Source organism: Morganella sp. EGD-HP17, assembly GCF_000512315.2.
In the GTDB taxonomy this organism is placed as follows: Bacteria; Pseudomonadota; Gammaproteobacteria; order Enterobacterales; family Enterobacteriaceae; genus Morganella; species Morganella morganii.
Genome location: NZ_AZRH01000014.1, coordinates 1 through 56,640 on the forward strand (window position 1 = coordinate 1; position 56,640 = coordinate 56,640).

The window sequence follows — 56,640 nt, forward strand, 5'->3', positions numbered from 1 at the left end:
ACCCGAAGCCCCGCTGAAACAGCGGGGCTTTCTGATATCAGGGCCGGATAACCGTCAGCGGGACAGACTGTGCAACCAGCCGGTGTCCTTTATTATTAAGATGAAGGTGATCCCCTGAATCATAGTCCGTACTGAGCTGCTGAGGACTGACCGGGTCGCGTACCAGCCGGTCGCTGTCAATAACAGCATCAAACTCGCCGCTTGTGCGCATCCAGTGGTTTATATCCTGCCGTACAGCCTCTTTTTCCGGTGAATAAAAACCGGTCATACCATACTCACCGGTTCCGCGTAGTGGTACCAGGGTGACGACGGTCATACGGATATTTTTTCCCCGCGCCATGGTCAGCAATTGCCGGAATCCCGTAATCACATCCGCTGCCGAAGGCACAGAACCCGCCGGGTCCAAATCGGTTCCCGCCAGGCCGATATCATTTAATCCGACCTGCACGATACAGGCGGTAACACCGGGTTGCATCAGCACATCACGCTCAAACCGCGATAATGTACTGATGCCGATGCCGTCTTTCAGCAGGCGCGAACCTGATTGTCCGGCATTCACCACGGCAATGTTTTCGTCAATAAAACGTTCTGCCAGATAATCAGTCCAGCGGCCATAGGTGTCCATGTCCACGCCGTTGCCGTCAACCATTGAATCGCCGATCACCACGAGTGTGCGGGCTTCTGATTCCGGCTGAATCAGCACGCTTTCAAGTAAAAGACGGGAACTGACAGCCTCGCCGTTTCCGGCCTCTTCCTGTCGCGTCCGGTTACCCGGTTCCAGTAAAGAGAAACGACGGGCATCCCAGTGGAAGGTATTAAGTGGTACCGGCTCCGGCAGGAAGGTCCTCAGCGTGAGCTCCGATAATGACGGAACATGCAGTGCAATTTCATCACTGCACAGGGTATCACCGGCAGGGATCACCGCCCCCTGCTGTCCGCCAAAGGTGACCGGTATTGCACGGTACTGGCCGGGAACGGAGAGATAACTTTCACCTGTCACCAGTGGCTGTGTGCCGTAGCGGTTGGAAAACACCAGCTGCAGTTTCTGCCCGCCTGTGCTGATACGCAATGACTGCCGGAGTGTCTGATTGCCGGTGATGGCCGGCATATCCGGCGGAAACGGAAATGCTTCACCGGATGCGGGCTGGGAGGCGGAAAGCCATGTGCAGATCGGGCGGACGGAAGAGGACATCAGAGATTCTCCTGCAGACAGAAACAGATTCAGTGTGTGGCCGGTGAGGCGGTCATGAGATCAAACATGTGCATGGCAATCTCTGTCATGGCCAGCAGGCGGTCACGGCTGACACCATCCCGAGCCTGGACAGAAATTCCGTGCAGCAGTGTTGCCACATAGTCCCCGAGTGCCTGTGTATCCGTATGTTCCGGTAAATCACCGGACTCAGCCCCCCGGCGCAGACGCTGTATGATCCCGCTTGTCCGTTCCCGGCGGTGGTCTGCCAGCCAGTGCATAATGGCTTCATTATCAGCAGAATAATTGGTCAGTGACAGCACCACCATACAGCCGTGCGGCCGGTCATCCCGGGTGTAGGTATCAACGGCACCGGTAAGCAGCTTTTTGATAGCACTGCGGGTATCCGGCTCTTTCAGCGCCGCATCCGCAAATGCACCTTCTTCCGCCAGATAAAGGGCTATCGCCTCCCGGAACAGATTTTCTTTCGACCCGAAGGCCGCATAGATCCGGGCGGATGCAATACCCAGCGCCGCAACCAGATCAGACATGGATGTACCTTCATAACCGCGCTGCCAGAACACCTGTTCAGCCTTGCGTAATGCAACTTCGCGATCAAATTCCCGTGGTCTGCCGGCCATCATATTTTCTCCGTATAGTTTATCTGAGGCAAATGCTACCAGTTCTTTATCGTTTAACAAAGAATTATTTTTTAGTGATTGACAAAGATTTGGATATCTCGTTAACCTATTAATTGTCGATCGACAAATAATTGAATTTCGTTGCAGGCAACATCCGTTTTGACGGGCTGCTGCGGAGACTTTTTAACTTATGACTTATACGGAACAGGTATGAATACATTATTCGGTAAGGTATTACTGGCAGCGGTAATGACTTTCGCAATCCACAATAATGTGCTTGCGGAGAATACACCGAAACCGCCGGTAACAGCACAGGTGAATGAGGCGGATTTTCAGCATCACTATACGGATGTGGCGGGGCAGCGGATACATTATGTGACGGCGGGAAAAGGCGAACCGGTGTTGCTGATCCCCGGCTGGCCGCAGACCTGGTACACATGGCGTTATGTGATGACAGGGCTGGCAGCACAGGGATATATGGCGATAGCGGTGGATCCGCCGGGAACCGGTTTTTCTGCCCGGCCGGACAGTGGCTATGATACCGGTGCGGTGGCCACAACGTTACATACCATGATGAATCAGCTGGGTTATAAAACCTATTCGGTAGTTGGTCATGATATCGGGATGTGGGTCGGTTATGCGCTGGCCAGTGACTATCCGGCAGATATTAAAAAAATCGTCCTGACCGAGGCTGTTATTCCGGGTCTGGCACCGGCTCCGGGTATTTTTGTTGATCCGGAGGAGAATATTTTCCTCTGGCACTTTATGTTTAATCAGGTTCAGGATTTACCGGAAACGCTGACCGCCGGTAAAGAGCGGGAGTATCTGAATTTTATTTTTGACCACTGGGCATACCGCCGTGACCGCGTTGCCGCACAGACGTATATCGATGCCTATTCTTCTCCGGGCGGACTGCGTGCCGGGTTTGCCTATTACCGGGCTATTCCGCAGACCATCGCGCAGAATAAGCGGCGGGCAGAGAAAAAACTGACTATGCCGGTTCTGGCCATCGGTGCTGATCACGCGACCCGTGATGCCCCGCAGCTGACAATGCAGGGAAGAGCGGTGAATTTGCAGGGCGCGATACTCAGTGAATGCGGTCATTTTGTGACGGAAGAGTGTCCTGAACAACTGATAGATGTAGTACTGCCGTTTTTACGCCAATAAAAACACCGGGATCTGATACGGGCCTCCTTTACGGAGGCTTTATTTTTTGCTGGTACTTTTATTCAGGATTGATATTGTTTGTTGCCGGAAAACAGCCGGATTAAATGATAAGTCAAATATGGCGGGATAACGTCATCATTAAATCAGCGGATATACTGAACAATGAAAAAAATAACGATAATTTCTGCATTGGTTGCAGCGTCACTATTACTGGGTGCCTGTGATAAAACAAAAGCAGCGGATAACGGACAAGGTGAGCGTTATGCAGCTCCTTTCGGTCTGACCTGGGGAATGACGGAAGAGGCGTTGGTACCACGGCTCGGTAGTCAGTCTGAAACGGATAACAGTGAATATGTCTGCCCGCTGACTAAAGTGACGTCTAAAACATTTTCCGGCGGATTAAATGAAGCGGGGGAGTACGAATTCCGCTTCTTACCACAGTACGGACAGCCGGATTTCAGCGGGCTGGTCGGTATTGGTTATTTTTATTCCACAGATGATGAAGCGGCATATCAGACACTGCTGAAAGAATTACAGCACAATCTTGAAGCGGAATATGGGAAACCCTCAATACTGGAAAGCAAAAAAGCAGACGAAGAACATTTTATTTATAAATCCGAAGAAAACGAAATCAGTTTATTTGTCATGATGCGTAACGCCCGTTTTTATATTTCACTGGATTACAGTTATTTTCCCAAAGAACATCAGGTCTCCCTGAAAAATAATATACAAAAAATAAAAGAGACCTGCATTAAGCAGCGGGGGGAGTAAGATATCAATAAGTACAGAAAACCACCGCTCATCCGGTGGTTTTCTGTTTGCGGAATAAAACAGATTAGTGACAGTTTTCTCAGAATAGCGTGTTCCGGTGGCATATACTGGTCATCAGGGAAAATAGTTACCGGGATGGAATGCCGGATGAATAAACGAATTTTCAGAGAATTGTTTCAACCGGACAGATCTTCTGTTCTCACGGGCTGATCCTATTTTATTGCCAATATCTGACTAAAAAAGAATTGGCTGCCTGAATGGTCCCCCTGTACCGGAGAGATGAATGTCCGTTTATTTTGTGATTTCTGTACTGATTATTTTTCTGATTATCCTGCTGATTATATTAATGATTACCAACAAAATTGTGATCAGCCGGAAGAAAATAGTTTATCTGTCACTGATTGCGCTGTTTTTTGCATTTTTTATTAAAAGTGCGGTGGTGGAAAAAAATGAACAGATAAAAACTCAGGTTCTTGAGATGGTACCGACACTAAAAGCCATCAATCAGGTTGATCCCGTTATGTCCGGGGCCTTTTTTGCCGATTTCAGAAATGCGGGTAAGGGTTCGAAAAAACGGGAAGAGTATTATATGCGCCTGCAGCAGTGGGCCACCGAAAATATTAAAAAACTGCTTTATCTCGCGGGGGATGACGCGGTGATTAATTACGGGAAAATGCGGCTGGAATTTTTGCAGAAAGCACTGGCGCAGGATACCTCCGGTGACTTCTGCTTTCGTGTACTGCATCCGGAAGTATCAGGCCCGCCGGATATGAAAAAGGCTTCCGCCGGGTACCGTGACTTTATTATCGGTAACAGAGCGTTGCTGGATCTGGTGAATTCAGCCGGTGAAGGGGCGCCTGTTGCGCATTATTCTGCGGATGAAATACAGTCATTATTTTCGGTGCAAATACAGGGGTCGGTGGATAAATACGGCGAGAGTTTCCTGACGGATGATCCGTATGTGCTGGCGGAAGACAAGCTGCAAACCTGTCAGATGGAAATTGATTTAATGGCGGATGTGCTGAGAGCACCGCCCCGTGAATCCGCAGAACTGATCCGCTATGTGTTTGCGGATGACTGGCCGGAATAAATAAAGCCGGGCTTAATACAGATTAAGCCCGTATCGGGTATTATTACTGAATACCAGACAGCTTACGGAGGACGGAATGTTACCCATTGAGACAACCAGACTGCCTTCTGATTATTAATATTTTTCACTATTAATCAGAAGGAATAACCATGAATTTTACCCGGATTGACCTGAATACCTGGAATCGCAGGGAACATTTTGCCCTTTATCGTCAGCAGATTAAATGCGGATTCAGCCTGACCACCAAACTCGATATTACCGCTTCGCGTACCGCACTGACGGAAACCGGTTATAAGTTTTATCCGCTGATGATTTACCTGATCTCCCGGGCTGTTAATCAGTTTCCGGAGTTCCGGATGGCAATGAAAGACAATGAACTGATTTACTGGGATCAGTCAGACCCGGTTTTTACTGTCTTTCATAAAGAAACCGAAACATTCTCCGTACTGTCCTGCCGTTATTTTCCGGATCTCAGCGAGTTTATGGCAGGTTATAATGCGGTAACAGCAGAACATCAGCATGATACCGGATTGTTTCCGCAGGGAAATTTACCGGAGAATCACCTGAATATATCATCATTACCCTGGGTAAGTTTTGACGGATTTAATCTGAATATCACCGGAAATGATGATTACTTTGCCCCGGTTTTTACGATGGCAAAGTTTCAGCAGGAAGGTGACCGCGTACTATTACCTGTTTCTGTACAGGTTCATCATGCAGTCTGTGATGGTTTTCATGCAGCAAGGTTTATTAATACACTTCAGATGATGTGTGACAACATACTGAAATAAGTTAATTAATTCTGTATTTAAGCCACCGTATCCGGCAGGAATGGTGGTTTTTTTTATATTTTAACCGTAATCTGTAATTTCATTTCAGAATGGTTCAGGATCACTGTACGATAATGCCCCCGCAGTTTGGTAATACCCTTAATAAAAAAGAAACAGCAAATACTAACAGCAATAATAATAAAATAAGCAGTAACAATAATATTAATAACACCAGATATAATAATAATAGTATTTAAGACACAAGAAAGACTGCTGCGACAGTCATTTGGAACAACACCAAAATGCCGTAAAGGTAGTAGTAACAACACCAGTGAAAACATCACGACAGCATAGCGATATGCCTGAGTGTGTTTAATTAAACAATAAATAAACCGCCATATATAACAGAAGATAGTATTCTGAATGGCATGCTTTTCTGTTCAGTATAAACATATCATCCCGGTTGGTATAAGGATGATATATAATAAGTTAAGCTGAACACGTATTTATTTTGGTTTTATTTTACAAATAAAGTAAGACGATCCGTTAAGTCAAAGCGGGGTATATTTATTATACCCCGCTTTTTTATTTGTCCGCCGGACGCGGGTAATGGATCAGATTATGCAGTGTCACAATGGTCTTACCGGGATTGGCGTAAGCGTGCGGGATATCCGCATAAAAGCGCAGGGATTCCCCGGCAGAAACGGTATGCCACTCATCCCCCAGCCGCAGTTGTAATGCACCTTCCAGCATAATGACATGTTCGATAACCCCGGGTTCATGAGGGCCGGATTCACTGAGCGCCCCCGGCAGCAGGTCAATCTTCAGTAAATCCGTTTTCAGTTCATCATCAAACGGGATCAGCGGTGTGACACGCATCCCGGAGCGGGTCTGTTCAAAGACCGGCAGTGTTGCAAACGAATGAAGCCCCGCCTGCACCTGCGGCTGTGCGCCTTCCAGAAAAACAGAGAAAGCGACATTGAAGCCGGTGGCGATTTTCCACAGCGTGGATACCGTCGGGCTGGATTGGCCGCGTTCAATCTGGCCGAGCATGGCTTTGCTGACGCCGGTCAGTTGTGCTGCCTGGCTGAGGCTCAGCCCGCGTTCGGCACGCAGTTGTTTAAAGGTCTCTGCAACAGCGGGTGTGATATCGTGCATAAATTGTCATTATTCCGGGTAAATGTCATTGTCCGTTATAGCATCCGGTGATAGAGTCCGATCGTCTGCTATAACATCCGATGGTGTGTTCCTATGAGTAAGTTAACATTTTTTCGTGCCTTTTCTCCAGCAATGATGATGACAGGCCTGGTTGCGGTGCTGGTCGGCTATGCCAGTTCAGTGGCGATTATTCTGCAGGCGCTGGATGTGGCGGGGCTTGATACCGCACAAACCGGCGGCTGGCTGATGATGCTGGGGATCGGGATGGGGGTGACAACGATCGGGTTGTCGCTCTGGTATAAAATGCCGGTGCTGACCGCCTGGTCTACGCCGGGGATCGCGCTGCTGGTAACCAGTTTGTCCGGCGTGACCATCAATGAAGCCGTCGGCGTGTTTATTTTTGCCTCCGGACTGATGTTTCTGTGTGGCGTGACCGGTATTTTTGCCCGGCTGATGAATTATATCCCGCGCGCACTGGCCTCGGCGATGCTGGCCGGTATTCTGCTGCGTTTCGGGCTGACGGCGTTCGGTGCGCTGAATACCAGCTTTGTGCTGTGTGCCGCGATGATAGCCGCGTATGTGGTGATGCGGCGGATTTTCCCGCTGTACGCTATTATTGCTGCCCTGATCACCGGTATCACCGTGACCGGACTGAGCGGCGATCTGCATTTTGTCCGGGCCGGCAATGTGTTTGCGCTGCCGGAATTTGTGATGCCGTCATTTACCCTGACGTCCCTGATCAGTGTCGGCATTCCGTTTTTTATTGTGTCGCTGGCCTCGCAGAATGCGCCGGGGATTGCGATTTTACAGGCTAACGGTTATCCGCCGCACACCTCTGTGCTGCTGAGCTGCTCGTCGCTGGCGGCTATCCTGCTGGCACCGTGGGGCGGGTTCAGTATCTGCATTGCGGCGATCACCGCCGCGATTTGCATGGCACCGGATGTGCACCCGGATCCGGCGCGGCGTTATACCGCTGCTGTCTGGGCGGGGATATTTTATCTGCTGGCGGGGATTTTCGGCGGCGCGGTTTTTATGCTGTTCAATGCCTTTCCGGCGGTTCTGATACAGATCCTGGCCGGGCTTGCTCTGCTGACCACGCTGATGAACAGCCTGCACCAGTCACTGGCAGATGAAAAAGGGCGGGATGCGGCGATTATCTGTTTTCTGCTGACGGCATCGGGTATTACGCTGCTGGGTATCAGCTCAGCCTTCTGGGGATTGCTGGCGGGCATTGTGGTGCATCAGATTATGGCAATACGCAGGGGCTGAGTGTCAGGCTCCGGAATGTCTTAACATTCCGATAAGGTATATAACGGCTTATATTATAGAGTGGGGATAATAAATCCCGCCGATGCTTATACCATTCCGGAGACACCATGAGTTTACAGAATTACCGCACGACAGAGCGCCATTTCTGGCGCAGTATCGCGCAGGATGTCATCACCGTAAGTGATCGTGCAGAATGCTATCTGACACCGCTGCCGGTGCCTGTCTTTAACTATATCTATCTGCAGGCCGGTGCGGATAGTAATGAGTTCTCACTGGCACAGCAGCATTTTACGGCACATCATAAACCTCATTGCCTGGTGGCGGAGAAATCCGCGGCAGAAACACTGCACCCGCAGATTATGGCGGCGGGTTATGAGGCGGACGGTGAAACCAGTGCTATGCATCTGTCTGTTGATGCGTGGCAGCCGTCCTCTGTTCTTCCGGCCGGATATGAAATCCGTGAGGTAAATGACCAGCTTTCGTTGTGGGCGGAGCCGCTGGAAGCCGCTTTTCCGGCGGGAGAGGATGACGAAGAAGCGCCGGATTTCAGTATTGTCAGTGACTATATCAGTTATCATCAGCGGGCAATGGCAAACGGTACTGAGCTGCACCATGCTGTTCTGTTGTGTCAGGGGAAACCGGTCAGCTGCATCACGCTGTCGTTGTCAGAATACGGCGCGCGGATTGATGATCTCGGAACTGTTCCTGCATATCAGGGCAACGGCTGCGCCACACTGTTGCTGGATTATGCGCTGACACTGTGCAGAACGCGGGGTATCCGGGATTGTTATCTGGAAGCGTCGTCCGAAGGGTTGAGTCTGTATCAGAAGCTCGGTTTCCGCACATTGTTTAATTATCTGTTTTATGTGAAGGGATGAAGAATGCGTAAGGCTGCCGTCTGTGCACTGCTGGGTTGTCTGCTGATGGCGCCTGCAATGGCATCAGAAACACAAAATACCGGGGAAGAGACTGTCCGGACAGAAAACCTTGCCCGTCAGGATGGCAGTGCTGTTCATTACTACCTGCTGCACCGGCAGGCGGAACCCACCCGCAAATTGCTGGTGCTGATTCAGGGCTCTGATTGTAACAGTGCTAAAAACAACCGTTTTATGGTGGATACTTTCGGTGGCGCGTTCCCGGACCATGACATTCTGCTGGTGGAGAAATACGGTATTACCGATGCGCTGCCTTTTAATGACCGCGATGGTGAGCGGGCAGACTGCCCGGCGGAAACCATGTTCAATGATTCTCTGTCGGTGCGGGTCAGCGACTATGCTGCGGTGCTCGACCGTCTGAAAGGGGAGTATGACACCGTGCTGCTGCTGGGCGGCAGTGAAGGGGCGACTGTTGCTGAACACACTGCGCTGGCATCACCGGCGGTTGACGCAGTGGTGGCTGTTAATGGCGGAGGGCGCTTTTTCCTGGATGATGTCACGGACAGCTTCCGCAATAGTCCTCAGCCACTTGAGGAGTCTCAGTTAGCCGGTTTTCTGGCATTTACTGATGCGGTAAAACGCAATGAGGTGGAGAACGATATGCTGGTCAGCCAGCACGGGATGCGCTGGTGGCGCGAATTTCTGGCGGCGGATGCGCAGCAGGTACTGAACGGGCAGACAAAACCGGTGCTGGTTATTCAGACGTTGAATGATACCAATGTCAGTGTCACATCGTTTAAGCAGATGCAGAAAGCGGTGGAGAACCCGGTGGTGACATTCAGAACCTTTGATAATCTGGATCACTATTTTAAAGATACAGACGGAAACCGGCATACCGCGCAGATCCTCGCGGTTATCCGTGACTGGTACACCCGGCAGTGATTCTTTGCTGATTGCAGGAAAATAAAGAAACAAACGCCCGTTAAAACGGGCGTTCAGTCAGGCGCTGCCGCGTATCAGCGGACAACCAGAACCGAGGTATGGGCGTAGCGTACAACCGCTGCGGCGTTGGAGCCGAGCAGATAGGTGGACATATCCGGGCGGCGTGAGCTGATGACAATCAGGTCGCTTTCCAGAGTATCCGCCAGTTTCAGAATCTGATCTTTCGGTGAGCCGGAAACCACATGCAGTTCAAACTGCTCTGCAGGCAGATTAAAATCACTGACCATCTTCGCCAGTTGTTCTTTGGCGCTGTCCAGAATTTCATCTTTTTCCGGCAGAGTTGCGGCATAGGCAATACCGAAAGAGGCAAAGTGAGAGAATGACGGGATCACCGCTATAAAGTGAATTTTGGCATTTTCAAATTTGGCTAATGTCTGAATCGTCGGGATCACCTCGCGGGTCAGCCCGGTTTCGGAAATATCGATTGGAACTATAATCGTTTTATACATACATACCTCGCAATCTGAAAGCCGGCAAATAAGTTAGTAGTAATAGTAACCTGCGTAATGAGCACTATACGTGAAAACGATCAAAATTCACAAATAAACCCCTTAACGGAGCTTAATTGTGTGATGTGGTGACTAACTGAAAATAAAACGGTCGGATTTATCATCCAGAACCTGTTTCAGCAGTGCACTCAGTGTACCGGCAGGGCAGTCCGGATAAGGCTGCCATTTGTTGTTATCCACATAAAAAAGCTGCCAGTTATCATCAGCTTCTGACCAGGTCAGTCTGGCAATTTGTTTTTCAATGGTTTGCGGGGTGCCGCACGGGCAGACGAGTTGTTTCTGATAAATCAGTATGTTGTTATTGTCCGTACGGTACTGAACATCGAACTCATCGGGGATATGACCATTCGGATACAGGCGCTCAGTGAACAGGCGCATGTTCTGCTTTATTTGCTGTGTCTGAACTGAATTAAATTCCATAGCATTACCATTTTGTGACGAACGAAAATGAAAACTTCCCGTTTATCCCGCCCGTGGTTCCGGCGGATCCGGCCGTATCAGGCAGTGCGTAATCTGCGTAAATTGCGGACCGTCACGGGAGATCATGTTAGCGCATTTCACTGAGGTGAGAAATACTTTTCCGGTAATTTCCGGACAACAGGCAGGGGATAATACAACAGAATTAATCAATCAAAGGAAAACGGACGAAAAAAAACGGCTTCCGCAGAAACCGTTTTTCAGTGTACAGACTGTGATGCAGAAGCCGTTATTTTTTGATTTTGATGACAACGGTTTCGCCGACAGTGACCGGACCGGTCATTTTGGTCATCTCTTTGATTTCATCCATATTGGAGATAACCACCGGAGTCAGGGTGGATTTGGCTTTCTCTTCGAGAAGCGCCAGATCGAATTCAAGTACCAGGTCGCCTTTTTGTACGCGCTGGCCTTCTTCCGCAATACGTTTGAAGCCTTCACCTTTCAGTTCAACAGTGTCGATCCCGAAGTGAACAAACAGTTCAATCCCGCTGTCCGATTCAATGGAGAACGCGTGATTAGTTTCAAAAATTTTACCGATTGTACCGTCAACAGGGGCAACGATTTTATTCCCTGCCGGTTTGATAGCAATGCCATCGCCGACAATTTTTTCAGCGAAAACAACGTCAGGCACATCTTCGATATTCACAATCTCACCGGACAGCGGCGCCACGATGTCAATCGTGCCGCTGTCTTTTTTATCATCCGAAACCAGCGACTTCAGTTTGTCAAACAGACCCATGAATACTCTCCTAAATGTTGATACGGGACCGGGCGTGAATTTGGCTTTCTCAGCACAGGGTTTTTTCTTTGGTGAAGGTTTCCACCAGTGCCATCAGTTCTGTTGCCGTCGGCTGAGCGAGTGCCTGTTCAGCCAGTGCTTTCGCATCTTCATAATGCGTATTGCGGATCAGTTTCTTGATACGCGGGATAGCAATAGAACTCATACTAAATTCATCTAAACCCATGCCCAGCAACAATAAAGTTGCACGTTCATCACCCGCCAGCTCACCACACATTCCGGTCCATTTCCCTTCCGCGTGGGAAGCGTCAATGACTTGTTTGATAAGGTTCAGCACCGCAGGAGACATCGGGTTGTAGAGATGGGAAATCAGCTCATTTCCGCGATCCACAGCCAGAGTATACTGCGTCAGGTCGTTGGTTCCAATACTGAAAAAATCGACTTCTTTTGCAATGTGACGTGCATTAACTGCTGCCGCCGGGGTTTCCACCATGATACCAACTTCAATAGTTTCATCAAAAGGTTTCTGTTCATCCCGCAACTGCTGTTTCATTTCGTCCACTATCTTATTGAGTTCGCGGACTTCTTCGACGGAAATCACCATCGGGAACATGATACGCAGCTTTCCGAAAACTGAGGCACGTAAAATCGCGCGCAGCTGGGTGTCGAGAATTTCACGGCGATCCAGACAGATACGGATGGCACGCCAGCCGAGGAACGGGTTTTCCTCTTTCGGCAGATTCATATAAGGCAGGTCTTTGTCACCGCCGATGTCCATGGTGCGGACAATAATGGCTTCATCCGGCATTGCCTGAGCGACTTCTTTATAAGCGCGGAACTGTTCTTCTTCCGTCGGCAGCGAGTCGCGATCCATAAACAGGAATTCGGTGCGGTATAAACCGACACCTTCCGCGCCGTTGCGTTCGGCACCCGGCATATCGCGCACGGTACCGATGTTGGCACAGACTTCCACCTGGTGACCATCGAGGGTGACAGCAGGCAGATCTTTGAGTTTTGCCAGTTCGGCTTTTTCCGCCAGATAGTCATCGCGCACTTCTTTCATGCGCTCAATGTCTTCTTCTGACGGATTGAGATAAATGGTGTTGTTGACCGCATCCAGGATCAGGTAATCATCACTTTTGATATTTTCAGTGGCATTCCCGGTACCGACCACGGCAGGGATTTCCAGAGAGCGGGCCATGATGGAAGTGTGGGAGGTCCGGCCGCCGATATCGGTGATAAAACCCAGCACTTTTTTCAGGTTCAGCTGTGCGGTTTCGGACGGTGTCAGGTCTTTGGAAACCAGAATCACTTCCTCAGCGATGGCGCTGAGGTCGATAATCGGCATGCCGAGAATATTTTTCAGCAGACGGTTACCGATGTCGCGGACATCGGCCGCGCGTTCTTTCAGATACTCATCATCCAGACCTTCCAGGGCGGTGGCCTGTTCTTCAATCACCTGGTGTACCGCGTAATCGGCGGTTTTTTTGCTTTTGATGATGTCAGTGATTTCATTTTCAAGCTCCTCGTCTTCGAGCAGCATGATATGACCTTCAAAAATTTCGGCTTTTTCCGCACCGAGATTTTTTTCAGCGGTTTCTTTGATGGCATTCAGCTGTGCGGACGCTTTGGCGCGGCCTTCAGTGAAACGCCGGATTTCAGCATCAATCTGCTCAGCAGAAATCGACTTCTGGCTGATAATGATAGGTTCTTCTTTGAGTAACAACGCTTTACCAAAAGCGATACCCGGTGAAACAGAGATTCCTGAAACCATAATAATACCTTTGAGTTTACTGGGGGACGTACAGCAGCGGGCTGCGTGAGCGTACCCGGAAACGGACTATCCCCGGCATGAGACGGTGGCCGGGGATCCTGACAGGTGAGGGCGGAAGGAGATTACTCCAGTTCACCCATCAGTTTGACGAGGTGCTCTACTGCTTTCTGCTCATCTTCACCTTCTGCGGCGATAGTCACCACGGTGCCCTGTGTCAGACCCAGAGTCTGTAACTTGAACAGACTTTTGGCGCTGGCGCTTTTGCCGCCGGAAGTCAGGGTGATGTCAGAAGCGAAAGTTTTGGCTTCTTTGACAAACTGAGCCGCAGGACGGGTGTGCAGACCGTTAGGTGCAGTAATGGTGACTTCTTGCTGATACATAGCGTTACCTCATGTTTGGAATTTTTTATCGGCGGTTAATATTAAGACATATAACAGTAATCATAGCCGGAGCAAGTAAAATAGCACAACCCGAAGATTCGACATACGTATTTGGTGTCATTATTTTGAGCTGTGAAATAATTACTTTTTTAATACTAAACAACCGCACAAAAATCATCCCGCAGAGTGTCAAACTTTGATCCGTTGCACAAAAAAAGCACCCTTTGCGGGTGCTTTCGAGGTCAGGCAGGGCGGGGACTGAATCCGTTCAGTTGATCAGTTTTCACTGATATCGGCGAACAGCGCAGTACTCAGATAACGTTCACCGGAAGACGGCAGGATCACCACGATATTTTTGCCCTTGAATTTATCTTCTTTCGCGAGACGTTCCGCAGCAATTACCGCCGCACCGGATGAAATACCGGCGAGAATACCTTCGCGCTCCATCAGTTTACGGGCGGTGGCGAAAGCATCTTCGTTGCTGACCAGCTCGACGCGGTCAATCAGGCTCAGATCCAGGTTACCCGGGATAAAACCGGCACCGATACCCTGAATTTTGTGCGGGCCCGGTTTGATCTCTTCCCCGGCCAGTGCCTGGGTGATGACAGGGGAGCCTTCCGGCTCGACGGCCACGATAGTGACGTCTTTTTTCCCTTTGATGTTTTTCAGGTAACGGGCGATACCGGTGATGGTGCCGCCGGTACCGACACCGGCAACCACAACATCCACATTGCCGTCAGTGTCTTCCCAGATTTCCGGACCGGTGGTTTTTTCATGGATCGCCGGGTTGGCCGGGTTGCTGAACTGCTGTAACACAATATAGCGGGACGGATCAGACGCGCTGATTTCATCGGCTTTTTCAATCGCGCCTTTCATGCCTTTCGCGCCTTCGGTCAGTACCAGGTTGGCACCCAGGGCTTTCAGCAGTTTGCGGCGTTCGATACTCATGGTATCCGGCATGGTCAGGGTGAGTTTGTAACCACGGGCGGCAGCAACATACGCCAGTGCAATCCCGGTGTTACCGCTGGTCGGCTCGACCAGTTCCACACCCGGTTTCAGGATACCGCGCTTTTCCGCGTCCCAGATCATATTGGCGCCGATACGGCACTTGACGCTGAAACTCGGGTTACGGGATTCGACTTTCGCCAGGATATTGCCGTGACCGAAATGTTTGAGGCGCACCAGCGGTGTGTGACCAATGGTTAGCGAATTATCTTCATATATCTTACTCATCGGTTTTCCTTATAGGGTTATTCATAATCAGACTAAATATAAAACCACATTACCCGCTGACCGGCGGAAAGGAAATACATAATCGGCATATCCTTATAACCGGACAGACGATCAATAGCGAAAAAGTATAAGGAGCAGGAAAACGGCAGGGCAGTGTGATAACCGCCCTGCACGGAAGGGGGTTGCGGATCAGTCGCGGACAAACTGTGCGCGGTAGCGATCCACCCACAGCGCGGTGGCACCGCAGACCGCCGCAGGCATAATAAACAGGTTCACAAACGGGATCATGGTCAGCACACTGACCAGCGAACCGAACTGGAGATTGGTCATATTATCGCGGCGCAGTGTGCTTTTCATTTCCGGAAAACTGACCTTGTGGTTATCAAACGGGAAATCCCCGTACTGCACGGACATCATCCAGGCACCGAAAATAAACCAGAGTACCGGCGCGAGTGTCTGCCCGATCCCCGGAATGAAAAACAGGATCAGCAGAATAACGGCACGCGGGATGTAATAAAGCAGTTTGACCATCTCACGTTTCAGAATACGCGGGATATCATTTATCAGATCTGCCCAGCCCTGATCCGGTGCGGGACGCCCGGTGAGCTCCGCTTCCAGTTTCTCCGACAGCCAGCCGTTAAACGGCGAGGCGATGATATTGGCGATCGTGCTGAAAAAATAGCTGAAAATCAGCAGCACAGAAATCACCGCCACCGGCCAGATAAGATAATCCAGCCACTGCAGCCAGCCCGGTACTTTATCCATCAGCCAGGCTATCCACCCGCCGAACTGACTGAACAACCACCAGAGTGCACCGCCCATAACCACGATATTGGCCAGCAACGGCAGAATCACGAAGGCCCGGAGACCCGGACGCATCATCAGCCGCCATCCCTGTGCAACATATGCAAAGCCGCTGAGCGGCCTGACAGGATTTGTCATACTTCCTATTCACTCCTATGATTGGAAAACGTTATACTATCAGACTGAACTATTGATTTGTCCGGCCACAAATGAAATGTCAGGATGAAAAATCAGTCAAAAAGAGCAATTAAATGATCTTTATTGCAAGAAATTCGTGCAGGGACTTGAACTTAACATCATTGACAAATACTCTTGTAATCAAACGATAGTATTTTGCCATGGTGGCCTTTAATTTAAACAACAGAGATAGCACTGATGCAAGATTTGCGTCTGATATTAATCGTTGTGGGTGCGGTAGCAATCATCGCATTGTTACTTCACGGACTGTGGACGAGCCGTAAAGAGCGTTCTTCCCTGTTTCGCGCGCGCCCCATGAAGCGTCGTAAATACGAGTCGCAGGATGAAGCCGCTGATGATATGTCAGAGGCACACGGCTCCCGTCACTCTGCTGTATTACCGGAGGATCCGGCTCCGCAGGTCTCTCCGTATTCAGAAGCGCAGAATGAGCAGGATCCGTTATTATCTGCCGGCAGAATGTATCCGTCATCAGAGCCGGAAGAACCGCCTGTGATGCCGAAAGCCCAGAGCCCGCGCCGTCAGCCGGTAAAAGCACCGGAAACAGAGCCGCAAATCGGATTATTTGATGCCCTTGAGCAGGAAGCACAGGCACCGGCAGCTCCGGCTCCGGAGGTCATGACAACAGCCGCGGTGATCACTGCCGCTGAAACTGACATGCCTCACACAGAAGAGCCGGTAACTGAACCGGAACCGGTTCAGGAAGCGCCGCGCAGCAGTGCAGAGAACAATGAGATTGTGCTGGCACTGTTTGTGTCCGCCCATCCGGGACAGATGGTCGCAGGTGATATTCTGCGCACCGCTATCGAGCAGGCCGGGTTCCGTTTCGGGGCGATGAACATCTATCACCGCCATGTCGATCCGGCAGGCAGTGGTCCGGTGTTATTCAGTCTGGCCAATATGGTGAATCCGGGCACGTTTGTACCGGAGCAGATGGAAGAGATCGAAACCCCGGGCGTGGCCATGTTTATGATGGTGCCGTCTTACGGTGACGCAAACCAGAACTTCAAGCTGATGTTACAGGCTGCTCAGCGTATCGCCTCTGATGTCGGCGGCGTGGTTCTGGATGAGGAGCGCAAAATGCTGACACCGCAGAAAATCGAGGTGTACAAGGCGCGCATCCGCAAAGTTCTCGTCGCCAAACAGAACTGAGACACACAAATCGCACAAAAACCCCCGCAATGACGGGGGTTTTTTTCAGGTATAAACAGATTGCAGATCACTATGATGCCAAAAAATAACGAAAACGACATTGAACAGCTGCGCGCCACACTGCGCCATCATGAATACTGTTATCACGTGCTGGATAACCCGGAAGTGCCGGATGCGGAATATGATCGCCTGATGCAGCGTCTGAAAGCGCTGGAAGCGGAGCATCCGGAACTTATCACACCGGATTCCCCGACACAGCGGGTCGGGGCATCACCGCTGAGTGCATTTGAACAGGTGCGCCATGAGATTCCGATGCTGTCACTCGATAACGTGTTTGATGAGGAGAGCTATCTTGCCTTTGACAAACGTGTACGTGACCGTCTGAAAGACACGCAGGATCTGACATTCTGCTGTGAGTTAAAACTCGACGGCCTGGCGGTCAGTCTGCTGTATGAAAACGGCAGTCTGGTGCAGGCAGCCACCCGGGGGGACGGTACCACCGGGGAAAACATTACCGCCAATGTGCGGACCATCCGCGCTATTCCGCTGAAACTGCGCGGGGAAAATATCCCGCAGCGTATTGAGATCCGCGGCGAAGTCTTTATGCCGCAGAAAGGCTTTGAAGCCATGAATGAGGAAGCGCGCCGCACCGGGGGCAAGGTGTTTGCCAACCCGCGTAACGCCGCAGCCGGTTCATTGCGCCAGCTGGATCCGGCGGTGACAGCCAAACGCCCGCTGACTTTCTTCTGTTACGGCGTGGGCGTGCTGGAAGGCGGCACACTGCCGGGCAGTCACTATGATCGCCTGCAGCAATTTAAAGCCTGGGGCTTACCGGTCAGTGATCGTGTGATGCGCTGCACCGGCAGTCAGGCGGTGCTGGATTTCTATCACAAGGTGGAAGAGAGCCGTCCGGTGCTGGGTTTTGATATTGACGGCGTGGTGATTAAAGTGGATTCCATTGCACTCCAGGAGGCGCTGGGCTTTGTGTCCCGCGCCCCGCGCTGGGCGACTGCCTTTAAATTCCCGGCCCAGGAACAGATGACCGTTGTCCGTGATGTGGAATTCCAGGTCGGCCGTACCGGTGCGATTACCCCGGTTGCCCGTCTGGAGCCGGTGCTGGTGGCCGGTGTGACGGTCAGTAATGCCACACTGCATAATGCGGATGAAATCAGCCGTCTCGGTCTGAAAATCGGCGATACCGTGGTTATCCGCCGTGCCGGGGATGTGATCCCGCAGGTGGTGGGTGTGGTGGAATCAGAGCGTCCGGCGGATGCGCGGGATATTGAATTTCCGCTCAGTTGCCCGGTGTGCGGGTCAGATATTGAGCGGGTGGAAGGCGAGGCGGTTGCCCGCTGTACCGGCGGTCTGATTTGCGGGGCACAGCGCAAAGAAGCACTCAAACATTTTGTGTCCCGCCGTGCCATGGATGTGGACGGGCTGGGGGATAAAATTATCGACCAACTGGTGGATGCGGAGTATGTGAAGACCCCGGCGGATCTGTGGCGTCTGACCCCCGGTAAGCTGACCGGGCTGGATCGCATGGGACCGAAATCCGCACAGAAACTGACTGACGCGCTGGCGGCATCAAAACAGACTACATTTGCCCGTTTCCTTTACGCGCTGGGGATCCGCGAAGTCGGCGAAGCCACGGCGGCCAATCTGGCAGAACATTTCGGAACCCTGGATGCCTTACAGCAGGCGGATACAGAAGCACTGAAAGCCGTTCCTGATGTCGGGGAGGTTGTCGCGAAGCATGTGGTCAATTTCTTCCGCGAGCAGCACAACCGCGAGGTTATCACTGATCTGACCGGAGATGTCGGTATCAGCTGGCCGGATGTGGTGGCGGTAGATGCATCGGCACTGGATAACCCGTTTGCCGGTAAAGTGGTTGTGCTGACCGGCTCACTGCAGATCCTGACCCGTGATGAGGCGAAAGATCGTCTGACGGCTCTGGGGGCGAAAGTCACCGGCAGTGTCTCGAAGAAAACCGATCTGGTGGTTGCCGGGGAAGCTGCAGGCTCCAAGCTGGCCAAAGCGGAAGAGCTGGGTATTAAAGTGATCAATGAAGATGAGTTTATTGCACTGCTGAACTGACAGACAGGCTGAAAAACGGTCTTCCGCAGAAGACCGTTTCAGTCACATCAGGAGAGATGATGGAGAAAGAAGATTTAGTGGCAGTCGCTAACACGGCTATGCCATTTGGTAAATACAAAGGTTGCCGTTTAATTGACCTTCCCGAGGAATACCTGCTCTGGTTTGCCCGTAAAGACAGTTTCCCGGAAGGGCGCCTGGGGCAGCTGATGCAACTCACCCTTGCGATTAAAACCGAAGGTTTAAGTGGCCTGATAAAACCGCTTAAACGTCCCGCTCACTGATCCCGGGTCAGTGCATCGATGACTTTCCGGCTCAGTATACGAAACTGGCGCTGTTCATCGTCATCCAGACTTGCAAATACTTTTTCTGCATTGCGGGTGCGTCCTGTCGCCGCGCGGGACAGAAACTCTTCACCTTCCGGTGTCAGCTGGGTCACCAGTTCCCGTTTATCGGTCTCCGACTGATACTGGGAAACAAACTGGTGTTTTTTCAGCGCCCGTAATGATTTCGAGACATTCTGGCGCGAAATCCCGAGTTTCTGGCTTAAATCCGACGGGGTTAAATCCCCCTGAAGGCGCAACATTTCCATTACGTCATACTGTGCCCACGTCACCTTTTCAGGTGAGCAGATGGTCCGTTGCGCTACTAATGTGCACTGTAACAATGACAGTGTATTTTCCAGTTCCTTGAATGACATAACACCTCCCTTTTATCCTCCCCCTTAGTTTAGCCGAAAGGCAAAATCAGGAAAAGAAAGTTGATTAACAAAAGTTAATCAATTAAGCTTTTAGTTAACCAAAGTTAATTAAAAGGTGATGCTATGACAGACTTTCAACAGAAGATTATCCTGGTTACTGGTGCATCAACCGGGGTGGGTGAAGGAATTGCCCGTGAATTACTGAAAAGGGGGGCTAAAGTTGCGATTACCGGGCGGAATCCGGAACATCTGCAAAAGGCCATAAATGAGTGGGATCCTACGGGAGATAGCGTGCTGGCAATTGAAGCAGATGTACGTAAACTGAGCGATTGTAAGCGGATGGTGAGCACAGTGTCAGATAAATTCGGTGCTTTACACGGGTTGGTAAACAATGCCGGGATCACCGGACCGCATGGTGTGAAGATTGAGGATTACGATTTTGAGGCCTGGCAGGATGTGATGGCTACGGATGTGACCGGCACATTTCTCGGGATGAAATTCGCTATTCCTGCCATTATCAAAAGCGGCGGCGGGGCGGTGGTGAATTTATCAGCCTGTAACGGCGTCACCGGTATTGCGGGAATTGCACCTTATACCGCCGCCAAGCACGCGGTACTCGGGCTGACCCGCGCGGCGGCACTGGAATATGCAGAGCAGGGCGTGCGGATTAATGCGGTCGGTCCCGGCTATGTGGCGACACCGAATATTCTGGCGTTACCGCAGGATGTGCAGGCAATGATGGCGGAGAGTCACCCGATGAAGCGGATGGCAACACGGGAAGAGGTGGCAAAAATGGTAGCGTTTCTGTTATCAGATGACAGTCGTTTTTGTACCGGCGGTTTTTATCCGGTGGATGGCGGGTATACCGCACAATGACAGGAAGGCAGAAACGAAAAACCCCGGTCAGAGACCGGGGTTTGAATTTGGTGGAGCTAAGGGGGATCGAACCCCTGACCTCTTGCATGCCATGCAAGCGCTCTCCCAGCTGAGCTATAGCCCCGGAAAACCGGATGTCACGGTATTTATCATTCACCAAAGATTTGGTGGAGCTAAGGGGGATCGAACCCCTGACCTCTTGCATGCCATGCAAGCGCTCTCCCAGCTGAGCTATAGCCCCGATAAAATCGACCGGACGCGCAGCATAATAGGCAAGGTTCCCTGAGCTGTCAACGGCTTAATATGAAATTCGTGTGCGACCGATGAAAAAGCCGTCAATTCAGTAAAATGACAAAAAAATACCCGGCACAGGACCGGGTATCAGGCAGCAGATAGTGATTACTGTGCTTCGCGCTCAGCAATAAAGGCCAGCGCCATATCGATACGCGCCAGAGAGCGGGACTGACCAATCGCATGTACGGTCACATCCAGGCCCGGAGACTGACCGGCACCGGTCACAGCAACACGTAACGGCATACCGACTTTACCCATCCCGATTTCCAGTTCATCAGCGGTTGCCTGAATGGCTTCGTGTACAGCTTCCGGTGTCCAGGTGGTCAGTGCAGCCAGTTTGGCTTTAACCACTTCCAGCGGCTGACGGGCAACCGGGCGCAGATGTTTTTTCGCGGCATCGGCATCGAAGCTGTCAAAGTCTTCATAGAAGTAACGGCAGGTTTCCGCCATTTCTTTCAGTGTTTTGCAGCGTTCGCCCAGCAGGCGGACCAGGTCTGCCAGTTCAGGGCCGTTGCGGGTATCAATCCCGGCGTTCTCAATATGCCATTGCAGGTACACAGCCACTTCTTCCGCAGGCATGCTGTTAATGTAGTGGTGGTTGAGCCACTGTAATTTCTCAGTATTGAATGCACTGGCGGATTTGCTGACGGCTTCCAGGGTGAACAGCTCCGTCATTTCCTCAATGCTGAAGATTTCCTGATCGCCGTGAGACCAGCCCAGACGCACCAGGTAGTTCAGCAGTGCCTGCGGCAGATAGCCGTCATCGCGGTACTGCATCACACCCACTGCACCATGGCGTTTGGATAATTTCTTGCCGTCATCACCGTTGATCATGGAGACGTGGGCATATTCCGGTACCGGCGCACCGAGAGCTTTCAGGATGTTGATCTGGCGCGGTGTGTTGTTGATATGGTCTTCACCACGGATAACATGGGTGATTTCCATATCCCAGTCATCGACAACCACACAGAAGTTATAGGTCGGGGAACCATCAGTACGGCGGATGATTAAGTCATCCAGTTCCTGGTTGCTGAATTCGATCGGCCCGCGGATTTTGTCATCAAAAATAACAGATCCTTCCTGCGGGTTACGGAAACGCACCACATGCGGCTCATCCGCGGTATGGTTATGAGCGTGATCACGGCAGCAACCGTCATAACGCGGTTTCTCATTATTTGCCATCTGTTTTTCACGCAGGGCTTCCAGGCGCTCTTTGGAGCAATAGCAGCGGTAAGCCGTACCGTTTTCAATCATGGTGTCGATCACCTGATTGTAGCGGTCAAAGCGTTTGGTCTGGTAGTACGGACCTTCATCCCAGCCGAGATTCAGCCAGTTCATCCCGTCCATAATGGCGTCGATAGCTTCCTGAGTTGAGCGTTCAAGATCGGTATCTTCTATACGCAGGACAAATTCACCGTGGTTGTGACGGCTGTACAGCCAGGAGTACAGAGCGGTACGTGCGCCGCCCACATGCAGGTAGCCGGTAGGGCTGGGTGCGAAACGGGTTTTTACTTTACTCATTGGAATGCCTTTCATAACGTCTGCGCCAGACGTAGTGGATGAAGAAATACGATTCGGGATATTTTAGCACTGAGACATAATTCCTCAATGAAAAGGGGGAAAGAAGGCCGAAAAAGTCATTTTTCTCGTGTCAGAAGGAAAAATACATGACAAAACAGGGCGTTTTTGCAGCAATGAATCTGACGGCGATCACGATTTATCCGATTTCTGCTTACATACTGCGCGCGGGTGGTGATAATCAGAACAGGGTGACTAAAATTACAACGAACGATCATTTTCTTTCGAAAAAGCGTTGACTCAAACGCGCAGATCCCTATAATGCACCTCCATCACGACGGGCGATTAGCTCAGTTGGTAGAGCATCTCCCTTACAAGGAGGGGGTCACTGGTTCGAGCCCGGTATCGCCCACCATTCTTATTAAGAATGAACGTTGTGATAGTGAAGTAAAGCAGTAAATGTTATGAATGGGCGATTAGCTCAGTTGGTAGAGCATCTCCCTTACAAGGAGGGGGTCACTGGTTCGAGCCCGGTATCGCCCACCATTCATAATAATGATGTAAGTTGCAGTCATCCTGAAGTGGGCGATTAGCTCAGTTGGTAGAGCATCTCCCTTACAAGGAGGGGGTCACTGGTTCGAGCCCGGTATCGCCCACCACTTCACATGATTCTCCCGCATCACTCAGGTATGGGTCGTTAGCTCAGTTGGTAGAGCAGTTGACTTTTAATCAATTGGTCACAGGTTCGAATCCTGTACGACCCACCATTCCTGAAAATCAATCCCAAAGATGGGTCGTTAGCTCAGTTGGTAGAGCAGTTGACTTTTAATCAATTGGTCACAGGTTCGAATCCTGTACGACCCACCATCTTTCTTCTCCCTGCAGTTCTCTTTTTTCTCAGTTATCCTCTTTCTTAATTTCTGTTTATTTCTCTCTGTTCTCTGTCGGATTTTGTGATCTGTCTCATGCTGTCCCATTAAAGTTTTTAACCGGTCTGCCGTTATTTCCCTGTATCAGTCACGATTTTTTGTGATCTCTCTTTTTATAACAAACACTGACGTCGTTCCGGCAGCCCGGAGCGGCATATCTGTATTTCTTTCAGCATGGAGCTATATTCCGATGTCGTGGCCTGTTCCTGAATTTCCGGTTAAACGTGATGCACCGGGCGCCAAAATTACGCTGTGGCTGGGGTTGCTGTTCGTCGTTCTGGCCCTTATCTTTTTTCTCGATTTTTATATTTTCAAACTCCCGCTGACGGAAGTACTGATTTTTATCTATCTGCCATACATTCTGATCTGGATGTGTCTGTTCACTTACGCCATGCACCGTCATGAGCAGGCGCGGATTGCCTGTCAGAGCTGGAATGCTTCCATTAATTTCAAACGTAATGAGTGGGTCAACTGGTGCCAGCGCAGACTGATGGTGACCGGGGTTTCATTGCTGATGCCGAAAAGTGTTAAACAGGTTTATACCTCAGAGCGGAAACAACGGACAGATGAAGAAGATAAACAACTGCTTGCCGGTTATGACCATTCGGTTGAGGCTATTTTTACCGCGCTGGCGAAAGATCTGAATCAGCAGCATGAAGGTTATCAGTCAAAACTGAAAACCGTGTATGTGATCACCCCGAATCAGCTGCAAAATACAGAAATTGAGCGCAATGTAACGAAAATCTGGGGTTGTGCGACTGAATTCATTCAGACACCGGATGATATCGGCCATCTGTTTGATGAGGAAGATAACAGCGCCATGTGGCTGCTGGTCGGACTGAATATCTGGCAGGCGGGTCAGATACCGGCTTATCACGAAATGGCAGGCGCTATTCTGCTGACATCCTGCTACTATTTTGAGCGCAATACATTTCCGTTTAACGGTAGTTTGTCCCGCTTTATGCCGATCAATGAAATGCAGTTAACCGCCGATCTGCCGATGATGGAAAAAATGAATCTGCTGGATAAAGAGGAAGAGAAATCATTCTGGCTGATGCGGGAAAATGAACTGGCGCAGGATGTGATTTATCAGTACTGCAATAAAGCACAGCGCCGTACTTTCCTGAAAAATAATATTTATATTGCGGATAATCAGGTCAGCGCTGACAGGGAAGCGGTTTTTGTGATGGCAATGATGCTGATAAAAGCGATGGAAACCCTCAGCCCGCAGTGTCTGCTGATGATGGACAGTGATGGTCTCGGGTATGCCACTGTGGTCGGGTGCGAAGTCCGCTGACACAACATTCCGGTGGTGAAGGCACCACCGGAATCACTCACTTTTCCTGACCTGCGCGGATAGCCGCCGCCAGTTCAGCCAGCTTCTTATCATCTGCCCGCTCACAGTCGTGGGATGACAAAAATCTCGGATACTGTGTGTAAAATGCGGGCTGTTTATGCTCGATCGGCCGCCATTCTGTCATATCTGCGGTGCCGTGCATCGGGCTGAGTTTACTGTGGATATGATCCACCCCGTAGCCCTCGAAAAACATGCCGCAGCGTGCGACATCCGGAAATGCCTTTTCCAGAACTTTTGCCACTTTTTTAGTTGCCAGCACCAGGCCGGTCAGAACATCGTCTTCCAGGTCAAACGCATAGCTCGGGTAATGCGCCTTCGGGATCACCACCGTAAAACCGTCGGTATTGGGAAATATCGACAAAAATGCCAGATAATGCTCATCTTCCCAGATCTTATGACAGGGGGCTTTCCCCGCCGCGATATCACAAAAAATACACGCCATTTATCAGACTCTCCCGGTCAGTGAACAGGTCGTATCCAACATACAGGATAGGGCACGGAAATACCATTATGCAGGCGGTAAATCAGCCACTTAGGGAAAACTTTATTATTTTCAGTAAGTTGCTATAATAGGTGAACGTTCACAACAATGAGGAGTTTATTATGCGAACTAACAGAGCGGCGAGACGTTTGTTAGGAATGCCCTATACATACAGTAAAGGGAAATCAAAAATTAACATCTTTATTGCAGCTGCCGCAGATGAAAACGCGGAAAAAATCCCGCAGGCGCTGAAGTCAAAAAGCAGAATCTGTGTCATTCAGGACGACAATAAGAAGACCCGAACTTATCACAAAATCGAGACACATTATCCGGGCTATATGGCATGCTGATACCACTGCACATGTGATAACGGCATGATGCAATAAGAAAAGGGGCTGAGGCCTCTTTTTTAATGTCTGAAACGTGCAATCGCTCGCAACCTGAACAAATTATGTTTATGCTGGCAGCACAATAATTAAAACCATTCAGCATGTGATTACGGCAGGGGAAGATGGACTATCTGTATTACGCAGGGCAGGGGCTCGGTATTGTTGCGTTTATTATCGGCACGACGGTTTTTGTCCAGCGCAATGAGCGGAAACTCAAAATCCGGTTATCAATTTACACTGCCATTATGGCATCCCACTTTTTTCTGCTCGGTGCATATCCCGCCGGGATCAGTGCCACGCTCAACAGTATCCGGACTTATGTGTCTATCAGCCATCGTCAGCGTTGGGTGCTCTGGTTATTTGTTTCACTGACACTGGTTCTGGCGGTGCCTAATATCCGTACCTGGCAGGAAGTGCTGCCGGTAACGGGCACCCTGATGAGCACCTTTGCGTTTTTCCTGCTGACGGGATTGCGTATGCGGTATGTGATCTGGTGTTCAACGGCCTGCTGGGTGGTGTATAACGCCTGGCTGGGAACGGTCGGTGGCACACTGATTGAATCGACGTTTCTGGTGATCAACGGCTGGGCGATTTTCCGTTTCCGGCGTCTGATAAAACAGGGAATTAATCCGTTCAGTTAAGCGGTTACGGCTGCTCATCCGGTGGGAGTGTGTCTTCCGGATCATCCGGAATTCCGGGGCTGTCGTCATCACCGGAGCCGTTTTCCCGCATCACCTCGTTACACATGAAGTAGAGGTTGGGACGGCGTTTGGCGATATATTTCAGGCGGAGTTCGCACTCATGTCTGGTATAGATATCTTCCGTGACCGGCAGTGCCTCGCAGGCATCGTCGCCGCAGGTACTCACCAGTAGCACAAATCCGATAGTTTCTAACATAAACATCCGCCGGTTTTATTTCAGAGGCGCTATTATGTCGTAAATGGTTGCCTGTCGTCCAGTTTTTATACGGCAAAGGGGTCATCGCCGGCATCATTATGCCACCGGTATTCAATGTGTTGTGCGATCTCTTCCGCTGCGGCCTCACCGTGGCGATCAGCAATAAATGCCAGCGCCATATCCGTGCCCGCCGATACACCGGAAGAGGTATAAAAACGGCCGTCCGCACACCAGCGTGCCTTTTTCACCCAGTTTACCTGCGCGGACAGGGAGGTTACCCATTGCCAGGCACGTTTATTGGATGTCGCCCGTCTGCCGTCAAGCACACCGGCCGCTGCCAGAAGAGCCGAACCGGTACAGACGGAAAGGCACCATTGTGCATGCTGTGCTGCCGTACGCAACGCCGTGAGCATGCCCTCATCACTGACCAGCTGCCGTGTGCCCTGGCCACCCGGCACCAGCATTAACGCGGTTTTCTCCGGCTCAAATACCGTTGTTATTATCTGTGCTCCCTGTGAACTGGTGATCACACCACCGCTGAGGGAGCAGTAATTCAGTGTGTAATGCGGGGAACGGCCGAAAATCTCAGCAGGGCCGAACACATCCAGTGTTTCAAAATCGTCGAACAGCACAATATCGGCTTGCATCAGTGTGATCTCATTTGCTGAAGGCTGCTTAAGATGTAACGCATCCGTGCAAATTATACAACAGCGGATATTTCCTGCCGGACATTGCCTTTGCGGATGTATTTCGTAGCTCAATCCCGGTGGAAATGTAACCGTTTCATTGAAAAATGTGGCGGTAAGCGATAACTTTTACTTGAGCAGTGCAAATGGTAATGATTATTATTGTCAGTACTATTTGTATAATGACAATGAGGAATCAGCATGCGTATCGGGATGAGTGTGGCAGCAGCATTACTGGGCGTGGTATCAACCTCTGCCCTGGCACTGGAATATCCGCTCGGACAACCTGTTATCAAAAATGGTATGGAGATTCAGGGTGTATATCTGCAGCCGATTACCATGGCAGTGGAAGGCAAACATGAAATGCATCACCTCGCGGCGGATAAGTCAGACATCCACCTGGAAGCAGATATCCACGCCGTTGAGGAAAACCCGAATGGCTTCGCGGAAGGGGATTGGATCCCGTATCTGAAAGTGGATTACAAAGTCACTAAACTGGATGATCCGAAAAAAGCACAGTCCGGCACCTTTATGGCGATGGTTGCCAGCGACGGCCCGCACTACGGTGAAAACCTGAAACTGGATGGTTACGGTAAATACCGCGTCGAATACCGCATCTCTCCGCCGAGCATGAACGACAACGTGGCTTTCGGTCGTCATATCGATAAAGAAACCGGTGTTGCTCCGTGGTTTGAGCCGTTTGATGTCTCCTGGGACTTCGAGTATGCCGGTACCGGCCGCAAAGGCAGTTACTGAGTTTATTATTTAAGGAAAACAGCAGGCCGGTAACCGCGGTCTGCTGTCCGGACACCGGATGTCACTATCCCGCTGAGGTCACTCATGAAACTCGTTGTTATGGCACTGTGTTTATCGGTGCTCTCCCTTATATCACTGCCCGCCGCAGCGGCAGAGAAATTCACTGTCGAACTGGAAATGAATAACGGCGAACTGACACCGCCGGTACTGAAGGTACCCGCGAAAACGCCGATCCGCATTAAAATCTCCAATACCGGCACCGAACCGGTCGAATTTGAAAGTACCCAACTGCGCAAAGAGAAAGTGCTGGCTCCGGGGGCATCTTCCGTGGTGGTGATTGCACCGCTCAAACCCGGAAAATATACCTTTTTTGATGATTTTCATCTGTCGCATCCGGCCGGTGAGATCATCGCGGAATAAGTGTCAGTTCACAGGAATTAATTATGGGACAGGTTCTTTTTGTCGTCTGGCGTGAAAGCTTTGAAGCTCTGCTGGTGGTCGGCATCATCTATGCGTGGATTAAACAGCACCCGGATGCCGCCGCAGGGCGTCGCTATCTCTGGGGCGGAGTGGCACTCGGTGTTGCGCTGTCACTCTTTCTCGCACTGCTTATCTATGGTGTGTTTAATGTGCTGGATGACAGCGGCCAGACATACTTTATGATCGGTATGTCGCTGTTTGCTGCGGTATTGATCGTGCAGATGGTGTACTGGATGCAGCAGCACAGCGCATCACTGAAATCCGGTATTGAGCAGGAGATGAATGACAGTGCCCGGCAGCACTCCTGGTGGGGCGCGTTGTTTATTGTGGCGATCGCGATAGCCCGTGAAGGCAGTGAAATCGTGGTGTTCCTCTCCGGTATTGTGATGGGGCTGAATGCAGACAACATGTGGTCATTTACCGGGGAAGCCGTGGCCGGTATCGCGGTAGCGGCACTGACGTTGTGGCTGTTCCTGTTCACTTACCGGAAAATTGCCTGGAAATGGTTTTTCCGTATCACCGGTATTGTGCTGTTGTTCCTTGCCTGTTCGCTGCTGCTTAAGGGAACGGAAGAAATCGTCAACCTGCTGACCGAACATGATATCGAACTGAATGATTTCCTCATCTATCCGCTGTGGGATACCACCAACTGGCTGGATGACACCGGTACCACCGGCAGCTTCCTGGCCAGCCTGTTCGGTTACCGTGCGCAGCCTATCGGCCTGAGTGTCATTACTTTTGTGGTGTACTGGCTGGTGATTATTGCGCTGTTCTGCCGCAGAGGAAAAAAACATGCGGATTAACCGGACTGCCGTACTGGTTCTGGCATCACTGCTGCTCAGCGCTCCCGGCTATGCGGAAAAATACCGTGCAGGTAATCCGGATACCGGCAGTGATGTGGTGATCGCCAAAGGGGATATTCCGTCACCGGAAAAATTCCGTCCGGTTGTGGCGGATTACATGACGATGATGGGGAAACAGACAGCTGCGGCTGAACATCAGCTGCAATTGCTGCAAAAAGCGCTGGCCGCGGGGGATATGGCAGCCGCACGGCAGGCTTATATTCAGGCACATTATGATTATGAGGTTATCCGCGCGGCAGTGGTGGTTTTCGGCCACGCTGACAGGGTCATTAACCCTCATGCCGGCTATTTTCTCAGCCGCGAGCAGGATCCGAAATTCACCGGGTTTCACCGCATCGAATATGCACTCTTTGCCCAAAATGATCCCGCTGCCGCTCAGACCGCTACCGCCGATCTGCTGCGCAATATTAACGATCTGAAACAGCGGATCGACGTGGAAACCCTCCCGGCGGCAAAATTGGTGCAATCTGCGGATGACAGTATTGAGCTGATTCTCAGCACTAAACTGAGTGGTGATGAAAACCGCTACAGTCGTTCAGATCTGTCAGATATCGCCGCCAATATTGAAGGGGCCCGGCGCATTGTCAGCGGGCTGGCGCCGTTATTATCCGCAAAAACCAATGAGACACTCAGAAAGCAGTTTGCGGGGCCGGATGCGGTAATAGCCCGTTACCGGGATACCCGGGGGCAGTATGCGGAATATGAGAAACTGACACCGGAAGATAAACAGCAACTCTATGCAGACCTGACGCTGCTGGCAGAATCTCTGGCACAACTGCGCGCTGAACTGAAAATAGACGTGTATTACAAATACCGGAATGAACCATGAAACACGGCAAAGTGAATCTGACTGAGACAGAAGAGTCTGTCAGTCTCAGCAAACGAAATACCCTGAAATGGCTGGGGGCAGGGAGTGTTCTGTTGTCCGGCGGGTTACCGGCTTTTTCTGCTGCAGCAGCACCGGCGGCGTGTGATAACAGCGCGCGGCTGCGGGAAATTCCGTACCTTGGCAAACATCAGGCCGGGGTTATCACACCGGAGCAGAAAGAGGCCATTTTTCTGTCACTGAACCTGACCGTTAAAACGCTGGATGAGGTTGAAGATGTTTTCCGGCGGCTGACCGGTTGTATTGCGGAATTGACCCGCAACCGTCAGGCGGCGGCACCGGGTGATGACAGAATGCCGCCGGCGGAATCCGGAATTCTCGGTACGGCACTGACGGCGGATGCACTGACAGTGACGGTCTCTCTCGGCCACTCCCTGTTTGATGAGCGTTTCGGTTTATCGCCACTGAAACCACAAAAATTTACAGCCATGACGGCGTTCCCGAACGACAGGCTTGATCCGGACTGGTGCGGCGGGGATATCCTGCTGCAGTTTTGTGCCAACAGCCGTGAAACGGTGATTTATGCACTGCGTGAAGTGTTGCGCCGCCTCTCAGGCCGGGTAGCTCCGTTGTGGAAAATTGACGGTTTTCTGCCCGCACGGGATATTGAATGCCGCACAACACCGGTTAACCTGTTTGGCTTTAAAGACGGTACCGGTAATGCCGATGCCGGTGATGATGCCCTGATGAACGACCTGGTCTGGATCACCGGCCGGGAACCCGCCTGGGCGGAGAACGGCAGTTATCAGGCGGTACGCCTTATCCGTTTTGAGCTGGAATTCTGGGACCGGACACCGCTGGAAGATCAGGAAAATGATTTTGGCCGTCACAAAGCCAGTGGTGCGCCGATGGGAAAAGAGCATGAGCACGACGACCCGGACTTTAAGCAGGATCCGCACGGTGACCGGGTCTTATTTGATTCCCACATGCGCCGCGCTGAACCACGCTCCACAGAGCGGCATGTGGCCAAACTGCGCCGCCGCAGCTACAGCTACTCGCTGGGGCTGACCCCGTCCGGGCAACTGGATATGGGGCTGGTATTTATCTCCTTCCAGAAGGATTTGAAAAAAGGCTTTATTGATACCCAGAAGCGGCTGAACGGCGAACCGCTTGAGCGTTACATCAAACCGTTCGGCGGCGGATACTATCTGGTATTGCCGGGGATTACCTCAGAGAAAAGCTATCTGGGTGAGACACTGATTGCTGCCGCGAGGGAGCAGGGCAGATAAGAGGATACCGGGCGGTATCCTCACCCGTGCTGTTTTATCAGAGCAGCGCTTCCGGGGATTCCGGTAAAATCTGGCCGCCGTCAATAATGATGGTCTGTCCGGTGATGTATTTAGCTTCATCAGAGGCAAGGAACGCCGCAGCATAACCGATATCTTCCGGCTCACCGAGCGTGTGCGTCGGAATAGTGGCACGCATCTGGTTCAGATAGGTTTCACCCTGTGCTTTCAGTCCTTCAGTCAGGATATTGCCCGGCTGGACTGCGTTAATGGTGATCCCGAGACGGGCATATTCCAGCGCGGCACTGCGCATAAAGCCGAGCTGTGCAGCTTTGCTTGCGCCGTAATGGCTCCAGCCCGGAAAGCCGGTGACCGGACCGGTAATGGAAGAGGTAATCACGATCCGGCCATATTTTTGTTCTTCCATCACACCCAGCGCGGCCTGAACCAGGAAAAACATCCCCTTCACGTTCACCTTCTGCATGGTATCCCAGTCCTGCTCCGTCATGGATTTGATGGTGCATTGCGGGAAAATACCGGTATTTGAGCAGAGGATATCCAGACGACCGTACTTTTCTCTGACCTTACTGATAACAGTGCGGCACTGAGACTGAGAGGTCACATCCAGTGCCATAAAGTCTGTTTCCAGCTCTGCAGCGGTTGCGCTGCCGGTTCTTTCATCAATATCGGCGATAACAATGGTGGCACCGCCCTTTTTCAGCGCGGTGACGATGCCGCGCCCGATCCCTTTGGCGCCGCCGGAAACCACTGCGATTTTACCTGTCAAGTCGAACATATACATTCTCCTGTTTACCGGGGTTAACACTTAAGTCGTAAATCATTACAGCATGGCTGTCCCGGAATGCAATGGCAAAGCCGCCATGATTGAGGAAGTATGAGGATTGTCACACCGGTAAGTATCTGCAGGGGGAGCAGGATGTTGTAACAGATAATTGTGTCAGCGGCGCATAAAACCATTCTTATGACTGAATCGATTTTAGCAAAATAACATTTTCTTCCGTTTTAATGCTGTGCAGCAATGGATTTATCACATGGGCTGATTATTTTCACAGTAAATATTAAATCTGAAAAATCGCAATATTGAAGTCTTAAATTCTTATCCGTCTGTCGTAGTTGGCTTATGTTGACATTAGCGACTATATCCACAGACAAAAACCGGCTATTTCCGTCCGGGAGGAAATAAAAAGGAAAAAATCGGGTTATAAAAAAATAGCCAGATATCATTTTTGATTATTAAAAATAGCATTCAATAAATTAATATTTTTCATTGTTTAATTTTGGTTTAAAGATGTCTGATAAATAAAATTGTCACAAATTAAATATATATTTAATTAATTGCAAGGTTAAAAAAAACACAGATTCAGGCCAAAAAAACAGCCATTTAGCTGTTTCCTAAAGTGAACACTTTTTCGGGCTGTCAGGCAAAAAAACGTTACGATTTATGTCATGGAAATGTAACACTCCGGCTATAAATGGGAATCATTAACATATAAATAAATGATTTGATGATTTTTTATCCGAATTTGGCTTGGGTTAGCACCCGGTGATAATGCGTGCAGAACAACTGAACATGTTACGATCTGCCGCAAATCAGGGTTGCAATGAGTAAAAAACATTCAAATCTTTAATAAACAATCAGATATAATATTTATAGTGATTTGAATCACATTGCATTTTCAGGATTGTTAAAAAAATCAGGATATTTTGCTGTAAGATGAGGCCTTGGTAAGATTAATTTTTGTCAAAATACATGCCCTTTTTTACGTGACGGGATCATTTGTACGTCTTTTTACGCAGTTATTTTTTAACAAAAACATAGCATGGATAACAAAAAACGGGAAAGGGATTGCATTGCGCAACTAAATGTTAATCCCATTGCCGATATTTAACAAATACTCAACATTAAGTCATTTTCATTTAACTTGAAATGAAATATAAAACATTAAAAAAGACAGAAAACCGAAAGAAGTTTGGATTGGATCACACGTTGAGAAAGTTTTTCGGGAATATTTTAAAAATATGATTTGAAATACAGTTGTTTTTAAATTTGTCGGTATAGTTAGACTCAATTTTAATATATATAAAAAGATAGGACGAGGTTTGTCATGATTACATACGATCTGCCGGTAACCATTAAAGATATCATTGATGCACAAAAAACCATCAGAGGACATGTCTATAAAACGGGTATGCCGAAGTCCAACTATTTAAGTGAAAAGTGCAACGGCACAATCCACTTAAAATTTGAGAACATGCAGCGCACAGGTTCATTTAAACTCCGTGGTGCATTTAACAAGTTAAGTTCGCTGACACCAGAAGAAAGAGCACAGGGCATCGTTGCCTGCTCAGCCGGTAACCATGCTCAGGGCGTTTCTTTATCCTGCGCTATGTTAGGTATCAACGGCAAAGTTGTTATGCCTACCGGTGCACCAAAATCCAAAATTGCAGCAACCTCAGATTACTCTGCAGAAGTTGTTCTGCACGGTAATAACTTCAATGACACGATTGCTAAAGCAAGAGAGATCATTGAGCAGGAAGGCCGTATCTTTATCCCGCCATACGATGATGAAAAAGTAATCGCAGGTCAGGGGACTATCGGTCTGGAAATCCTTGAAGATCTGTATGACGTCGATAACGTTATCGTTCCAATCGGCGGCGGCGGTCTGATTGCCGGTGTTGCAGTTGCTCTGAAATCCATCAACCCGACTATTAATGTGATCGGTGTCCAATCTGAAAACGTTCATGGTATGGAAGCATCATATCGTGCTGGTAAAATCACGACCCATCGTGATGCCGGTACTGTGGCAGATGGTTGTGATGTTTCGACTCCGGGCAGTATCACGTATGACATCGTGAAAGAGCTGGTGACAGACATCATTCTGGTAACAGAAGAAGAAATCCGCGAAAGCATGATTGCGTTAATCCAGCGCAACAAAGTAGTGACCGAAGGTGCCGGTGCACTGGCGTCTGCTGCGATTCTTAGCGGGAAACTGAAAAAATATATCGAACACAAGAAGACAGTCAGCATCATTTCCGGCGGGAACATTGACCTGACTCGTATCTCTGAAATTATTGGTACCCACGAAAAATAATATTTGCATAGTCTTTTAAAAGGAAAAGCAACATGAGTACTGACAAAACCCAGATTCCGGCTGAGTATAAAAGCTGGCGTAAATCGGACACGACCTGGACACTCGGTCTGTTCGGTACTGCTATAGGTGCAGGGGTACTATTCTTCCCGATCCGTGCCGGTTACGGTGGCCTGATCCCGATTCTGATCATGCTGGTTCTGGCATATCCGATTGCGTTCTTATGTCACCGCGCATTAGCACGTTTATGTCTGTCAGGCAAAAATCCGTCAGGCGATATCACAGAAACTGTTGAAGAGCACTTTGGTAAAGGCGGTGGTGTTGTCATCACTTTCCTGTACTTCTTCGCAATCTGTCCGCTCCTGTGGATCTACGGCGTAACCATCACCAATACCTTTATGGCATTCTGGGAACAGCAGCTGGGCATGATGCCGCTGAACCGGGGTGTGGTTGCACTGATTCTGCTGTTAGCAATGGCTGTCATTATTTACTTCGGTAAAGATCTGATGGTCCGCGTAATGAGCTACCTGGTATTCCCGTTCATTGCCAGCCTGGTACTGTTATCTCTGGCTCTGATCCCTTACTGGAACACTGCCGTATTTGAAAGTGTGAACGCAGACAGCTTCCAGCTGTTCGGTCACAGCGGTATCCTGGTAACAGTATGGCTGGGTATTTCCATCATGGTGTTCTCTTTCAACTTCTCACCAATCGTATCTTCTTTCGTGGTATCAAAACGTGAAGAATACGAAGCGGCGTGCGGTAAAGATTTCACCGAGCAGAAAGTTAACAAAATCATCTCCCGCGCAGGTTTACTGATGGTGGGTGTGGTTATGTTCTTCGCATTCAGCTGCCTGTTCGCGCTGTCTCCGGCTAACATGGCTGAAGCGAAAGAGATGAACATTCCTGTTCTGACTTACCTGGCTTACCACTTCAACAACGTGGGCGGCGCTAACGGTACTCTGGCGACTATCCTGGTTTGGGCTGCACCAATCATCGCACTGGTTGCAATCTTCAAATCCTTCTTCGGTCACTACCTGGGTACTCTGGAAGGTATGAACGGTCTGTTACTGAAATTTGCGTTCGGTGGCGACAAAAACAAAGTCAGCGTTGGTAAACTGAACCTGATCTCTATGGTCTTCATCATGGGTTCTACCTGGTTCATCGCTTACATCAACCCGAACATCCTGGACCTGATTGAAGCAATGGGTGCACCAATCATCGCATCACTGCTGTGCTTACTGCCAATGTATGCTGTTAACCGCGTACCGGCTCTGAGCAAATACAAAGGTCAGGCATCTAACTACTTTGTTACCATCATCGGTCTGCTGACCATCGGTAACATCGTGTTCAAACTGTTCGTATAATTCTGCTGACAGTTAATGACTGAAAACCCGCACTCACCGGAGTGCGGGTTTTTTTTGCGTTGTAATCGTGACCCCGCATCCGGAATCAAATTCATGTTATGGTAAATAAATCATCCGGATAATAAATGGAATAAACAGGAGTCTGTATGAATGTTATTGATGCCGTGCGCCAGCGCAGAGCAACCAAGAAGTTTGATCCTGATTTTGTAATCCCGCTTAACGAGAAAAAAGCACTGTTGTCACTGGCGATGGAAAACGCCCCGAGTGCCTTTAACCTTCAGCACTGGCGACCGCTGCTGGTGGAGGATTCGGCACAACGCCGCAATATCCGCAAAGTGGGCTGGGATCAGCCGCAGATGACGGACGCCTCCATGCTGGTGATTTTATGCGGTGATGTGGCAGCCTGGAGTTCCCGTCCCCGTGAAATCTGGCGTGATGCTGATCCGCTGGTGCGGGATTTTATGGTCAATGCGGTTGATAACTACTATCGCGGTAAACCGGAAACCCAGCGTGATGAAATTATGCGCAGTGCCGGTATTTTTGCCCAGACGCTGATGCTGCTGGCAAAAGCGCAGGGATATGACAGCTGCCCGATGGACGGATTTGATTTTAATGCGGTGGCTGAAGTTATCGACCTGCCGGAAAACTATGAAATCTGCCTGATGGTGGCGATTGGCAAATCCGCCGGTGAGCCTTATCCGCGTATCGGTAAACTGCCTTTTGATCAGCTGGTCAGCATTGACCGCTTTCATCCTGATATGCCGTAACATTATCTGCTTGTCTCCGGTTGCTGTCTCCCGGCAGCCGTCTCCTTTCATGTCCTCTGTTTCTGTTGAATCATCACTGCAATCAATTTTTAATCGCGAAATATATTTATAATATTCAGCCTGTTACCGGAAGAATCGTATCTTTATTAAATAACGGTTTAACCAGGCCTTGTATAATTTACGGTAAATTTATTGAAAATTCAGAAAGGAGTTCTGTGTGATTTCAGTATTGGTGGCAAATGCGAATGAATTTTACCGTGCAGGGATTGGTGCCATTATCACGGCAACACCGGGTATGAAAATGGCGGGGGAGGTCAGGGACAGCACCGGTGCGGTGCGCTGGTGCCGCGATAATCATGCGGATGTGGCGCTGCTTGATATCGGTTTTCCGGTGATGAGCGGCCTGGAAGCCGCCAAAAAAATCACCCGCTATACCTCCGAAACCAAAGTGATTATCCTGACAGATGAACACAGCCTGATCTCACCGTATAAAGTGATGAACAGCGGAGCGGCGGGGTATTTGTATCAGAGCAGTGACCGTGAGGATTTACTGCACGCCATCCGGATTATCAGCCGGGGCCAGCGCTATGTGGCACCGGATATTGCCCAGCAGACCATTCTTGACACCCGCCTGCATGCACATGACAGCAATCCGCTGGATAAACTGAGTCACCAGGAGCGCCAGGTGATGGTTATGATAGCGCAGGGCATCAAAGTCACACAAATTGCCGACAAAATGTGTCTCAGCAGCAAGACGGTGAACAGTTATAGATATAGAATATTTAATAAGCTGAATATTAATGGTGATATTAAACTCACTCATCTGGCATTGCGCTACGGACTGATCCATATTGACAGCGTGGTGCCGGATGAATGAATAAACACTGAGAGCAGAGAGTTTGTACCCTGTATGGAAAAAGCGGTTGTAACTGAATTCGATGCGAAAGCATTTTTAAAAACTGTGACCAGCCAGCCCGGTGTATACCGGATGTATGATGCTGAAGGCACAGTAATTTATGTCGGGAAAGCCAAAGATTTGAAAAAACGGCTTTCCAGCTACTTCCGTACGCAGGTTTCGGGGAAAAAAACCGAGCAGCTGGTTAAAAATATTGCTCAGATAGATGTCACAGTGACGCACACGGAAACAGAAGCGCTGCTGCTGGAACACACCTATATCAAAAAATATCAGCCGCGTTACAACGTGTTGTTGCGTGATGATAAATCCTATCCGTATATCTATCTGAGCAGCAATGACAAACACCCGCGGCTGGCTGTTCACCGCGGGGCCAAACACGCCAAAGGGGAATACTTCGGACCGTTCCCGAACGCCTATGCTGTGCGTGAAACGCTGGCGCTGATGCAGAAACTGTTCCCCGTCCGTCAGTGTGAGGACAGCGTCTACCGCAACCGTTCCCGCCCGTGTCTGCAATACCAGATTGGCCGCTGTCTGGGGCCCTGTGTCAAAGGGCTGGTGAGTGATGAGGACTATGACAGAGAAGTGAACCTGGTCCGCCTGTTTCTGGAAGGTAAAGACCAGCAGGTGCTGACAGAACTGGTGGAAAAAATGGAGCAGGCCAGTCAGGCACTGCGTTTTGAAGAGGCTGCCCGTCTGCGGGATCAGATTCAGGCTGTCCGTGCTGTCACTGAAAAACAGTTTGTCACCGGTTCCGGAGATGACCTGGATGTCGTGGGGGTTTATTTTGATGCCGGTCTGGCCTGTATTCATGTCCTGTTTATCCGCAACGGCCGCGTGCAGGGAAGCCGCAGTTACTTCCCGAAAGTCCCGGCAGGTACTGAGCCGGATGAAATCGTACAAACCTTTATCGGCCAGTTTTATCTCCAGGGCAGTGAAAACCGCTCATTACCGGATGATATTCTGCTGGATTTTCCGTTACCGGAAAAAGAGATTATGGAAGAAACCCTGTCTCAGTTTGCCGGCCGGCGGATCCTTATCCAGCCGAAACCGCGTGGTGACCGGGCCCGTTATCTGAAACTGGCACACACCAATGCCGTGACCGCGCTGATGACAAAACGGGCGCAGCAATCCACTATTGCGACACGCATGAAAGCCCTGTCAGAACTGACCGGTATTGAAACCATCAACCGTATGGAATGTTTTGATATCAGCCATACCATGGGTGATCAGACGGTGGCTTCCTGTGTGGTTTTTGACAGCAACGGGCCGGTGAAATCGGAATACCGCCGTTACAATATCACCGGTATCACGCCCGGGGATGACTATGCGGCGATGGATCAGGTGCTGCACCGCCGCTACGGCAAACATATCGGCAATGAAAAAATCCCCGATATTATTTTTATCGACGGCGGTAAAGGCCAGCTCGGTAAAGCGATTGAAGCCTTTGACGGCCTGGACGTGGACTGGGATAAAAACAGACCGAAACTGATCGGCGTGGCAAAGGGCAGTGACCGCAAAGCGGGTCTGGAAACCCTCTTTTTTGCCGCTTCCGGGGAAGGGATGGCGCTGCCACCGGACTCACCGGCGCTGCATGTGATCCAGCATATCCGCGACGAATCCCACAACCATGCGATCACCGGTCACCGGCAGCGCAGGGCGAAAGTCAAAAACACCAGTGCGCTGGAATCGATAGAAGGTATCGGGCCGAAACGGCGGCAGATGCTGCTCAAATACATGGGCGGATTACAGCCGCTGCGTAACGCCAGCATCGATGAAATCGCCAAAGTCCCGACTATCTCGTATGCACTGGCGGAAAAAATTTTCCATGCACTTAAGCATTAATAAACAGGGCTTATCTGTGCGGCAGATAAGAGAATTTTTTCAATAACAGCGGTGAGTTATCTGTAACTGTGGTAGTATGATGCTATCCGGTAGGATTGCGCAGAACCTGAAAATCACGCAACAGGCCCCGGAATCAGCGGGGCGGTAATATGTGCCGGCAGATGCGCAAGCGGCTTTTTCATCTGACTTATAAAATAATGGCTCCGTTATGCGATTAAATATCCCTACATGGCTGACTCTGTTTCGCGTTATCCTGATACCGTTCTTTGTCCTCGCCTTCTATTTGCCGTTCAGCTGGGCACCTGTTGTCAGCGCCGCTATTTTTGTCATTGCTGCGATGACAGACTGGTTTGATGGTTTTCTTGCCCGTCGTTTAAAACAAACCACCCGTTTCGGGGCCTTTCTGGATCCTGTAGCTGATAAAGTGATGGTGGCGACCGCTCTGGTGCTGGTAACAGAATACTATGCGGTCTGGTGGATAACGCTGCCTGCTATCACAATGATTGCCCGTGAAATTATTATTTCATCACTGCGTGAATGGATGGCTGAGCTGGGCAAGCGCAACAGCGTTGCGGTTTCCTGGATGGGTAAAGTCAAAACTACGGCACAAATGGTGGCACTGGTGGGGCTTATCTGGCGGCCGAATGACCTGACGGAAATTGCTGCTTTCATCCTTTTCTACATTGCAATGATCCTGACTTTCTGGTCTATGTTCCAATATTTACGCGCTGCATGGGCGGATTTGAGTGAAGCCTGATCGATATGCTGTAAAAAACAGCGAACGATCATTTTTCATGAATTAAGCGGTTGACTCACAGCGTGAAATCAGTAGAATGCAACGCATCCGAACGACACAGCGGTTTGCGAAAACAAATAAGTAAATCAGTAAGTTCAGAGATGCGGGAATAGCTCAGTTGGTAGAGCACGACCTTGCCAAGGTCGGGGTCGCGAGTTCGAGTCTCGTTTCCCGCTCCAGGGCGCGTTGGCAGAGTGGCCATGCAGCGGATTGCAAATCCGTGTACCTCGGTTCGACTCCGGGACGCGCCTCCATATTCAGCCCAGATGGTGAAATCGGTAGACACAAGGGATTTAAAATCCCTCGGCCGCAAGGCTGTGCGGGTTCAAGTCCCGCTCTGGGCACCATACAGAAATTCATTGATTTATCAGTGGGTTAGAGTTAAAAGAGAGCGACCTTTATGGTCGCTTTTTTTGTGCTTAAAATAACACTTCACTTTTCCCCGCTCATACTCACCGAAATCTCTCTTAAGTACCGGCAGCATCCATATCTCACAGTTTTATAACCCATTCTGATCATCGGCATTTCGCTTAAACACAACCCCCTACCCACGGCGATAGTTTGATGATTAAATGATAACCCGGAATTTTCAGACCAGTAATCAAGAGATAAATCATGCAAAATAAATACATTATGACCATTTTGATTAGTACCTTACTGTCAGGCTGCTCTGCGTTTGATAATAATCACGGGACTAATTGGGGAAGTGGTACTTGCCCGGAGCCATCCACTGATGAGATTGCAGCGTCAGGGCATCTTAAAATCATGGATGGCAGGACACTGAAATGTCAGTTGCGCCCTTATGTCAGTAATATGGCCTGTCAGGGCATTACGGATAGCACGAACGCAGACGGCATGGTTTGTCAGGATGCATCAGGAAAGGGAATGTTATTTATCTTTGATGATAACGGTGTGCTCAAAGGACATAAGTCTCTGCAGAATTGAACCGGAATGAAGCACAGAAAATACAGAGGTATCAGTCCTCTCATCAGGTCAAATCCTATTCCATATCGCAAATTCTCTTTGCTAATATCATTATAATATTAAAATCACCGGTAACCGGTAACCGGTAACCGGTAACCGGGGACAGACACGGAAAGCACCGTTAAGGGATGAACATGAAAAAAGTTTATTTTTGATTTTGGGAATTATGCTGATTGGCGGCTGTCAGGCACCGGCAAATAACAGTGCAACAGACGGGATGTCTGAAAAATGGGGAAACTGCCTTATCCGTTATTCTGCCGGGCAGGCACTGACAACCACTGACAGCAAAAAAACAATTACCGATAACGCGTATAAGAATTGTAAGAAAGAAATGAATGAAGCGGTGGATATGCTGGTTGAGGATATCTCAGCGGATAGCGCAACTAAAGCAGCCGCCAGAAAAAAGGCGTTTGAGATGATAGAAGAAGGGTACAGACAAGAGATTGTTCCTGAGCTCTATAATGCTATCGATGAAGTCAGAAAATTATAACAGCACAAAAATTACTGTGCTGTTATGACCCCGGATGTAATATCCGGCACCTGAATTCTGCAGGTGCCGGTGTTTTCTGAAATGCCTCAAGGCAGGTGATTTTCTCAGTCAGATTTTTTCTTTCATCACAGGATAATAAATTAACAGTATTATCAGTGAGCAGAGCGGAATGGTAATAACGCAATGCTGTTTGTAAATCCTCACCGGAAGGGGCGCAGCTGCCCGGGGTATTCTTATTATCCGTCAGCATCATAAGATTTGCATCGGTATAATTTATAATCATCTGAGGTGACGGATAACGAAGCATATTCTCAGAAAAGAATTTGATAGCGGATGTGTAATTTTTATTATGCATGGCATCAAATGCCAGATCGTTAAACTCTGAAAACAACGGGTTATCCAGCGTGATCTTTGCCTGTCTGAGGCTGGAAATTACCAATTTTGCATTTGCTGCATCCGGTGGAGAGCGCAGTACAGCCGGACCGGTATCAGCTGAAGCAGAAAGGGAGATGCTCCACAGAAATAACACCGAAAATAACTGTTTCATTATGCAAAAATAGCCTTTTATTGATTGCCTCTTCTTAAGATTAATCAATTAGTGATCTTATGTAAATATCTGGTCCTAAAGTGAAGTGGTTTTATTATTTTTATGCGGGATATACCGGAAAAGGAGAAATGGCAAAGTAAACAAGTGAAAATGAAAATATCATGTGTCTGACTTTAGTCAGTCATGAGTGCATAAATAATATATAATATTTGATGGTGTTTATATTGAAAAACGGAATAACAATACAAAGCCAGAGGTGTATGATGGATAATTCATCACCGGATAATGTTCAGATCCGGGAGTTTGTGGAACGCTTAAAAACGGTGACAGGGTCGCGTTTTTTTCATTATCTGAATGATAAGCAAGTTAAAACCACGTGTCTGATGTGCGGGCATAATGGCAGGCAGGTTATAGATGAAACAAACTATACGACAGCGCAGGACCGGCTGGATAACAAACCTCCGCGTACGTTCGTCACATTTTATTACCACACTCCGGGGATTCCGGCAGACAGTATAAACCATTATTATTATCGTCTTATCTGTGATAACTGTGGTTTTGTTACTCAGCACAGCGCCAGATATGTCATAAACTGGCTGGATGAAGAAGCACTCCGGGAACAGCATCTGTCGGATGCTGAATGGGTAAATATGCCGGAACCGGCTACTGCAGAACCGGACGAAGAATAACTGCACATATAATACCGGGGGATAACGCCCGGTTTTTTCTTTTCTGTATTCCTTTGACTGCGTTTTTAATCACCATCTTCTTGCTTTGCCATCAAAATATTGTGATTTTTAAGAACTTTACTTTGCCTTAGCGGCAAGGTTCAATGTCATACGCAGAATTACCTGCAGGAAAAGGTGAACGGAGGATATATGGAAGATGGTTTAATGGTTATTGCGGGACTGGCGCTTGTTGCCGCAGCTGCAGGTCTGGTAAAGCCTTCTCTTGTGGGGATGAAGAGCCGTGTTGGCGCGGTATTGGGTTATCTTATTATTTTCATTATTTTTTTAGTACCTGCATTAATACTGATGCCGGACTGACAGAATAATATCTGAATTGTTCAGACATTGTGGAGAGAGCTTTATTAAATGTAAATATGGTAAAGTTATTTCTTATTACATTGACCTTTCCCTTAGGGCAACCTTTATGATTAATTCCATCAACCAAATACGAAAAAGGAATTAATCATGAAAAAAACACTTATTCTCACTGCTCTGTTATCCGGCGTTATGACATTCGGTGCCGTGGCAAATCCGGTATTATTAAGTGGTGATATGCATGCTGTTACCACTCCGGTGCAGAAAGAGCTGGGTGATTCTATGATGCGTATGCATGATGATATGGCAAAAACATTATCTGAGCAAAATGCGGATATTGCATTTGCTGAAGGTATGATTGCACATCATAAAGGAGCTGTTGAAATGGCTCAAATTGAACTGAAGTATGGTTCAGATCCGGAAATGCGTAAGTTAGCTCAGGACATTATTGATGCACAGGGACCGGAAATAAAGCAGATGCAGGATTGGCTTAAAAACAATAAGCCAGCAAAGAAATAAATATTTAATAATTACGGCATATCTTTTCGGATATGCCGTTTTTGTATTATTGCTGTTAATTTTATTTATTAAATTCCATTCAGATCGCAAAAAAAAACACCGGTACGTAAAAATCACAATGCTGGTAGACAATCCCCTTTCAAAGACATATTAAATATCCCGTCAGTTGATGAAGATTCATTCAATGCCGGATTGAATTTTCAATATTATTGTCAAATTAAATTATTTTAAGAAAAGGATATTCTATGCCGGACCCGGAAATTACTGCATTTTTTACAAAATATCAGGAGTCAAAAAAAATTCCTGAGTTTTCGCGTCTGCAATGGCTGTCCGATGCCGCCGGACGCGCGGAACAACTGTCATTGACGACACATCCGTTTGCTTTTACACATCCCTGTGCCCGCAGGAATCGCTATGGCAAAGCGGGAGCGATACTGGCGGAGGTTAAAAAGAAAAATGATGGCTTTCTGCGATCCGGTAATGTGGTTGTTCCGCAGGATGCTGAGGGTAATGCTGCTGCACTGGAAATATATACGTTTCTGATGCTGAAAATGCAGGATGGAAAAACATTACTGACACATTTGTGTGAGGAAAGTGAAACGGCAAAGAAAATTCTGGGCAGTGAAAATTACCGGAAGTTGCGGGCCGGTTTTTTACGGATATTCTCCGGAGAGGGCGTACCGTCAACAAATTCAAAGATAAAACAGGTTTTTTTCCCCGTGCCGGGTAAAGAATGTAATGCGGGTTATCATTTACTGTCAGTTCTGACACCATCGGGGTTATTATTTGAGTTATACCACCGGCTTGGTAAATCCGGTATATTCCCGGGTCATCTTGTTGTGATTCATATTGGCGGGTCTAAACCACAAAATATTTCTGCACTTAATATGCAGAATAAAGGGAAAGCCTGTTTATTATTATCTGTCCCGCCGGGAGCCGTCACTGCCGGAGATCATTACTGTGTCCATTAATTATCTGCTGCTGAAAAATATTCTTATCCGGGATGCCAATGCGTTATCCGGTGCACTGATAGCCGGTTTTCCGGCAGTTACTGCCTGGCTGGGATTTATTCATGCGCTTGAGCGAAAAGTGAGGAAAAAAGGGTTTCCGTTAGTCAGGTTTAATTATACCGGTATTATTTGTCACCATTGCCATTTACAACTGTATGCGGAACCCAGCGGAATAATGTATTCCGCATTAAACAGGCGGAAACCACCGGATAAAAAAGGCAGAAATCCATCGCTGATTGAGGACGTATATTGTCATCTCAATGTTTCACTGTTTATTTGTGGCGGAAATATACAGGATAAAAATAAGGAATTCATTACTGTAGTATCTGAAGCAATAAACATGCTGAAAATTGCCGGTGGCGATATTACAGATTCAGGTAAACAGGAGACCGGCCCTTTTCCTGACAGTAAAATGCGATGGTGTGAAGTGCGGCAATGTATTGCTCCGGGATATGCATTACTGGAGCGGCGGGATGTCATGGTCAATGCAATGAACAGCGGAATGGATGCGATGGCGGCATTACTGAAATATACCACTGCTCCGGGTACAGTGCTGATCCCGATCGTCACCGGATATCAGGGGCTTTCCCCGCCGGGAATAGCGAAAAATGTCAGGGCAGAAGGTATACCACACCGTTTTGCGGAAAGTGTTATTACTTTAGGGGAATTCCGGCCGGTAGATAAACTGCGGCATCCTTCGGATATGTTGTGGGGTTATCACTATTTATCTGACGGGAATCTTTATCTGTGTCAGCAAGGTAAACACGATTAACAGGAAAGAGAAAATGACCGGGCTCAGGAATATACCGTCTGTTTTATCATTTTCAAAAAAACTGATCCCCTCTGACGGTATTTTTTCCGGAACATCACAGCATCCGGATTCACGGGTTACTCCGCTGACAATACAGACGAGAACTGCCCGGGGGACATTTGCTTTCCGCCGGAAAAACCGGGGGAAAGAGGAAAAAATATCCGGACAAAAAATTCATGATCCTAATATCCGGTCTATGGATTACTGCATGCTGGGAGCTGAACAGAATGTGATTTTATTCCGGTTCACACTGAAGATTACCGGCGGGCTGAAATATCCGGCTGCCTGTAATAATGAAATCTTCCGTCAGCGCTATCAGGCAGTAATAACGGATTATCTGGAAAGAGAACATTGCCGGGAGCCTGCGCGGCGGTATGCACATAATATTGCCTGCGGCCGTTTTTTATGGCGGAACCTGGTTGGCGCAGAGCATATTGAGGTGGTTGTGGATAATCTCAGCGCGGAAAAAAAACAGCAGTGGGTATTTGATGCACGCAAATACAGCCTTCGTCATTTTGAGCAGACGGATAATATAGCCGGCGACCTGGGGAGACATATTGCCGCAGCACTGAGTTGTGATGATGGTGCATTATTACTGGCTGTTTCAGCCAGAGTGATAACCGGAAAAGGGCAGGAAATTTATCCCAGTTGTGAATTTGTGATGAATAAAAGAAAGGGGGGGAGCAGCCGGATACTCTGCCATATTGACGGCACTGCGGGAATGCATTCACAAAAAATCGGCAATGCTTTGCGCTCAGTGGATACCTGGTATCCGGCCTTTTCTGATTTAACCGCAGGGGCGGGCGTTATCGCGGCCGATCCCTATGGCGCGGTCACACATCTGGGGGCAGTATTCCGTCCGCCGGGGTCAGGGCAGGATTTTTATACACTCTTTGAAAAATGGGTCAGCGGAAAAAAACTCGCTGAACATGAAGAAAATTATGTCGTGGCAGTGTTAATTCGCGGCGGTGTTTTCGGTGGCGGAGGGTAAGCGGATGCGATTTTATCAGACAATCACGATTTTGCCGGATGCACTGATATCGGCAGTATTTCTCCGCCAGCAAATCTGGCGGCAGCTTCACCTGATACTGGCAGAGAATAAAACCGGTGAAAACAGCAGTGCTGTTGCTGTCGCATTTCCGGATTACTGCCGCAAGCCGCAGACACCGGGGAACCGTCTGCGGTTGCTGGCCGGGGATTACCCTTCTCTGGCGGAATTGGGGCTCTCTGTACGGTTAGCTGCTTTTTACCCGTATATCCGGTTAAGCGGGATCTTACCTGTGCCGGAAAAAACGTTACCGGTCAGTTACATCCGTGAACATGTAAAAGGGTTACGCCGTTCTCAGACTGCGGGTGCCGGGCGGTTATTTATCCCGGAAACGCTGCCGTTTATCTGGACGAAATCGTTGTCAGGAGGCAGACATCACCGGCTATTTCCTTTTTTTATCCGGAAACTGGATGCAAAATCTGCCGCAGAAGGGCGGTTTACCTGTTACGGACTGAGTCATAAGAGGACTGAAAGCGGGAGGGTGGCGACAGTGCCTCACTTTTGAGGTGATTTACTGCCATAACGGCAGCTCAGAAATAATTATGATAAAAAAATAATGCACTGCCGGAAATGCCCCCGCACATATGCTGGCAGGGGCGGCAGCTGACTATTGCGGAGGAAAACCGGCTGGGGCGGGAGTAGTGCTGGTGCTGTGTGAACCGGGATCAACAGCAAAGTGTATGTCGGAGGAAAACCGTTTTTTCGGTGCCAGCTCCCATACCACCCGCACCGGAAACTCACCGTATTCTGTTGGTGTACCGTGCAGAATACCGGTTCTGTCGTTAAAACTCAGGCCGATATTGCGCTGGAAATAAATACCGGGAATGGTTACTGCCCGGCCATCGTCCAGCGTTGCGGTTACCGGTGAACTGAACGATTCGGATAACCTGGCGCGGCAGATTTTGACACGGATTGCCGGTTGTCCGGAAGGCTGAGTCATTGTTGCCGGAGCCTTACTGTCAGGTGAGGTATCTGGTGTAACCGCTGTTTTTCCGACGGACTCCGGGCTCTTCACCGGCGCTGAAACGGCTTATGCAATGTTTTTTCATGATATTAAACAAAGATTCAGGCATCGCTGATTGTTTCTGAAATGAAGGTCGCTAAGATAGGCATTCCACTTAAGGAAAAGCGGCAGTGCGGGTAAATCTACCGGAGGAGACGGCGGAATGTCGTATCGCGCATTTTTTCAGCCTGTAAAAACCCTGACACAGGCGCAGCGTCAGGAAATGGCCTCACTCTATTTTATGTATTATACCGGCAGCGACGGTACGCAGTTTTTATCAGATCTCGATCATAAACAGGAAGTTCTGTTTCTGATGTCAGGGGATGAAATGGCCGGGTTCAGTACCCTGCAGTTTTATCCGTTCCGCGGACACCGGATTGTCTATTCCGGCGACACAATTGTGCATCCCGCCCACTGGAAGCAGCAGACGCTGCACGGTGCCTGGCTGCGGCGTATTGCGCTTTTGCGCAGTGAATATCCCGGCGAACGGGTGTTCTGGTTCCTGCTGGTGAAGGGCGTGCGCACTTACCGGTATATGAGCACGCTGGCGCAGACCTTTTATCCGCACTGGAACGGTAATGTCAAAGAACCGGAACTGGCACGGCTGGCGGCGGAACTGGCGAAAGATAAATTCGGCTCACTCTATAACCCGGCCCGCGGCGTGGTGGAATGCCCGTCGGCGTTTGGCTATCTGAACCGCACAATGGCAACGGTCACTGACGCGCAGCGCAGCAAACCGGATGTTGCATTTTTCCTGCACAAAAACCCGCACTATGTCTGCGGCCATGAACTGGTCTGCCTGTGTGAAGTCTCTCCTGATAATGTGGCTAAACGTTATCAGTCACTGTTTGAAGAACCCGATGTTGAGTTCTGCTATGGATAATGCCTGGCAGCATTTCCGTGCCGGGATGCCATCTGTTGCGCCGCTGGGCTCTCTGCGCGAAAGACAGTTCCGCTGGTTATCCGCCTGTCTGGCCGCAAATGCGGCGTGTGAATACGGGCAGCGGTATCATTTTTCCGCTGTAAAATCAGTGGCGGACTATCAGCAGAACGTCCCTCTGACAACCTATTCTGACCTCAGCTCCTTTATCACCCGCATGACGGCCGGGGAAGAAAATCTGCTGTGCAGTGCACCGGTCACGGCATTTGAGCTGACCGGCGGCAGTCACAGCGGCGGCAAACTGCTGCCTTATACTTCTGCCGGGTTAACCGATTTCCGTCTTGCTGTCACCGGCTGGCTGCGGGATGTGACCCGCCGTTTTGATCTGACCTCCGGTCATGTTTACTGGGCGCTCAGCCCGGCAGTGACGCGGATGACAAAAACGCCCTGCGGTATTACTGTCGGTGGTGGTGATGCGCTCTATCTGGGGGCGGATAATCTGGCGGCATTCAGTGAATTATCGGCTGTGCCGCTGACACTGGCGCAGGTTGAGGATGCGGCAGACTGGCAGTTGCTGACCCTGATTTATCTGCTGCAATGCCCGGATTTACGTCTGATCTCCGTCTGGAGCCCGGTGTTTTTATTTCCGCTGCTCACGGCTCTTGATACCCGGCAGGCTGAGATTTCTGCACTGCTGCGCGACGGCGGGGAAATTGCCGGACATTCGCTGAGTGCTGACCCGGCGGCGCTGGTACGTTACCGGCGTTATCTGCGGGAACAGAATACCGCGCTGTTATGGCCGCAGCTGGCGCTGATCAGCTGCTGGGATCAGGCTGCGTCCGCCTCACCGGCACAGGCGCTGATGACGCGCTTTCCCGGCGTGACACTTCAGGGCAAAGGGCTGCTCTCCACCGAGGCGGTGATCACCGTTCCGTCTGACTGCGGTGACCCGCAACTGAGTGCAGACAGTAATTTCTATGAATTCCGCCGGGATAACGGGCAGATATATTTGGCGGATGAATTGCTGTCCGGTGAAACATACAGTGTGATTGTCACCACGAATAGCGGGCTGTACCGCTATCAGACCGATGATCTGGTTCTGTGTACCGGCCACACGCCGGAAGGGCTGCCGCAGCTGCGTTTTTGCGGGCGTGAGGGTATATGCAGTGATTTGGTCGGAGAAAAACTGACCGAGTCGTTCGTTTGTGCCGGTTTACCGCCATCGCAGAATTTTGCTGTACTGGCAGCGGATGAGCAGGGCTATGTGCTGCTGCTCAGCGATACCTGCACTGAGACACAGGCACAGGCATATTGTGAGGAAACTGAGCAGTATCTGTGCACCAATCCGCAGTATCACTACGCCCGCCGTATCGGACAGCTTAAACCGCTGACATTCCTCCGCCTGCATCAGCCGGCGGAGCACTATTTTCACCGGCAGCTTCAACGGGGAAAGCGGCTGGGGGAGATTAAAATCCCGGCATTGCTGACCTCGTCTGACTGGCGTGCCATGTTTGAGATCAGGGAGTTTCCGTGATGACACAGACTGTTTATACGCCGCAGCGGCCGCTGGATCTGGTGCTGCTTTCACCGAAAGGGCCGCTGTACCGCAAACGGGGCGGGATTTTCAAACGCTCGCTGCGTTATCAGCCGCTGACGCTGACCACCCTTTCCGCACTGGTGCCGAAATCCCTGCCGGTTAATATCCGCCTGATTGATGAAAGTATTGAGGAACTGCCGGAGGATTTCACGGCAGATCTGGTGGCGATGACGGTGATCACGGGGAATGCGCCGCGCGCCTATGAACTGGCGGCACAGATGCGGGCGAAAAATATCCCCGTCGTGCTCGGCGGGCCGCATGTCACACTGCTGCCGCAGGAGGCGCTGCAGCACGCCGATACGGTCTGCACCGGCTATTCCGAGCAGAGCTGGCCGCAGCTTATCCGTGATTTTATGGCGGGTAATATGCAGCGTGAATACCGTCAGGGCGCGGATTTCACGCTTGATATCCCGGACTTGCCGTTTCCGGAACGCGAACGGTTTGATGCAAAGCATTTTCTCACCCAGGGGGTTTTTGAAGCGACACGCTCCTGTGCTCACAACTGTGAGTTCTGTGTTGCACCGAGTGCCTGGGGGCGTAAGCAGTTTCAGCATCCGGTGGAGTGGGTGGTTGAAGATATCCACCGTTATGTGGCGCGTACCGGTAAACGGAAAGTAATATTTGTTGATCTGAACCTGGTGTCGGATATCGGTTATGCCAAACGGCTGTTTACCGCACTGATCCCGCTGAATATTCAGTGGTTCGGTTTATCCACCGTGCTGATAGCTCATAACCACGAACTGATGGAGCTGATGGCCCGCAGCGGCTGCAAAGGGCTGCTGCTGGGGCTGGAAACGGTCAGTGACGGCAGCCTGAAAGATGCCGGGAAGAAATTTAACGGCTCGGTGGATTATAAAGAATTGATTGGTGACCTGCACCGGCTGGGAATTGCGATTCAGGGATGTTTTGTATTCGGTCTGGATCACGACACCACTGATGTGTTTGACCGTACGGTGGATCTGGCTATCGATGCCGGGATTGATTTACCACGTTTCTCAGTGCTGACACCGTTCCCGGGCACGTCGCTGTTTAAGCGCCTTGAGGAAGAACAGCGGATTTTAACCACGGACTGGTCGCTGTATGACGCGCAACATGTGGTATTCCGCCCGGCGCTGATGAGTGCGCATGAGCTGGAACTGGGTCACGAACGCGCCTGGAAAAAAGTGTACCGTTACCGCAGCATCGCGAAGCGGCTGTGGCAGGCGCGTAACTTTAAACCGCTGGCGCTGACGGCAAACCTGGGTTACCGCTTCTATGCGCATCACCTGCATCAGTATTACACCTGTGACTGGCCGGTTGAACACCGTCCGGCGAAGTCGGGCAGCCACTGATGCGGCTGACATTTATTCATCCGGCGATCGGCCACCGGCGCGGCGAAACCTATCTGCGATCCTGGCAGATGGAGCCTCTGCCGGTCGCGGCACTGAAAGGGCTGACACCGGTGGATATTGAAACACGGTTTTACGACGATCGTCTGGAGCTGATCCCGTTTGATGAACCGGCAGATCTGATCTCAATTTCAGTTGAAACCTATACCGCGAAGCGGGCCTATCAGATAGCCAGTGAGTACAGAAAGCGCGGTGTGCCGGTGCTGATGGGCGGGTTTCACGCCACGCTGATGCCGGAGGAAGTGAAACGCTTTGCGGATGTCATTATCACCGGAGAGGCGGAATCAGTCTGGGAAACCATGATTGATGATTTACGCCACGGCACACTGCAGCGGGAATATCACGGAACACAGACTGATCTGCGCAGTATCCGTGTTGATCGCAGCCTGTTCGCGGGAAAACGTTATCTGCCGATAGGGCTGGTGGAAACCGGGCGCGGCTGCCGTTTCCACTGTGAATTCTGTGCGGTGCAGTCGTTCTATCAGCAGCGTTACCGGCGGCGCGATCCGGATCATGTGCTGAGGGAACTGGCGGGTCTCAAAGGCACAAAAAATCTGTTTTTCTTTGTGGATGATAATTTCGCGGGCAGCCTACGGGAAAGCCGCGAGTTTCTGCCGGCACTGGCGAAAGCCGGGATCCGCTGGGTGACCCAGATGAGTATTGATGCCGCACATGATGAGGAATTTGTCCGCGCGCTGTCACAGGCTGGTTGCCGGGGCGTGCTGATTGGCTTTGAATCCCTGAATGAAGCCAATCTGCGGCAGATGAAAAAAGGTTTTAACACCATGAAAGGCGGCTACAGTCAGGCACTGGCTAACCTGCGCCGCCATCATATCGCCGTTTACGGCACATTTGTGTTCGGCTATGACCATGATACCCCGGACTCATTCGGCGAGGCGGTGGCTTACGCCCGCGAACAGAGTATGTATATCGCGGCATTCAACCATATGACGCCGTTTCCGGGAACGCCGCTTTATGCGCGGCTGGCGCAGGAAAACCGCCTGCGCTTTGAGCACTGGTGGCTCGATGATCATTACCGTTACAACGAACTGCCGTTCAGTCCGGCACAGCTGTCTCCGGAGGCAGTAACGCAGGGGTGCCTCTCAGCAAGGAAGGCATTTTACAGTTCACGCTCGATTCTTCAGCGCAGCTGGCGTAACCGGGGCGATTTCTTTATGTTTCGTAACTATTTCCCGATTAACTGGCTGCATCACCGTGAAATCAGCTGCCGCAACGGCTATCCGCTCGGTGATGAGAATTGGCAGGGTAAATTAGCAGAGGTTAAATGATAGAGGTTATTGACGCGACAACGGAGCATATCGCGGATTTACTCAGGCTCCTTGAAGATAATGCCATGCAGGGGGACTGGGAGCTGGTGATGACCCGGCGGCCCGGTTATTTTTCTCCGAGGGATGATTTCGGTGAAGTCTATCCGGCACTGGCAAGAGACGGTGATACCCTGGTCGGCATGTGCCAGCTGAGCATACAGAGCGGCTGGGTTAACGGCGAAGAAGCGCGGATGGGTTATCTCGGCAGTCTGCGTATTGTGCCGAAATACCGTAATCACCTGAAAGTGTTACAGGCCGGATTTTCTTATCTGCGCCAGCTGCCGACACCGGATCACTGTTATACCAGTATTGCGGAGAATAATTTACTGGCCCGGCGCCTGCTGGAGCGGGGCGTGGAAGGACTGCCGCTCTACCGTTTTCTGAGCAGCATGAGCACGCTGGCGATCAGCAAAAGCAGAGGCAAAGACAGAGGACTGTGGAAAGTGGTGCCGCCGGAGGATTACACCGATGTCATCCGTTTCTTTGCACAGGAATCCGCTTCCCGTCAGCTGGCACCGGCGCTGAACCTGAAAGCGATGCAGCAAACCGGTATTACGGTGCTCGGCAGTTATCAGAACGGGCAACTGGTGGCCTGCGGTATGCTCTGGGATCAGCGTGCTTTCAAACAGGTTATTGTGGCCGGTTACTCCGGCAGAATGAAAATGCTGCGCCCGCTTTACAACGCTTTTGCCGGAATGACCCGGCGGCCGCAGATGCCGGCGGCGGGGGAAGTGGTTCCGCAGAGTTTCCTGTCATTCCTGGCCTGTACCGATGATACCAAACTGCCTGATCTGATTGAGGAAGCGCTGTTGCACTGCACCACCCCGGTTATGACCGTCGGGCTGCCGCCGGGGCATATCTGCACTAATGATGTGATTAAACGCACCGGGGCATCCGTTTACCGCACCCGGATTTACGGCGTCGATCTGACTGCCGCACCACAGTGGGACGGCCGCATTGTCTGGCCGGAGATAGCGCTGCTGTGAATATCGTGCTGATCTACCCGAACATGGGGGATTACCGCACGAAAGATGCTATGACACCATTGGCGATCGGTATCCTGGCTGCCCTGTCGCCTGGGCACCGGGTCACATTTTATGATGACCGGCTGGATAACATCCCGGAATCACTGCCTGATGCGGATCTGATCGCCATTTCGGTGGAAACGTTCACGGCACAGCGCAGTTATCAGCTGGCTGACCGGTTCCGCCGTCAGGGAAAAACCGTGGTGATGGGCGGCTGCCACGTCACTTTTATGCCGGATGAAGCACTGCAGCATGCGGACAGCGTGCTGCTCGGTGATGCGGAAGGGGCGTGGGAACAGATGCTGGCGGATTGTGAACAGAATGCGCTGAAACCCCGTTACCGGGGCGCGCATGACCGCCCGCTTGCCGGTTACCGTCTTGACCGCACCATTTTTGAGGGTAAACGCTACGCGCCGGTGTCGCTGGTGCAGTTCTCGCGCGGCTGCCGGTTTGCCTGTGATTTTTGCTCTATCCATGCATTTTATCCGGAAGGTGTGCGTACCCGGCCGGTTGATGAGATGCGGGATGAAATTTTATCTCTGCCTGCAAAGCGCTTTCTGATTTTTGTGGATGACAATCTTTTTGCCGGTAAGCGGGCGCTGAATGAGTTGCTGGCGATGCTCACACCGCTGAAACGCCGCTGGGGATGCCAGATAAGTATCGATATCGCCCGTAATGAGGAAATACTGGATAAACTGGCCGCCGCCGGCTGCTGCTTCGTGCTGATCGGCTTTGAAAGCCTGAATGAAACCACGCTGAGGCGGATGGGAAAATCCCGCAGCCATACGGCGGATGATTATGCTGCCGTACTGGCGGCGCTGTACCGGCGTGGTATCTGTGTCTACGGCACTTTTATTTTCGGCTATGACGAAGACACGCCGGAGACCATCCGCAGCACACTAGCGTTTGCGGAGAGTAACAAACTGGCGATTGCCAATTTTAACCTGCTGATCCCGACCCCCGGCACGGCGTTGTATGCCCGGCTGGAGGCTGAAGGACGGCTGATTTATCCGGCCTGGTGGCTTGACCCGGATTTCCGCTACGGCGAACCGGCTTTCCGGCCGGGCGGAATGAGCACCGCAGAACTGGCTGCCGGATGTTTTTATGCCCGCACCCGCTTTTACCGTTATGCGTCCGTTATCCGGCGTCTGTGCCGTTCCGGCAGCCGGAGCGGCTGGCGCACGCTGCTGGTTGCCTGGCTTTACAATATTGCCTCGCACCGGGATATCGCCCGCAAGCAGGGAAAACGCCCGGGAGAAAAAGAGTGAAACTGATACTGATTAAACCGAATATCGGCCGTCAGGAGCACAGTCTGTATGTGGATGAGGGGCGGATGGAGCCGCTGATGCTCGGTGTTCTCGCAGGTCTGACGCCACCGGATGTGGAAGTGGTGCTGTATGATGATCGGATGGAAGCCATTCCTTATGATGAACCGGCGGATCTGGTCGCTATTACGGTCGAAACGTTTACCGCCCGCCGCGCTTATGAGATTGCGGCGGAATACAGGGCCCGTGATGTGCGGGTGGTGATGGGCGGGATCCACGCCACACTGCTGCCGGAGGAAGTGGCGCAGCATTGTGACAGTATTTTTACCGGTGACGCGGAAACCCGCTGGACAGAGATGATCCGTGATGCGGAGAAAGGCCGCCTGAAGCCGCGCTATGATGCTCCTGCCGGAGTCGGCCAGGTCGATCATAATCTGTGCGGCTGTCTGCCGCGCCGGGATATCTTCCGGGGAAAAGGCTATCTGCCGATCAGCCTGATGCAGTTTACCCGCGGCTGTCGCTTCGCCTGCCGTTTCTGTGCGGTCAGCCGTTATTTCGGGCGGCAGCACTATATCCGCCGGATCGATGAAGTGGTGCGGGAGATAGAAACACAGAAACCGAAATTTATCTTTTTTGTTGATGACAATATCGCGTCTGATCACCGCGAGCTGAGTGAGCTGTGCAGTGCGCTGATCCCGCTGAATGTGCGCTGGATAAGCCAGGCAAGCCTGGATATGACCCGTAACCGCCGTCTGATGTCGCTGTTACAGCAGAGCGGCTGCTGGGGTAATGTGATGGGATTTGAATCCATCAACCCGGACAGTCTGCGTGATGCGCGAAAATCGCCGAATATGCGGACATTTTCACAGTATCGTGAGGAAATTTCGGTATTACGGGACTTCGGATTGCAGACCTGGGCGGCGTTTACCCTGGGGTATGACCACGATACGGCAGAAACCGTGGAAGATACCGTGGCATTCGCCCTGAAAAACCGCTTTGCGTTCGCCGCCTATAACATTCTGATGCCGTACCCGAACACACCGCTGTATCAGCAGCTGGCGCAGGAAAACCGCCTGTTGTTTGACGGCAAATGGTGGTTGCATCCGGAATACCGTTTTAATCAGGCCGCCTTTCAGCCTGCAAATATGAGCCCGGAAACGCTGACAGAATTGTGCCATGCCGCACGCAGCCGTTTTAACAGTGTGCCGTCGATTATCCGCCGTTTTTCTGATTTGCGTCTGACGCTGCAATCCTTATCGCGGATGGCAACTTTCTGGCGTTAT

59 protein-coding genes and 10 tRNA genes (1 of these 69 only partly in view) are annotated in these 56,640 nt (G+C 50.3%); 50 read left to right on the forward strand and 19 right to left on the reverse strand.

The genetic code is table 11. The annotated features are described in order from the left end of the window. Window positions 1-37 precede the first annotated feature (37 nt). Both X965_RS14240 and X965_RS14245 read right to left on the reverse strand, forming a co-directional pair. Window positions 38-1,192: an SGNH/GDSL hydrolase family protein gene (locus X965_RS14240; RefSeq protein ID WP_036418564.1), complete on the reverse strand. Its 1,155-nt coding sequence runs from the start codon at window positions 1,190-1,192 to the stop codon at window positions 38-40. A gap of 29 nt (window positions 1,193-1,221) precedes the next feature. Then, window positions 1,222-1,830 (reverse strand): TetR/AcrR family transcriptional regulator, encoded by a 609-nt coding sequence (locus tag X965_RS14245; protein WP_036415943.1) that lies wholly within the window; start codon window positions 1,828-1,830, stop codon window positions 1,222-1,224. A gap of 210 nt (window positions 1,831-2,040) precedes the next feature. On the opposite strand from X965_RS14245, the gene X965_RS14250 reads away from it, so the two are divergent. The 4 genes from X965_RS14250 (at window position 2,041) to catA (ending at window position 5,649) form a co-directional block, all read left to right on the forward strand. Beyond that, the gene (locus X965_RS14250; RefSeq protein WP_036418566.1) at window positions 2,041-2,997 is read left to right on the forward strand and encodes an alpha/beta fold hydrolase; all 957 of its coding nucleotides are present in this window, start codon (window positions 2,041-2,043) and stop codon (window positions 2,995-2,997) included. Window positions 2,998-3,159: 162 nt separating this feature from the next. Further along, on the forward strand, window positions 3,160-3,768 hold the full coding sequence (locus X965_RS14255; protein WP_032098806.1) for a hypothetical protein: 609 nt from the start codon (window positions 3,160-3,162) through the stop codon (window positions 3,766-3,768). Window positions 3,769-4,051: 283 nt separating this feature from the next. Next, entirely contained in the window at window positions 4,052-4,858 is an 807-nt protein-coding gene (locus X965_RS19785) for a hypothetical protein (RefSeq protein WP_225902838.1), read from the forward strand. A gap of 149 nt (window positions 4,859-5,007) precedes the next feature. Further along, window positions 5,008-5,649 (forward strand): type A chloramphenicol O-acetyltransferase, encoded by a 642-nt coding sequence (gene catA / locus X965_RS14265; RefSeq protein WP_004903992.1) that lies wholly within the window; start codon window positions 5,008-5,010, stop codon window positions 5,647-5,649. A 564-nt stretch (window positions 5,650-6,213) separates the two neighbouring features. Here catA and X965_RS14270 read toward each other — a convergent pair. Next, window positions 6,214-6,786: a helix-turn-helix domain-containing protein gene (locus X965_RS14270; RefSeq protein ID WP_004903993.1), complete on the reverse strand. Its 573-nt coding sequence runs from the start codon at window positions 6,784-6,786 to the stop codon at window positions 6,214-6,216. Window positions 6,787-6,879: 93 nt separating this feature from the next. On the opposite strand from X965_RS14270, the gene X965_RS14275 reads away from it, so the two are divergent. The 3 genes from X965_RS14275 (at window position 6,880) to X965_RS14285 (ending at window position 9,872) form a co-directional block, all read left to right on the forward strand. Then, window positions 6,880-8,055 (forward strand): benzoate/H(+) symporter BenE family transporter, encoded by a 1,176-nt coding sequence (locus X965_RS14275; protein ID WP_206426455.1) that lies wholly within the window; start codon window positions 6,880-6,882, stop codon window positions 8,053-8,055. 107 nt (window positions 8,056-8,162) lie between these two features. Then, window positions 8,163-8,933, forward strand: coding sequence for a GNAT family N-acetyltransferase (locus X965_RS14280; RefSeq protein ID WP_036418567.1), 771 nt, complete (start codon window positions 8,163-8,165; stop codon window positions 8,931-8,933). A 3-nt stretch (window positions 8,934-8,936) separates the two neighbouring features. Continuing rightward, complete coding sequence (locus X965_RS14285; RefSeq protein ID WP_004903997.1) at window positions 8,937-9,872, forward strand: alpha/beta fold hydrolase; 936 nt, start codon at window positions 8,937-8,939, stop codon at window positions 9,870-9,872. A 74-nt stretch (window positions 9,873-9,946) separates the two neighbouring features. Here X965_RS14285 and uspF read toward each other — a convergent pair whose 3' ends face one another. The 7 genes from uspF to cysZ form a co-directional block, all read right to left on the reverse strand. Next, on the reverse strand, window positions 9,947-10,381 hold the full coding sequence (uspF, locus tag X965_RS14290) for a universal stress protein UspF (protein ID WP_004240247.1): 435 nt from the start codon (window positions 10,379-10,381) through the stop codon (window positions 9,947-9,949). Window positions 10,382-10,513: 132 nt separating this feature from the next. Next, the gene (locus tag X965_RS14295; RefSeq protein ID WP_004240248.1) at window positions 10,514-10,861 is read right to left on the reverse strand and encodes a DUF3024 domain-containing protein; all 348 of its coding nucleotides are present in this window, start codon (window positions 10,859-10,861) and stop codon (window positions 10,514-10,516) included. 286 nt (window positions 10,862-11,147) lie between these two features. Beyond that, window positions 11,148-11,657: a PTS glucose transporter subunit IIA gene (gene crr / locus X965_RS14300; RefSeq protein ID WP_004240252.1), complete on the reverse strand. Its 510-nt coding sequence runs from the start codon at window positions 11,655-11,657 to the stop codon at window positions 11,148-11,150. Between the two features lie 49 nt (window positions 11,658-11,706). Next, a complete protein-coding gene (gene ptsI / locus X965_RS14305; RefSeq protein ID WP_004240253.1) occupies window positions 11,707-13,431 on the reverse strand; it encodes a phosphoenolpyruvate-protein phosphotransferase PtsI in 1,725 nt (574 codons plus the stop codon). A gap of 122 nt (window positions 13,432-13,553) precedes the next feature. Then, window positions 13,554-13,811, reverse strand: a complete 258-nt coding sequence (gene ptsH / locus X965_RS14310; RefSeq protein ID WP_004240254.1) for a phosphocarrier protein Hpr — start codon at window positions 13,809-13,811, stop codon at window positions 13,554-13,556. Between the two features lie 276 nt (window positions 13,812-14,087). Then, entirely contained in the window at window positions 14,088-15,044 is a 957-nt protein-coding gene (cysK, locus tag X965_RS14315) for a cysteine synthase A (RefSeq protein WP_004240255.1), read from the reverse strand. Window positions 15,045-15,233: 189 nt separating this feature from the next. After that, entirely contained in the window at window positions 15,234-15,986 is a 753-nt protein-coding gene (gene cysZ / locus X965_RS14320; protein ID WP_004240257.1) for a sulfate transporter CysZ, read from the reverse strand. A 234-nt stretch (window positions 15,987-16,220) separates the two neighbouring features. On the opposite strand from cysZ, the gene zipA reads away from it, so the two are divergent. The 3 genes from zipA (at window position 16,221) to X965_RS14335 (ending at window position 19,570) form a co-directional block, all read left to right on the forward strand. After that, complete coding sequence (gene zipA / locus X965_RS14325; RefSeq protein WP_036415376.1) at window positions 16,221-17,195, forward strand: cell division protein ZipA; 975 nt, start codon at window positions 16,221-16,223, stop codon at window positions 17,193-17,195. A 72-nt stretch (window positions 17,196-17,267) separates the two neighbouring features. Then, window positions 17,268-19,289: an NAD-dependent DNA ligase LigA gene (gene ligA / locus X965_RS14330; protein WP_079549351.1), complete on the forward strand. Its 2,022-nt coding sequence runs from the start codon at window positions 17,268-17,270 to the stop codon at window positions 19,287-19,289. A gap of 59 nt (window positions 19,290-19,348) precedes the next feature. Next, window positions 19,349-19,570: a DUF3820 family protein gene (locus X965_RS14335; protein ID WP_004240260.1), complete on the forward strand. Its 222-nt coding sequence runs from the start codon at window positions 19,349-19,351 to the stop codon at window positions 19,568-19,570. On the opposite strand, the gene X965_RS14340 is transcribed toward X965_RS14335, so the two are convergent. Continuing rightward, window positions 19,564-19,986 (reverse strand): MarR family winged helix-turn-helix transcriptional regulator, encoded by a 423-nt coding sequence (locus X965_RS14340; protein WP_015422864.1) that lies wholly within the window; start codon window positions 19,984-19,986, stop codon window positions 19,564-19,566. The genes X965_RS14335 and X965_RS14340 overlap by 7 nt on opposite strands. Before the next feature lie 123 nt (window positions 19,987-20,109). On the opposite strand from X965_RS14340, the gene X965_RS14345 reads away from it, so the two are divergent. Continuing rightward, on the forward strand, window positions 20,110-20,862 hold the full coding sequence (locus X965_RS14345) for an SDR family NAD(P)-dependent oxidoreductase (RefSeq protein WP_036418568.1): 753 nt from the start codon (window positions 20,110-20,112) through the stop codon (window positions 20,860-20,862). Between the two features lie 48 nt (window positions 20,863-20,910). Here the strand turns inward: X965_RS14345 and X965_RS14350 are convergent. The 3 genes from X965_RS14350 to gltX all read right to left on the reverse strand — a co-directional run bounded on the left by X965_RS14350 (window position 20,911) and on the right by gltX (window position 22,677). Continuing rightward, window positions 20,911-20,986, reverse strand: a tRNA-Ala gene (locus X965_RS14350). Between the two features lie 41 nt (window positions 20,987-21,027). Further along, window positions 21,028-21,103 (reverse strand) — tRNA-Ala (locus tag X965_RS14355). 158 nt (window positions 21,104-21,261) lie between these two features. Continuing rightward, entirely contained in the window at window positions 21,262-22,677 is a 1,416-nt protein-coding gene (gene gltX / locus X965_RS14360) for a glutamate--tRNA ligase (protein WP_004240265.1), read from the reverse strand. A gap of 146 nt (window positions 22,678-22,823) precedes the next feature. On the opposite strand from gltX, the gene X965_RS19350 reads away from it, so the two are divergent. The 7 genes from X965_RS19350 to X965_RS14390 all read left to right on the forward strand — a co-directional run bounded on the left by X965_RS19350 (window position 22,824) and on the right by X965_RS14390 (window position 24,900). Continuing rightward, window positions 22,824-22,973, forward strand: coding sequence for a hypothetical protein (locus tag X965_RS19350; protein WP_156341072.1), 150 nt, complete (start codon window positions 22,824-22,826; stop codon window positions 22,971-22,973). A 40-nt stretch (window positions 22,974-23,013) separates the two neighbouring features. After that, window positions 23,014-23,089: transfer RNA gene (locus X965_RS14365), tRNA-Val, on the forward strand. 55 nt (window positions 23,090-23,144) lie between these two features. After that, window positions 23,145-23,220 (forward strand) — tRNA-Val (locus X965_RS14370). Between the two features lie 37 nt (window positions 23,221-23,257). Continuing rightward, window positions 23,258-23,333 (forward strand) — tRNA-Val (locus X965_RS14375). A 32-nt stretch (window positions 23,334-23,365) separates the two neighbouring features. After that, a tRNA-Lys gene (locus X965_RS14380) sits at window positions 23,366-23,441 on the forward strand. 24 nt (window positions 23,442-23,465) lie between these two features. Next, a tRNA-Lys gene (locus X965_RS14385) sits at window positions 23,466-23,541 on the forward strand. A gap of 252 nt (window positions 23,542-23,793) precedes the next feature. After that, window positions 23,794-24,900 (forward strand): hypothetical protein, encoded by a 1,107-nt coding sequence (locus X965_RS14390; protein ID WP_004240267.1) that lies wholly within the window; start codon window positions 23,794-23,796, stop codon window positions 24,898-24,900. Between the two features lie 37 nt (window positions 24,901-24,937). On the opposite strand, the gene X965_RS14395 is transcribed toward X965_RS14390, so the two are convergent. Next, complete coding sequence (locus X965_RS14395) at window positions 24,938-25,402, reverse strand: HIT family protein (RefSeq protein WP_036418571.1); 465 nt, start codon at window positions 25,400-25,402, stop codon at window positions 24,938-24,940. A 161-nt stretch (window positions 25,403-25,563) separates the two neighbouring features. Here X965_RS14395 and sra point away from each other — a divergent pair, with 161 nt between their 5' ends. Continuing rightward, window positions 25,564-25,791 (forward strand): stationary-phase-induced ribosome-associated protein, encoded by a 228-nt coding sequence (gene sra / locus X965_RS19670; RefSeq protein WP_015422863.1) that lies wholly within the window; start codon window positions 25,564-25,566, stop codon window positions 25,789-25,791. Window positions 25,792-25,952: 161 nt separating this feature from the next. Then, complete coding sequence (locus X965_RS14405; protein WP_004240270.1) at window positions 25,953-26,471, forward strand: YgjV family protein; 519 nt, start codon at window positions 25,953-25,955, stop codon at window positions 26,469-26,471. A 4-nt stretch (window positions 26,472-26,475) separates the two neighbouring features. On the opposite strand, the gene X965_RS14410 is transcribed toward X965_RS14405, so the two are convergent. Further along, window positions 26,476-26,727: a hypothetical protein gene (locus X965_RS14410; RefSeq protein WP_048822556.1), complete on the reverse strand. Its 252-nt coding sequence runs from the start codon at window positions 26,725-26,727 to the stop codon at window positions 26,476-26,478. Between the two features lie 65 nt (window positions 26,728-26,792). Beyond that, window positions 26,793-27,374 carry a DJ-1/PfpI family protein gene (locus tag X965_RS14415; RefSeq protein ID WP_036418574.1) on the reverse strand — a complete coding sequence of 194 codons (582 nt, stop codon included), beginning with the start codon at window positions 27,372-27,374 and terminating at the stop codon, window positions 26,793-26,795. Between the two features lie 240 nt (window positions 27,375-27,614). On the opposite strand from X965_RS14415, the gene X965_RS14420 reads away from it, so the two are divergent. From X965_RS14420 to efeB, 5 genes are all read left to right on the forward strand, one after another. Next, a complete protein-coding gene (locus X965_RS14420) occupies window positions 27,615-28,169 on the forward strand; it encodes an iron transporter (protein WP_004240274.1) in 555 nt (184 codons plus the stop codon). A gap of 99 nt (window positions 28,170-28,268) precedes the next feature. Continuing rightward, a complete protein-coding gene (locus tag X965_RS14425; RefSeq protein ID WP_004240277.1) occupies window positions 28,269-28,589 on the forward strand; it encodes a cupredoxin domain-containing protein in 321 nt (106 codons plus the stop codon). A gap of 23 nt (window positions 28,590-28,612) precedes the next feature. After that, window positions 28,613-29,452: an FTR1 family protein gene (locus X965_RS14430; protein ID WP_036418577.1), complete on the forward strand. Its 840-nt coding sequence runs from the start codon at window positions 28,613-28,615 to the stop codon at window positions 29,450-29,452. Further along, on the forward strand, window positions 29,442-30,341 hold the full coding sequence (locus X965_RS14435) for an EfeM/EfeO family lipoprotein (RefSeq protein WP_024473495.1): 900 nt from the start codon (window positions 29,442-29,444) through the stop codon (window positions 30,339-30,341). The genes X965_RS14430 and X965_RS14435 overlap by 11 nt, the downstream gene beginning before the upstream one ends. Beyond that, window positions 30,338-31,627 (forward strand): iron uptake transporter deferrochelatase/peroxidase subunit, encoded by a 1,290-nt coding sequence (gene efeB / locus X965_RS14440; RefSeq protein ID WP_024473494.1) that lies wholly within the window; start codon window positions 30,338-30,340, stop codon window positions 31,625-31,627. The genes X965_RS14435 and efeB overlap by 4 nt, the downstream gene beginning before the upstream one ends. 37 nt (window positions 31,628-31,664) lie before the next feature. Here the strand turns inward: efeB and fabG are convergent, their stop codons facing one another. Further along, on the reverse strand, window positions 31,665-32,420 hold the full coding sequence (gene fabG / locus X965_RS14445) for a 3-oxoacyl-ACP reductase FabG (RefSeq protein WP_080740563.1): 756 nt from the start codon (window positions 32,418-32,420) through the stop codon (window positions 31,665-31,667). Between the two features lie 1,330 nt (window positions 32,421-33,750). Here fabG and tdcB point away from each other — a divergent pair. From tdcB to cas6f, 18 genes are all read left to right on the forward strand, one after another. Then, window positions 33,751-34,737: a bifunctional threonine ammonia-lyase/L-serine ammonia-lyase TdcB gene (gene tdcB, locus X965_RS14450; protein WP_004240287.1), complete on the forward strand. Its 987-nt coding sequence runs from the start codon at window positions 33,751-33,753 to the stop codon at window positions 34,735-34,737. A 32-nt stretch (window positions 34,738-34,769) separates the two neighbouring features. Then, window positions 34,770-36,098, forward strand: a complete 1,329-nt coding sequence (gene tdcC / locus X965_RS14455; protein ID WP_004240288.1) for a threonine/serine transporter TdcC — start codon at window positions 34,770-34,772, stop codon at window positions 36,096-36,098. A gap of 146 nt (window positions 36,099-36,244) precedes the next feature. Further along, entirely contained in the window at window positions 36,245-36,865 is a 621-nt protein-coding gene (locus X965_RS14460) for a nitroreductase family protein (protein ID WP_036418579.1), read from the forward strand. A 217-nt stretch (window positions 36,866-37,082) separates the two neighbouring features. Further along, the gene (locus X965_RS14465) at window positions 37,083-37,742 is read left to right on the forward strand and encodes a response regulator (protein ID WP_024473492.1); all 660 of its coding nucleotides are present in this window, start codon (window positions 37,083-37,085) and stop codon (window positions 37,740-37,742) included. A 33-nt stretch (window positions 37,743-37,775) separates the two neighbouring features. After that, the gene (uvrC, locus tag X965_RS14470; protein WP_004240292.1) at window positions 37,776-39,623 is read left to right on the forward strand and encodes an excinuclease ABC subunit UvrC; all 1,848 of its coding nucleotides are present in this window, start codon (window positions 37,776-37,778) and stop codon (window positions 39,621-39,623) included. Between the two features lie 208 nt (window positions 39,624-39,831). Beyond that, window positions 39,832-40,380, forward strand: coding sequence for a CDP-diacylglycerol--glycerol-3-phosphate 3-phosphatidyltransferase (pgsA, locus tag X965_RS14475; protein ID WP_004240294.1), 549 nt, complete (start codon window positions 39,832-39,834; stop codon window positions 40,378-40,380). A gap of 142 nt (window positions 40,381-40,522) precedes the next feature. Further along, window positions 40,523-40,598: transfer RNA gene (locus X965_RS14480), tRNA-Gly, on the forward strand. Between the two features lies 1 nt (window position 40,599). Further along, a tRNA-Cys gene (locus X965_RS14485) sits at window positions 40,600-40,673 on the forward strand. Window positions 40,674-40,679: 6 nt separating this feature from the next. Next, window positions 40,680-40,766 (forward strand) — tRNA-Leu (locus tag X965_RS14490). 268 nt (window positions 40,767-41,034) lie between these two features. Then, window positions 41,035-41,364, forward strand: a complete 330-nt coding sequence (locus tag X965_RS19790) for a hypothetical protein (protein ID WP_015422846.1) — start codon at window positions 41,035-41,037, stop codon at window positions 41,362-41,364. Between the two features lie 190 nt (window positions 41,365-41,554). Beyond that, on the forward strand, window positions 41,555-41,893 hold the full coding sequence (locus X965_RS14500; protein WP_223302406.1) for a hypothetical protein: 339 nt from the start codon (window positions 41,555-41,557) through the stop codon (window positions 41,891-41,893). Window positions 41,894-42,700: 807 nt separating this feature from the next. After that, window positions 42,701-43,129, forward strand: a complete 429-nt coding sequence (locus tag X965_RS14510; RefSeq protein WP_004904249.1) for a hypothetical protein — start codon at window positions 42,701-42,703, stop codon at window positions 43,127-43,129. A 189-nt stretch (window positions 43,130-43,318) separates the two neighbouring features. Next, window positions 43,319-43,486 carry a hypothetical protein gene (locus tag X965_RS19355; protein WP_004240708.1) on the forward strand — a complete coding sequence of 56 codons (168 nt, stop codon included), beginning with the start codon at window positions 43,319-43,321 and terminating at the stop codon, window positions 43,484-43,486. Window positions 43,487-43,633: 147 nt separating this feature from the next. Next, a complete protein-coding gene (locus X965_RS14515) occupies window positions 43,634-44,002 on the forward strand; it encodes a DUF305 domain-containing protein (protein ID WP_004904251.1) in 369 nt (122 codons plus the stop codon). A 245-nt stretch (window positions 44,003-44,247) separates the two neighbouring features. Then, complete coding sequence (locus X965_RS14520) at window positions 44,248-44,973, forward strand: type I-F CRISPR-associated protein Csy1 (protein WP_036418584.1); 726 nt, start codon at window positions 44,248-44,250, stop codon at window positions 44,971-44,973. Next, window positions 44,963-45,784, forward strand: a complete 822-nt coding sequence (locus tag X965_RS14525; RefSeq protein ID WP_036418585.1) for a type I-F CRISPR-associated protein Csy2 — start codon at window positions 44,963-44,965, stop codon at window positions 45,782-45,784. The genes X965_RS14520 and X965_RS14525 overlap by 11 nt, the downstream gene beginning before the upstream one ends. A gap of 13 nt (window positions 45,785-45,797) precedes the next feature. Next, window positions 45,798-46,814: a type I-F CRISPR-associated protein Csy3 gene (gene csy3, locus X965_RS14530; RefSeq protein ID WP_036418587.1), complete on the forward strand. Its 1,017-nt coding sequence runs from the start codon at window positions 45,798-45,800 to the stop codon at window positions 46,812-46,814. Window positions 46,815-46,818: 4 nt separating this feature from the next. Further along, window positions 46,819-47,376: a type I-F CRISPR-associated endoribonuclease Cas6/Csy4 gene (cas6f, locus tag X965_RS14535; protein WP_032099201.1), complete on the forward strand. Its 558-nt coding sequence runs from the start codon at window positions 46,819-46,821 to the stop codon at window positions 47,374-47,376. A gap of 102 nt (window positions 47,377-47,478) precedes the next feature. Here cas6f and X965_RS19360 read toward each other — a convergent pair whose 3' ends face one another. Continuing rightward, window positions 47,479-47,811 (reverse strand): hypothetical protein, encoded by a 333-nt coding sequence (locus tag X965_RS19360; RefSeq protein ID WP_225310057.1) that lies wholly within the window; start codon window positions 47,809-47,811, stop codon window positions 47,479-47,481. A gap of 226 nt (window positions 47,812-48,037) precedes the next feature. Between X965_RS19360 and X965_RS14545 the strand changes: the two genes are divergently transcribed. The 7 genes in view from X965_RS14545 to X965_RS14575 are tightly spaced (each overlapping or abutting the next) and all read left to right on the forward strand, a layout consistent with a single transcriptional unit that may run on beyond the window. Next, window positions 48,038-48,757 (forward strand): hypothetical protein, encoded by a 720-nt coding sequence (locus X965_RS14545; protein ID WP_004240699.1) that lies wholly within the window; start codon window positions 48,038-48,040, stop codon window positions 48,755-48,757. Beyond that, on the forward strand, window positions 48,735-50,288 hold the full coding sequence (locus X965_RS14550) for a GH3 auxin-responsive promoter family protein (RefSeq protein WP_225310058.1): 1,554 nt from the start codon (window positions 48,735-48,737) through the stop codon (window positions 50,286-50,288). Before X965_RS14545 ends, X965_RS14550 begins: the two co-directional genes overlap by 23 nt. Then, window positions 50,288-51,682 carry a B12-binding domain-containing radical SAM protein gene (locus X965_RS14555; RefSeq protein WP_004904265.1) on the forward strand — a complete coding sequence of 465 codons (1,395 nt, stop codon included), beginning with the start codon at window positions 50,288-50,290 and terminating at the stop codon, window positions 51,680-51,682. Before X965_RS14550 ends, X965_RS14555 begins: the two co-directional genes overlap by 1 nt. After that, window positions 51,682-53,028, forward strand: a complete 1,347-nt coding sequence (locus X965_RS14560) for a radical SAM protein (protein WP_036418592.1) — start codon at window positions 51,682-51,684, stop codon at window positions 53,026-53,028. Before X965_RS14555 ends, X965_RS14560 begins: the two co-directional genes overlap by 1 nt. Then, window positions 53,025-54,053: a hypothetical protein gene (locus tag X965_RS14565; protein ID WP_004904268.1), complete on the forward strand. Its 1,029-nt coding sequence runs from the start codon at window positions 53,025-53,027 to the stop codon at window positions 54,051-54,053. Before X965_RS14560 ends, X965_RS14565 begins: the two co-directional genes overlap by 4 nt. Next, window positions 54,050-55,360: a radical SAM protein gene (locus X965_RS14570; protein ID WP_036418594.1), complete on the forward strand. Its 1,311-nt coding sequence runs from the start codon at window positions 54,050-54,052 to the stop codon at window positions 55,358-55,360. Before X965_RS14565 ends, X965_RS14570 begins: the two co-directional genes overlap by 4 nt. Beyond that, on the forward strand, window positions 55,357-56,640 hold the 5' portion of the coding sequence (locus X965_RS14575; RefSeq protein ID WP_036418596.1) for a B12-binding domain-containing radical SAM protein. Its footprint extends 60 nt past the window's final position; only the first 1,284 of its 1,344 coding nucleotides appear in the window; it begins with the start codon at window positions 55,357-55,359; the stop codon falls past the right edge of the window. The genes X965_RS14570 and X965_RS14575 overlap by 4 nt, the downstream gene beginning before the upstream one ends.

Coding starts and splice junctions, on each gene's coding strand:
- catA (WP_004903992.1), top strand. CDS start 5,008: ATGAATTTTACCCGGATTGACCTGAATACCTGGAATCGCAGGGAACAT.
- cysZ (WP_004240257.1), bottom strand. CDS start 15,986: ATGACAAATCCTGTCAGGCCGCTCAGCGGCTTTGCATATGTTGCACAG.
- X965_RS14405 (WP_004240270.1), top strand. CDS start 25,953: ATGGACTATCTGTATTACGCAGGGCAGGGGCTCGGTATTGTTGCGTTT.
- X965_RS14295 (WP_004240248.1), bottom strand. CDS start 10,861: ATGGAATTTAATTCAGTTCAGACACAGCAAATAAAGCAGAACATGCGC.
- ptsI (WP_004240253.1), bottom strand. CDS start 13,431: ATGGTTTCAGGAATCTCTGTTTCACCGGGTATCGCTTTTGGTAAAGCG.
- crr (WP_004240252.1), bottom strand. CDS start 11,657: ATGGGTCTGTTTGACAAACTGAAGTCGCTGGTTTCGGATGATAAAAAA.
- cysK (WP_004240255.1), bottom strand. CDS start 15,044: ATGAGTAAGATATATGAAGATAATTCGCTAACCATTGGTCACACACCG.
- tdcC (WP_004240288.1), top strand. CDS start 34,770: ATGAGTACTGACAAAACCCAGATTCCGGCTGAGTATAAAAGCTGGCGT.
- X965_RS19785 (WP_225902838.1), top strand. CDS start 4,052: ATGTCCGTTTATTTTGTGATTTCTGTACTGATTATTTTTCTGATTATC.
- X965_RS14420 (WP_004240274.1), top strand. CDS start 27,615: ATGCGTATCGGGATGAGTGTGGCAGCAGCATTACTGGGCGTGGTATCA.
- X965_RS14345 (WP_036418568.1), top strand. CDS start 20,110: ATGACAGACTTTCAACAGAAGATTATCCTGGTTACTGGTGCATCAACC.
- X965_RS14565 (WP_004904268.1), top strand. CDS start 53,025: ATGATAGAGGTTATTGACGCGACAACGGAGCATATCGCGGATTTACTC.
- X965_RS14460 (WP_036418579.1), top strand. CDS start 36,245: ATGAATGTTATTGATGCCGTGCGCCAGCGCAGAGCAACCAAGAAGTTT.
- X965_RS14270 (WP_004903993.1), bottom strand. CDS start 6,786: ATGCACGATATCACACCCGCTGTTGCAGAGACCTTTAAACAACTGCGT.
- X965_RS19350 (WP_156341072.1), top strand. CDS start 22,824: ATGACAAAACAGGGCGTTTTTGCAGCAATGAATCTGACGGCGATCACG.
- sra (WP_015422863.1), top strand. CDS start 25,564: ATGCGAACTAACAGAGCGGCGAGACGTTTGTTAGGAATGCCCTATACA.
- cas6f (WP_032099201.1), top strand. CDS start 46,819: ATGCGATTTTATCAGACAATCACGATTTTGCCGGATGCACTGATATCG.
- tdcB (WP_004240287.1), top strand. CDS start 33,751: ATGATTACATACGATCTGCCGGTAACCATTAAAGATATCATTGATGCA.
- X965_RS14390 (WP_004240267.1), top strand. CDS start 23,794: ATGTCGTGGCCTGTTCCTGAATTTCCGGTTAAACGTGATGCACCGGGC.
- X965_RS14240 (WP_036418564.1), bottom strand. CDS start 1,192: ATGTCCTCTTCCGTCCGCCCGATCTGCACATGGCTTTCCGCCTCCCAG.
- uvrC (WP_004240292.1), top strand. CDS start 37,776: ATGGAAAAAGCGGTTGTAACTGAATTCGATGCGAAAGCATTTTTAAAA.
- fabG (WP_080740563.1), bottom strand. CDS start 32,420: ATGTTCGACTTGACAGGTAAAATCGCAGTGGTTTCCGGCGGCGCCAAA.
- ligA (WP_079549351.1), top strand. CDS start 17,268: ATGATGCCAAAAAATAACGAAAACGACATTGAACAGCTGCGCGCCACA.
- X965_RS14280 (WP_036418567.1), top strand. CDS start 8,163: ATGAGTTTACAGAATTACCGCACGACAGAGCGCCATTTCTGGCGCAGT.
- X965_RS14255 (WP_032098806.1), top strand. CDS start 3,160: ATGAAAAAAATAACGATAATTTCTGCATTGGTTGCAGCGTCACTATTA.
- X965_RS14520 (WP_036418584.1), top strand. CDS start 44,248: ATGCCGGACCCGGAAATTACTGCATTTTTTACAAAATATCAGGAGTCA.
- X965_RS14555 (WP_004904265.1), top strand. CDS start 50,288: ATGACACAGACTGTTTATACGCCGCAGCGGCCGCTGGATCTGGTGCTG.
- X965_RS14250 (WP_036418566.1), top strand. CDS start 2,041: ATGAATACATTATTCGGTAAGGTATTACTGGCAGCGGTAATGACTTTC.
- pgsA (WP_004240294.1), top strand. CDS start 39,832: ATGCGATTAAATATCCCTACATGGCTGACTCTGTTTCGCGTTATCCTG.
- X965_RS14430 (WP_036418577.1), top strand. CDS start 28,613: ATGGGACAGGTTCTTTTTGTCGTCTGGCGTGAAAGCTTTGAAGCTCTG.
- X965_RS19790 (WP_015422846.1), top strand. CDS start 41,035: ATGCAAAATAAATACATTATGACCATTTTGATTAGTACCTTACTGTCA.
- X965_RS14545 (WP_004240699.1), top strand. CDS start 48,038: ATGTCGTATCGCGCATTTTTTCAGCCTGTAAAAACCCTGACACAGGCG.
- X965_RS14275 (WP_206426455.1), top strand. CDS start 6,880: ATGAGTAAGTTAACATTTTTTCGTGCCTTTTCTCCAGCAATGATGATG.
- X965_RS14285 (WP_004903997.1), top strand. CDS start 8,937: ATGCGTAAGGCTGCCGTCTGTGCACTGCTGGGTTGTCTGCTGATGGCG.
- X965_RS14395 (WP_036418571.1), bottom strand. CDS start 25,402: ATGGCGTGTATTTTTTGTGATATCGCGGCGGGGAAAGCCCCCTGTCAT.
- gltX (WP_004240265.1), bottom strand. CDS start 22,677: ATGAGTAAAGTAAAAACCCGTTTCGCACCCAGCCCTACCGGCTACCTG.
- X965_RS14510 (WP_004904249.1), top strand. CDS start 42,701: ATGATGGATAATTCATCACCGGATAATGTTCAGATCCGGGAGTTTGTG.
- X965_RS14410 (WP_048822556.1), bottom strand. CDS start 26,727: ATGTTAGAAACTATCGGATTTGTGCTACTGGTGAGTACCTGCGGCGAC.
- X965_RS14340 (WP_015422864.1), bottom strand. CDS start 19,986: ATGTCATTCAAGGAACTGGAAAATACACTGTCATTGTTACAGTGCACA.
- X965_RS14435 (WP_024473495.1), top strand. CDS start 29,442: ATGCGGATTAACCGGACTGCCGTACTGGTTCTGGCATCACTGCTGCTC.
- X965_RS14425 (WP_004240277.1), top strand. CDS start 28,269: ATGGCACTGTGTTTATCGGTGCTCTCCCTTATATCACTGCCCGCCGCA.
- uspF (WP_004240247.1), bottom strand. CDS start 10,381: ATGTATAAAACGATTATAGTTCCAATCGATATTTCCGAAACCGGGCTG.
- X965_RS14515 (WP_004904251.1), top strand. CDS start 43,634: ATGAAAAAAACACTTATTCTCACTGCTCTGTTATCCGGCGTTATGACA.
- X965_RS19355 (WP_004240708.1), top strand. CDS start 43,319: ATGGAAGATGGTTTAATGGTTATTGCGGGACTGGCGCTTGTTGCCGCA.
- X965_RS19360 (WP_225310057.1), bottom strand. CDS start 47,811: ATGACTCAGCCTTCCGGACAACCGGCAATCCGTGTCAAAATCTGCCGC.
- csy3 (WP_036418587.1), top strand. CDS start 45,798: ATGACCGGGCTCAGGAATATACCGTCTGTTTTATCATTTTCAAAAAAA.
- ptsH (WP_004240254.1), bottom strand. CDS start 13,811: ATGTATCAGCAAGAAGTCACCATTACTGCACCTAACGGTCTGCACACC.
- X965_RS14415 (WP_036418574.1), bottom strand. CDS start 27,374: ATGCAAGCCGATATTGTGCTGTTCGACGATTTTGAAACACTGGATGTG.
- X965_RS14245 (WP_036415943.1), bottom strand. CDS start 1,830: ATGGCCGGCAGACCACGGGAATTTGATCGCGAAGTTGCATTACGCAAG.
- efeB (WP_024473494.1), top strand. CDS start 30,338: ATGAAACACGGCAAAGTGAATCTGACTGAGACAGAAGAGTCTGTCAGT.
- X965_RS14560 (WP_036418592.1), top strand. CDS start 51,682: ATGCGGCTGACATTTATTCATCCGGCGATCGGCCACCGGCGCGGCGAA.
- X965_RS14550 (WP_225310058.1), top strand. CDS start 48,735: ATGTTGAGTTCTGCTATGGATAATGCCTGGCAGCATTTCCGTGCCGGG.
- X965_RS14335 (WP_004240260.1), top strand. CDS start 19,349: ATGGAGAAAGAAGATTTAGTGGCAGTCGCTAACACGGCTATGCCATTT.